Below are 57,218 nucleotides of genomic sequence, written 5' to 3'. Positions count from 1 at the left end.
TGGATACCCTGGGCTTTGAGTTCCTGCGCGATGTCGCCCCGGGCGAAGCCGTCTACATCACCGAGAAAGGTCAGCTGTTTACCCGCCAGTGTGCGGAAAACCCGGTCAGCAATCCGTGCCTGTTCGAATATGTTTACTTCGCACGCCCGGACTCGTTTATCGACAAAATTTCCGTGTACAGCGCGCGCGTGAATATGGGTACCAAACTCGGTGAGAAGATCGCCCGCGAGTGGGACGATCTCGATATCGACGTGGTGATCCCGATTCCGGAAACCTCCTGCGATATCGCACTGGAGATGGCCCGTATTCTGGGTAAACCGTACCGTCAGGGCTTTGTGAAAAACCGCTACGTTGGCCGCACCTTTATCATGCCTGGTCAGCAGCTGCGTCGTAAGTCTGTGCGTCGTAAGCTCAACGCCAACCGCGCTGAGTTCCGCGATAAGAACGTGTTGCTGGTGGATGACTCCATCGTACGTGGCACCACTTCCGAGCAGATTATTGAGATGGCGCGTGAAGCCGGTGCGAAGAAAGTCTATCTGGCCTCTGCTGCGCCGGAAATTCGTTTCCCGAACGTCTACGGTATCGACATGCCGACCGCCAACGAGCTGATCGCACACGGTCGTGAAGTGGACGAGATTCGCCAGATCATCGGCGCTGACGGCCTGATTTTCCAGGATCTCAGCGATCTGATTGACGCAGTACGCGCTGAAAACCCGGACATTCAGCAGTTCGAGTGCTCCGTGTTCAACGGCATCTATGTGACCAAAGACGTCGATCAGCAGTATCTCGACTACCTTGACTCGCTGCGTAACGACGATGCCAAAGCCGTACAGATGCAAAACGATCTCGAAAGCTTAGAGATGCACAACGAAGGCTAACGCCCCGGCAAGTGAGGGCGGATGCCCTCACTTGCAACTCCCCGCAAAATCCTGCAAAGTTTGCCCTGAAGCAAGAAAGGGCGAAATCATGAAACAACTCATTGTAGGGATCTCCGGTGCCAGTGGCGCCATTTACGGCGTACGTCTGCTCCAGGTGCTGCGCGACGTGGCGGATGTCCAGACCCATCTGGTGATGAGCCAGGCGGCGCGTCAGACCCTTTCCCTCGAAACCGATTTTTCTCTGCGCGATGTTCAGGCTCTGGCCGACGTGGTGCACGATGCCCGCGATATCGCCGCCAGCATCTCCTCTGGCTCGTTTAAAACTGCTGGCATGGTTATCCTCCCCTGTTCCATAAAAACCCTCTCTGGCATCGTCAACAGCTATACGGACACCCTCGTGACCCGTGCGGCCGACGTGGTGCTGAAAGAGCGCCGTACGCTGGTGCTGTGCGTGCGCGAAACGCCGCTGCATCTCGGCCATTTGCGTCTGATGACGCAGGCGGCGGAGCTGGGCGCGGTCATTATGCCGCCGGTTCCGGCGTTCTATCATCGCCCGCAAACCCTCGACGACGTGATTAACCAGACCGTAAACCGCGTACTGGATCAGTTTGATATCGACCTGCCGGAAGATCTGTTCGCGCGCTGGCAGGGCGCATAACCCGTTGCCCCGTTTGGGGGCATGATAAGCCTGGTTGCCCCTTCTCGGGGCAATTATGCAACCGCGATCATATCCTCGACATTTAATTCCTTTTTTCCCTTTTTCCCCCTCCGGTTCGTTTGGCAGACCTGCTATCTTCACTATTAAGGCAATATCGCAACGTTTTATTAACATATTTAACGTCGATTTTTTGACCAGTCGGCAATATGGCATAAGACCTGCAAGAGAACGCCTGCTATCCAACACACAACACAAACCATAATAAAATCACGACACTTGAGGGTAAATGTATGAAGAAGACGGTTCTGGCTCTGTCTCTGCTGGTGGGATTAAGTGCGGCAGCGAGCAGCTATGCAGCACTTCCTCAGACAGTGCGCATCGGTACAGACGCCACATACGCGCCATTCTCGTCCAAGGATGCGAAAGGCGACTTTGTCGGCTTTGATATCGATTTGGGAAATGAAATGTGCAAGCGCATGCAGGTGAAATGCACATGGGTGGGCAGCGATTTTGATGCGTTAATCCCGTCGCTGAAAGCCAAGAAAATCGATGCCATTATCTCCTCGCTCTCCATTACCGAAAAACGTCAGCAGGAAATTGCCTTCTCTGACAAGCTCTACGCGGCAGATTCCCGTCTGATTGCCGCGAAAGGCTCTCCGATTCAGCCGACCATCGAGTCGCTGAAAGGCAAACACGTGGGTGTGCTGCAAGGCTCCACTCAGGAAGGGTTTGCTAATGCTGACTGGCGCGAAAAAGGCGTCGATGTGGTTGCCTATCAGAACCAGGATCTGATCTACTCTGACCTCGCAGCAGGGCGTCTGGATGCCGCATTCCAGGACGAAGTGGCCGCCAGCGAAGGCTTTCTGAAACAACCTGCAGGTAAAGAGTTCGCCTTTGCCGGCCCGTCGGTGAAAGACAAAAAATACTTCGGCGATGGCACCGGGATTGGCTTACGTAAAGACGACAAAGAGCTGAAAGCGGCATTCGACAAAGCCTTTGCCGAACTGCGCAAAGACGGCACCTACGACAAGCTGGCGAAGAAGTACTTCGACTTCAACGTCTACGGGGATTAATCGTCACTGACGGGGCACTGCGCTCTGCATGATCCAAAATGGTGCAAAAGACGCACCATTTTGGGTCGCCGAGTGCATAGTTAAGCATTTATGATGCAAAAATTTCCATCTGGCGGGCTTTATACTTTGCCTTGCCAGGGGGATTAATGGCACATTAATGGCACTCCCCCGTTGTAAAATCCCGTAAGAAGACAGTCTGTTGAGGATAAACATGAAAAAACTGGTATTGTCGCTTTCTCTGGTGCTGGCATTTTCCAGCGCTACCGCCGCTTTTGCCGCCATTCCACAAAAAATCCGTATCGGTACCGATCCGACTTATGCCCCGTTCGAATCGAAGAATTCGAAAGGTGAACTGGTCGGTTTTGACATCGATATCGCCAATGAGCTGTGCAAACGCATCAAAACCCAATGTACCTACGTTGAGAACCCACTGGATGCGCTGATCCCGTCGCTGAAAGCGAAGAAAATCGACGTGATTATGTCCTCACTCTCCATCACCGAAAAACGTCAGCAGGAGATTGCCTTCACCGACAAACTCTATGCGGCGGATTCCCGTCTGGTGGTCGCTAAGTCTTCTGACATTCAGCCAACGCTTGAGTCACTGAAAGGCAAACGCGTGGGCGTGCTGCTGGGCACCACCCAGGAAACCTACGGCAATGAGCACTGGGCGCCGAAAGGCATTGAGATCGTCTCCTACCAGGGCCAGGAAAATATCTACGCTGACCTGACTGCTGGCCGTATCGACGCGGCGTTCCAGGACGAAGTGGCCGCTAGCGAAGGTTTCCTGAAGCAGCCTGTAGGGAAAGATTACAAGTTCGGCGGTCCGTCCATTAAGGACGAGAAACTCTTTGGCGTCGGCACCGGCATGGGCCTGCGTAAAGAGGACAACGAACTGCGCGAAGCACTGAACAAAGCCTTTGCCGAAATGCGCGCAGACGGCACTTACGAAAAACTGGCGAAGAAATACTTCGACTTTGATGTCTACGGCGGCTAATCGCCCCGTTAAATAACGTGCGGCCCCTCCCGCGTTCCGGGAGGGGAAAAGACACGGTGTGACCACTCACGACAGGGCAGGCCTTATGCTGTACGGATTTTCTGGCGTTATTTTACAAGGCGCGCTTGTCACCCTCGAACTGGCCATCAGTTCAGTGGTGCTAGCGGTGCTGATAGGCCTGGCGGGTGCGGGAGCGAAACTCTCAAGTAATCGGGTACTGGCGTTAATTTTTGAAGGCTACACCACGCTGATTCGCGGTGTGCCCGATCTGGTCCTGATGCTGCTCATTTTCTATGGTTTGCAGATTGCGCTCAACAGCGTGACGGATGCCGTGGGAATGTCGCAGATTGATATCGACCCGATGGTGGCCGGTATTATCACCCTTGGCTTTATTTACGGCGCCTATTTCACGGAAACCTTCCGCGGCGCATACATGGCCGTACCAAAAGGCCATATCGAGGCGGCCACCGCCTTCGGTTTTACCTCCTCACAAATTTTCCGTCGGATTATGTTCCCGGCCATGATGCGCTTTGCCTTACCGGGCATCGGTAACAACTGGCAGGTGATCCTCAAAGCGACGGCGCTGGTTTCCCTCCTCGGTCTGGAAGATGTGGTGAAAGCCACGCAGCTTGCGGGTAAGAGCACCTGGGAACCCTTCTATTTTGCCGTCGTGTGCGGCGTGATTTATCTGGTGTTTACTACCGTCTCCAATGGTGTGCTGCTTCTTCTCGAACGTCGCTACTCCGTGGGTGTGAAGAGGGCTGACCTGTGATTGAGATTATTCAGGAATACTGGAAATCGCTCCTGTGGACCGATGGCTACCGCTTTACCGGCGTGGCGATTACCCTGTGGCTGCTGATTTCGTCTGTGGTGATGGGCGGGATTCTGGCGGTGTTTTTATCCATTGGCCGCGTATCGGAAAACAAATACATTCGCTTCCCGATTTGGCTGTTTACCTATATTTTTCGCGGCACGCCGCTGTATGTCCAACTGTTGGTCTTTTACTCCGGCATGTACACGCTGGAAATAGTCAAAGGCACAGAAATGCTGAACGCGTTCTTTCGCAGCGGCTTGAACTGTACCGTGCTGGCGCTGACGCTAAACACCTGCGCGTACACCACTGAGATCTTCGCCGGTGCCATTCGTTCTGTGCCTTACGGTGAGATTGAAGCGGCGCGCGCCTATGGTTTCTCATCGGTGAAGCTCTATCGCTGCATTATTATGCCTTCCGCACTGCGTATCGCACTGCCGGCGTACAGCAACGAAGTGATCCTGATGCTTCACTCCACCGCGCTGGCGTTTACCGCGACAGTGCCGGATTTGCTGAAAATCGCGCGGGATATTAACTCGGCGACTTACCAGCCCTTTACCGCTTTCGGCATCGCCGCGGTGCTGTATTTGATTATTTCGTACGTCCTGATTAGCCTGTTCCGCAAGGCAGAAAAACGCTGGTTGCAGCACATGAAACCTACTTCGACGCACTGAGAAAACGATGTCTGAAAATAAATTAAACGTTATCGATCTGCACAAACGCTACGGCGAACATGAAGTGCTGAAAGGGGTATCGCTGCAGGCGAATGCGGGCGATGTGATCAGTATTATTGGCTCATCCGGTTCGGGAAAAAGTACCTTCCTGCGCTGCATAAACTTCCTCGAAAAGCCGAGCGAAGGGTCGATTATCGTCAGCGGGCAAAATATCAACCTGGTGCGCGATAAAGACGGGCAGCTGAAAGTGGCGGATAAGCACCAGCTGCGTCTGCTGCGCACACGTCTGACGATGGTGTTCCAGCACTTTAACCTCTGGAGCCATATGACGGTGCTGGAGAACGTCATGGAAGCGCCGATTCAGGTGCTGGGCTTAAGCAAACAGGAAGCGCGTGAACGTGCGGTGAAATACCTGGCGAAAGTGGGTATCGACGAACGTCAGCAGATCAAGTATCCGGTGCATTTGTCCGGCGGTCAGCAGCAGCGTGTCTCCATCGCCCGTGCGCTGGCGATGGAGCCGGAAGTTCTGCTGTTTGATGAGCCGACCTCGGCGCTCGATCCTGAGCTGGTGGGCGAAGTGCTGCGCATTATGCAGAAGCTGGCCGAAGAGGGGAAAACGATGGTGGTGGTCACGCACGAGATGGGCTTCGCCCGTAACGTCTCGAACCACGTTATCTTCCTGCATCAGGGCGTCATCGAAGAGCAAGGGCATCCTGATGAGGTGCTGGCGAACCCGAAAAGCCCGCGTTTGCAGCAGTTCCTGAAAGGCTCGCTCAAGTAATGTCGGTGCCCGGTGGCGTTGAGTTTACCGGGCCTGCAAAACGCATTTCATCGCCGGGCAAAGACCGTGCCGCCCGGCAGCTCAGACCGCACCACACTCCAGCCGATACACCCAGTCGTCATACTGCACGCCGTTAATCTCATAGGCCTTTTCCAGCACCTGAGTACGCACAAATCCCTGCTTCTCCAGCACCCGCACCGAACCGGCGTTATCCGCCAGCACATAGGCATTAATTGCTTTTACGCCCGCCTGGCAGAACGCATAGTCGCACACTGCCCGCAGCGCTTCGCTGGCATAGCCTTTGCCCTGTGCCTGAGGGATCACCGTATAGCCGATATCCGCTTCTTCACGGTACTTCGCGCTGATTTGCAGGCCAATATCGCCGAGCGGTGTGTCGTTGCCGTGGGCGCGAATGACAAAGGTATGGGGCGCAGCCAGGCGAATGGCGAACAGGCGTCGGGTCTCTTTTTCAGGCGCAATGGCCGCCATATAACGCATGATCGCGCGATCTTCGCGCAGGGAGCGGAAGAACGCCCAGTCGGAGGGTTTAAAGGGGGAAAGCTGAAGTCGGGGAGTGGTGATTGTCGCCATAGTGTCGCCATTCTGGGGAGTCTGACGTACGACTCTACCATAAGCGACACGGCAGATTTAACCCACCACATCTCCCAGGGCTTCTTCTAAGTCGTACCAGCGGAAGGCAAATCCCGACGCCTCCAGCCGTTTTGGCAGGGCGCGCTGCCCGCCCAGCACCAGCACCGACGATTCTCCCATCAGCAGGCGGATGGCCGTCGCAGGGGCGCGAAGCACCGCCGGGCGTTTCAGGGCGTGGCCCAGCGCATGGGCAAACTGTTCGTTTCGCACCGGGTAGGGCGCAACCATATTGAACGGGCCGCGCAGATCGTTATCCAGCAGCCACAAAATGCCGTTAACCATATCGTCGATATGAATCCACGCCAGATACTGGCGCCCGTTGCCCATCGGGCCGCCCAGACCAAGTTTAAATACCGGGAGCATCTTCGCCAGAATCCCGCCCTTCGGTGCCAGCACCACGCCGGTTCTGAGCAGACAAACGCGGGTAGCGTCACTCTGCGCCCCGCAGGCGATTTGCTCCCAGCGGGCGCAGAGTTTGTGGGTAAATTCGTTATGCGGTGGCTCTTCTTCGGTAACGACGACTTCGCCGAGATCGCCGTAATAGCCTGCCGCCGAGCCGGAGATCAGCACCGACGGAGGCGTTGCGCTGGCGTGGAACAGATCGACCAGCTTTTGAGTGGTGTTCCAGCGGCTGTCACACAGCCGCTGTTTCTGCTCTTCGGTCCAGCGTTTGTCGGCGATAGGCTCACCGGCGAGGTTGATGACGGCGTCGAAACCGTCCAGATTCTGCTGTTCAGCCAGCCCTTTCCAGATGCCGACGTGATTGCCGAGCACCTGACGCGCTTTATCCGCGTTGCGCGTCACCACGGTGATGTCGTGTTTCAGCACCTGCAAGCGCGAAATGAGATGACGGCCAATCAGGCCGGTACCGCCGGTCACCAGAATCTTCATACCACCTCCTGGAGGCGCTTAGCGTTGCCAGCTTAGGGTCATAGAGACCGAGTCGGCGTAACGCAGCGCGTGAAGTTTGTCGATTTCTACTTCAGCATAAGTGACCCAGTGATGTTCGCGTGCGATATCGAGCACATCCTGAGTTAATTTTTCGAGCAAAGAGAAACGGTTATTCTCAACGTACTTAATGATGTTCTTGGTAATGGTGCGATAGTTCAGGGCGTCGTTGATATCTTCACTGGCGCGGGCCTTGTCGGCCGGGTAGTGAATAACGACATTAATCACGATGTCCTGACGATTTTCGATCTCTTCGTCTTTGATACCGATAAAAGTGCGTAAGCGTAAGTTTTTTATACGAATAATAGCGTCATGCTGAGACATTGCAGGCTTCCTCTGTTTGTTATTCGCACCATAATACATGAGGATTTTGGGCGCGCCCAATCCGGCGGGTATCTAAATTTGCTGAGCTTTCTGCATCGCGCGCTCCGTCGCCGGGCGGGTGCGGATCCGCTCGAACCAGTTGTTCACGGCAGGGTAAGTGGCCAGATCGATTCGCTGGCGCAGATGGGCGTTGATCCACGGCCAGCAGGCGATATCCGCGATGCTGTAATGATCGCCCCCAAGCCACGGGGATTTTTCCAGGCGCTTGTTCAGCACCCCGTAAAGACGCTGGGTTTCCACCTGATAGCGCTCAATGGCGTAAGGAATGGGCTGCGGGGCAAAATGGTTAAAGTGGTGGTTTTGTCCCAGGCTCGGCCCCAGACCGCTCGCCTGCCAGAACAGCCATTGCAGCGTGTGATGGCGCTCACGCAGCTCACCGCTCAGCAGCTTGCCGGTTTTTTCCGCCAGATAGAGCAGGATCTCACCCGATTCAAACAGGCTCAGCGGCCTGCCGCCATCCACAGGGGAGGTATCGACAATCGCGGGAATTTTATTGTTGGGCGAAATGGCCAGAAAATCAGCCCGGAACTGATCGCCTTTGCTGATATCCACTTTAATAATGCGATAATCCAGCTGAGTTTCTTCCAGAAAGAGCGTGATCTTGTGACCGTTAGGGGTCGGGGCAAAATAGAGGTCTATCATCTCAACTCCTGTCATTAGATTATTTCAGGCCTTAAAAACGAGTATAGGCGCTGCGCATAAATCGTGAGTTTTCATCAAGTGACAGGAACGCAAAGAGATTATATGTTGGATGAAAACCGTTCAGACGATGAGGATGTTATGAGCCAACCTGCGATTACCCTGTGGTCCGATGCCAACTTTTTTTCGCCGTATGTCATGAGTGTGTATGTCGCGCTGGCGGAGAAGGGGCTGACGTTCAACCTCAAAACCGTTGATCTGGATCGCGGCGATCACCTTAAACCGCAGTGGCAGGGTTACGCGCTGACGCGCCGTGTACCGGTGCTGGAAATCGACGGGTTTGAGTTGAGTGAATCTTCAGCCATTGATGAGTATCTCGAAGACCGCTTTGCGCCGCCGGAGTGGGAGCGCATCTATCCCCACGATCTGCAAAAACGCGCGCGGGCGCGACAGATCCAGGCGTGGCTCAGGAGCGATCTGGTGCCGATTCGTGAGCAGCGTGCGACGGACGTGATCTTTGGCGGCGTGAAAATGCCTGCGCTCAACGAAGCGGGTGAGGCGAGCGCCAGTAAGCTCTTTGAAACGGCCGCGAAGCTGCTGGAACACGGCAACCCGAACCTGTTTGGCGAATGGTGTATTGCCGATGCGGATCTGGCATTGATGCTTAACCGGCTGGTACTGAATGGCGACGCCGTTCCACAGGCGCTGGCCGACTATGCCTCCTTCCAGTGGCAGCGCGCCTCCGTGCAGCGTTTTGTCGCGCTGTCGGCAAAGCGTGTAGGCTGATAAACCCCGTGGGTTCAGGTATGATAGGGCAGTGATCATTTGAAAGGAGTCACTGATGAAACTCATGTTTGCATCGGATATTCACGGATCGCTGCCCGCGACGGAGCGCGTGCTTGAACGCTTTGTGCAAAGCGGGGCGCAGTGGCTGATTATCCTCGGCGATGTGCTTAACCACGGGCCGCGTAATGCGCTTCCGGACGGCTACGCTCCCGCGCAGGTGGCGGACAAACTGAATCAGTATGCGGATAAAATCATCGCGGTGCGCGGCAACTGCGACAGTGAAGTCGATCAGATGTTACTTCACTTCCCGATGACTGCCCCCTGGCAGCAGGTGTTGCTGGGCCAGAACCGCCTGTTTTTGACCCACGGACATCTTTTTAGCCCGGATAATTTGCCGCCGCTCTCGACTGGCGATGTGCTGGTTTACGGTCATACTCATATTCCGGTGGCGTTGAGGCACGGGGATATCGTGCATTTCAATCCTGGCTCCGTCAGTATTCCGAAAGGGGGGAATGTCCCCAGCTACGGCATGCTGGAGGAGAATCTATTACGCGTTATCGCACTTAATGATCAGCAAGTTATTGCGCAGGTCAGCATTAATCCGTAAGTTACACCTCAAAAGTCAAACGCGCCAAAAGAGCGCTTAACGAGAAGGGTTCCCGATGGTGGAGCAGAGTCATTTGGCAAGTACAGAGTGGGTTGACATTGTCAGCGAAGACAATGAAGTGATTGCACAGGCGAGCCGCGAGCAAATGCGGGCTGAACGTCTGCGTCACCGCGCAACTTACATCGTTGTTCACGATGGAATGGGCAAGATCCTGGTACAGCGACGTACTGACAAGAAAGATTTTCTCCCGGGCATGCTCGATGCTACGGCAGGTGGCGTAGTCCAGGCCGATGAAATTCTGCTGGACTCTGCGCGTCGTGAGGCAGAAGAGGAGCTGGGCATTGCCGGTGTGCCTTTTGCCGAGCACGGTCTGTTCTACTTTGAAGACCCGCATTGTCGCGTCTGGGGCGGATTATTTAGCTGCGTGTCCCACGGTCCCTTCGCCCTTCAGGAAGAAGAGGTGAGCGAAGTAAGCTGGATGACGCCAGAAGAGATCACCGCACGTTGTGATGAGTTCACTCCGGATTCACTGAAAGCTCTGGCGCTGTGGATGAGCCGCAACGCCAAAAACGAGTCCGCAAAACCTGAGAAGCAGGAGCAGGCTGAGTAAACCTCAGCAGCTCTCCCGCAAACACAGACTGGAGGCGATCGGTTTCTGATCGCGCCAGTCGCTGTCATTCAAGCGCTCCAGCAGCGCGCGTCCCGCTTCAACACCAATCTTACGATGTGGCACCGCCATCGTCGTCAGCGGCGGCTGACAGACACGGCTGACGTCGCTATCGCCAAAACCCACCACGGCCAGATCGTCCGGTACTTTGATGCGCCGGCGCTGACATTCATACAGCACGCCGCACGCCAGTTCGTCGGAGACGCAGACCAGCGCATCCAGTTCTGGCCAGGCGAGTAAAAACTCCGGCAGCTGCGACGCACCCGTGGAGAAATTCGGCGGCAGTGCGGCATTTATCACCCGATTTGGCGACATATGGTGGCGCAACATCGCCTTATACCAGCCTTGCAGATGTTGCTGGAAAATCCACTGCTCCTGATTGGCGCACAGCAATCCGATGTTTTGATAGCCGCGCTGAATCACCAGTTCGGTGAGTTCGTACATCGCCGCGACGTTGTCGATTCCAATATTCATATCCAGCGGATCGGCGCGCATCGCCCCCATTTCCATCACCGGTATAGAGGCGTTTTTCAGCCAGTGGCGGACGGTATCCGTGTGTTCCGCGCTGAGCAAAATGGCGGCCGCAATGTTAGAGGCGAGCAGCGTTTCGAGCAGTTTCTCTTCCTGCTCAGGACGGTGCTGAGATTCGGCCAGCATAATCTGGTATCCGGCCGGTTGCAGGATTTGCTGCAGCCCGGCGAACATATCGGAACATCCGTCTTCTGCAAGATTGGGGACGACCATGGCGATGGTCCTTGATGATGCTGACGCCAGCGCGCTGGCTGCAAGATTAGGCATATAACCCAGCTCCTGCACCGCCGCATCAATTTTTTCTCGTAGCTTATCGGAAACCTGCTCTGGCGTGCGCAATGCGCGGGACACCGTCATAGTACCCACTCCGGCAAGCTGAGCGACATCAGAGATTGTCACTTTGCCGGTACTACGTCGTTTTCGGGTTAGAGACATACAAATTCCTGGTGACCAGTCGCGTTTTGTTATCTTCCTTCACTTCACGTAAAAATCAGTATACGCCTTAACTCCCTTTTTTTACTGTGATTTAAGGTGCGGTTTGCAATTTGATAGCGCTATCACAATTTTGAATGTTAGAAATTGGTAGCGCTATCTTTGTGATCTTGATCGCAGCTATCCGTGATAGCCTTGCATAAAGTTTGCTCATTGTTGATATCAGGCCGGGAGGAAAACATGCTCAAAAAATGGATACATGATGCAACCATCACCCTGGAAGAGAGCGTTAAAAACTGGCCGCAGGCGCTGGAGCTTTGCGCCAGACCGCTGCTGGAGATGAACGTGATCTCCCCGGAGTATGTGACGGCGATTGTCGAACAGCATCATAAGTTAGGACCGTATTACGTGCTGGCACCAGGGCTGGCGATGCCGCATGCGCGGCCAGAAGAAGGGGCGAAAGGGCTTGGCCTCTCATTATTAAAACTTAAGCAGGGAGTTGCATTCGGTGCCGGAGAGTTCGATCCGGTAGATATTATTATCATGCTGGCTGCACCCGATAAACACAGCCATATCGAAATGATCTCCGCGCTGGCCGAGTTATTTTCCAGTGACGATGATTTGGCCGAACTGCATAACGTAAATACGCGGGAGGAAATAAAAGCCATTATCGAACGCTTCTGACGTTATTACCCATTCCGATTAATTAACTCATTACGCTGAGGCGTGATGCGGACGCACTCTACTCAAAAAAGGCATAACAATGAAAATTATGGCGATTTGCGGCTCCGGCCTGGGCAGTAGTTTCATGGTCGAAATGAATATCAAAAAAGTGCTAAAAAAATTAAATATCCAGGCTGAGGTTGAGCACTCCGATCTCTCTTCGGCAACCCCCGGTGCTGCCGACGTGTTCGTGATGGCGAAAGACATCGCTGCCAGCGCGAGCGTGCCGGAAAGCCAGCTGGTGGTCATCAACAACATTATTGATATCAATGAACTGGAAGCGCAACTCAGCGCCTGGTTCGCAAAACAATCATCCTGATAACACCCTGTAAACGGTGAGGTGGATATGTTTATACTCGAAACGTTGAATTTCGTTGTTGATATTTTAAAAGTACCCTCAGTGCTGGTGGGATTAATTGCCTTAATTGGACTGGTGGCCCAGAAAAAGCCGTTTTCGGATGTGGTGAAAGGCACCATTAAAACCATTCTCGGTTTTATTGTTTTGGGCGGCGGTGCTACGGTGCTGGTCGGCTCCTTAAATCCCTTAGGGGGAATGTTTGAACACGCTTTTAATATTCAGGGCATTATTCCGAATAACGAAGCCATTGTGTCCATTGCGCTGGAGAAATATGGCGCATCTACGGCGCTGATTATGGCCTTCGGGATGGTAGCGAATATTATTGTCGCTCGCTTTACCCGACTGAAGTATATCTTCCTGACCGGGCACCACACGTTTTACATGGCCTGCATGATCGGCGTGATCCTGACCGTCGCCGGGTTTGAGGGGATCGGCCTGGTCTTTACCGGCTCGCTGATTCTCGGTCTGGTCATGGCGTTCTTCCCGGCGCTGGCGCAACGCTACATGAAGCGCATCACCGGTAATGACGATATCGCGTTTGGCCACTTCGGTACGCTGGGCTACGTGCTTTCCGGCTGGATCGGCAGCAAATGCGGGAAAGGCTCGCGCTCAACGGAAGAGATGAATCTGCCAAAGAACCTCAGCTTCCTGCGCGACAGCTCAATCTCTATCTCGCTGACCATGATGATCATCTACCTGATTATGGCCGTCAGCGCCGGACGTGAGTATGTCGAAGCGACCTTCAGCGGCGGTCAAAACTACCTGGTTTACGCAATTATCATGGCGATCACGTTCGCGGCGGGGGTGTTCATCATCCTGCAGGGCGTGCGTCTGATTCTGGCGGAGATTGTCCCGGCCTTTACCGGCTTTTCCGAAAAACTGGTCCCGAACGCGCGTCCGGCCCTCGACTGCCCGGTGGTCTATCCCTATGCGCCCAACGCCGTGCTAATCGGTTTCCTGTTCAGCTTCCTTGGCGGTCTGGTCGGTCTGTTCCTGTGTGGGCAGTTTAGCTGGGTGCTGATCCTGCCGGGTGTGGTTCCTCACTTCTTCACCGGTGCCACTGCCGGGGTGTTCGGGAATGCTACGGGCGGGCGTCGCGGTGCGATGATTGGGGCCTTCGCCAACGGCCTGCTGATTACCTTCCTGCCAGTGATGTTGCTGCCGGTGCTGGGGGCGATTGGTTTCGCTAACACCACTTTCTCAGACGCCGATTTTGGCGCAGTGGGCATCGTGCTGGGCAATCTGGCGCGCTACCTGTCTCCGTTCGCCATTACCGGTCTCGTCGTTGCGCTGTTCGCCGCGCTGGTGGCCTACAACGTGTTCGCTAAAAACAACTCTGCGGGCGGTAACGCGCAGGAAAACACCGGAGCTAAATCATGAATGTGAAAGAAGTCACCCGACTGGCGCGTGAGATCCGCCTGGAAACGCTCAAATCCTTAACGCAGCTGGGGTTCGGTCATTACGGCGGCAGTATGTCGGTGGTGGAAACGCTGGCGGTGCTGTACGGCGCGGTGATGAAAATCGACCCGGCCGATCCCGACTGGCCAGAGCGCGATTACTTCGTGCTCTCCAAGGGGCACGCTGGCCCGGCGCTTTACAGCACGCTGGCGATCAAAGGCTATTTCCCGGTGGAAGAACTGAGCACGCTGAACCAGAACGGCACGCGTTTGCCGAGCCACCCGGATCGCCTGAAAACGCGCGGCGTGGATGCCACTACCGGTTCGCTGGGGCAGGGAATTTCAATCGCCGGCGGGATGGCCCTGTCGCATAAGCTGGCGGGGCGTCCAAACCGGGTGTTCAGTATCGTCGGTGACGGCGAGCTAAACGAGGGGCAGTGCTGGGAAGCCTTCCAGTTTATCGCCCACCACCGGCTGACCAATCTGACCATTTTTGTTGACTGGAACAAACAGCAGCTCGACGGCGAGCTGGATGAGATCATCTGTGCGTTCGATCTCGAAGGGAAGTTCCGCGCCTTTGGCTTTGACGTGGTGACGGTCAAGGGGGACGACGTGGCCGGACTGCTGGAGGCGGTTTCACTGCCGCCTGCCGCCGGTGCCCGCCCGCTGGTGGTGATCCTCGACAGCATCAAAGGGCAGGGCGTGCCGTATCTGGAGCAGCTAAGCAACTCCCACCACCTGCGACTGACGGATGACGTCAAAGCCGCGCTGAATGAGACGATTCGCCAACTGGAGGCCGCACATGATTAAGGTTGCACCCGCAGGACAAAAAGATGCCATCGAGATGCGTAAAGTCTATGCCGGTTTCGTGGCAAACCAGATTGAAGCCGGAAGTGAGATTATCGCTCTCGAAGCGGATCTGATGAGCTCAATGGCAATGGATGGCGTGGCACGGGATTACCCGCAGCATGTGATTAACTGCGGCATTATGGAAGCCAACGTCATCGGTACGGCCGCCGGCTTGTCACTCACCGGGCGCAAACCCTTTGTGCATACGTTTACGGCCTTTGCCAGCCGCCGCTGCTTTGACCAGCTTTTTATGTCGCTGGATTATCAGCGCAATAACGTCAAAGTCATTGCCTCGGATGCGGGGGTCACGGCCTGTCACAACGGCGGCACCCATATGTCGTTTGAGGATATGGGGATCGTGCGCGGCCTGGCGCATTCGGTGGTGCTGGAAGTGACCGATGCGGTGATGTTCGAAGACGTGCTGCGCCAGCTTATCGAACTCGAGGGTTTCTATTGGGTGCGCACCATCCGTAAGCAGGCACCAAGCGTCTATGCACCGGGTTCGACCTTTACCATTGGCAAAGGGAACGTTTTGCGTGAGGGGAGCGATATCACTCTGATTGCAAACGGCATCATGGTGGCGGAAGCGCTGGAAGCGGCTCGTCAGCTCGAGCAGGAGGGGGTCAGCGCGGCGGTAATCGACATGTTTACCCTGAAACCTATCGACCGGATGCTGGTGAAAAACTACGCCGAGAAAACCGGGCGGATTGTGACCTGTGAAAACCACAGTATTCACAACGGGCTGGGGTCTGCGGTGGCGGAAGTGCTGGTGGAAACCTGTCCGGTCCCGATGCGTCGTGTCGGCGTTAAAGAGCGGTATGGTCAGGTGGGCACGCAGGACTTCCTGCAGAAAGAGTATGGCCTGACGGCACACGATATTGTCTCAGCGGCGCGAGAGCTGCTGTAATTAAAAAAGGCGACCAGAGGGTCGCCTTTTTGTTGCCCGGTGGTGCAAACGCTTACCGGGCTTACAGAACGTTCAGAACATTACTGCTGTTGCTGTGAAGACTGAATCGCGGTCAGAGCGATGGTGTAGACGATATCGTCAACCAGCGCGCCACGGGACAGGTCGTTCACCGGCTTGCGCATACCCTGCAGCATCGGCCCGATGGAGATCAGGTCGGCAGAACGCTGTACCGCTTTGTAGGTGGTGTTACCGGTGTTCAGATCCGGGAAGATGAACACGGTCGCGCGACCTGCAACCGGAGAGTTCGGTGCTTTGGATTTCGCAACGTCAGCCATCACGGCGGCGTCGTACTGCAGCGGGCCATCGATCATCAGGTCAGGACGTTTTTCCTGCGCCAGACGCGTCGCTTCACGCACTTTCTCTACGTCGCTACCTGCACCAGAGGTGCCGGTGGAGTAGGAGAGCATCGCAACGCGCGGTTCGATACCGAAGGCAATTGCGGAGTCCGCAGACTGGATAGCAATCTCAGCCAGCTGTTCTGCTGTTGGGTCTGGGTTGATCGCACAGTCACCGTAAACATAAACTTGTTCAGGCAGCAGCATGAAGAACACAGAAGAGACCAGCGAGCTACCTGGTGCCGTTTTGATCAGCTGCAGCGGTGGACGGATGGTGTTCGCGGTGGTGTGAACTGCACCAGAAACCAGACCGTCAACTTCGTCCTGCTCCAGCATCAGGGTACCCAGTACCACATTGTCTTCCAGCTGTTCGCGCGCAACGGCTTCGGTCATGCCTTTGCTCTTACGCAGCTCAACCAGACGGGCAACATAGCTCTCGCGAACCACTTCCGGATCGACGATTTCGATACCTGAACCCAGCTCAACGCCCTGAGACGCTGCAACGCGTGTGATTTCATCTGGGTTACCCAGCAGCACGCAGGTCGCGATGCCGCGCTCTGCACAGATAGCAGCCGCTTTAACGGTACGCGGTTCGTCGCCTTCTGGCAGAACAACGCGTTTACCGGCTTTACGCGCCAGCTCGGTCAGCTGGTAGCGGAATGCTGGTGGAGACAGACGACGGCTACGCTCGGAGGTCGCGGTCAGAGACTCAACCCAATCAGCGTTGATGTAGCTTGCAACGTATTCCTGAACTTTCTCGATACGCTCATGGTCATCAACCGGGACTTCGAGGTTGAAGCTCTGCAGGCTCAGAGAGGTCTGCCAGGTGTTGGTGTTCACCATGAACACTGGCAGGCCGGTGGCAAACGCACGTTCGCACAGCTTACTTACGCGTGGGTCCATTTCGTATGCGCCGGTCAGCAGGATCGCACCGATCTCAACGCCGTTCATCGCAGCCAGACAGGCAGCAACCAGCACGTCAGGACGGTCAGCGGAGGTCACCAGCAGGGAACCTGCACGGAAATGTTCCAGCATGTGCGGAATGCTACGTGCACAGAAGGTCACAGATTTCACGCGGCGGGTATTGATGTCGCCTTCGTTAACCACGGTCGCATTCAGGTGACGCGCCATGTCGATCGCACGGGTAGCGATCAGATCGAAGCTCCATGGCACCGCGCCCAGCACTGGCAGCGGGCTGCTTGCGCTTAGCTGAGCAGGGTCTACTTTCACGATCTTCGCTTTGGAAGAGTCGTCGAAAATTTCAGACAGGTCAGGGCGAGTACGGCCTTGTTCATCAACCGGTGCGTTCAGTTTGTTAACGATAACGCCGGTGATGTTGCTGTTTTTCGCTCCGCCGAAGCTGCTGCGAGTCAGCTCAATGCGCTCGTTCAGCTGTTCCGGGGTATCGGTACCCTGGGACATCACGAACACGATTTCAGCGTTCAGGGTTTTGGCGATTTCGTAGTTCAGAGACTGAGCAAACTGATGTTTGCGCGTCGGAACCAGACCTTCAACCAGAACCACTTCCGCGTCCTTCGCGTTCGCGTGGTAGTTAGCGATGATCTCTTCCATCAGCACATCGGACTGATTGCTGGAGAGCAGAGACTCAACGTGGCTCATTTTCAGCGGTTCAGCCGCTGGCAGACCGGAATTCGCACGCACGATGGCGGTGGTCTGGTCTGGCGCATCGCCACCAGCACGAGGCTGGGCGATAGGCTTAAAGACGCTCAGGCGAACGCCTTTGCGTTCCATAGCACGGATAACGCCAAGGCTGACGCTGGTCAGGCCGACGCTGGTTCCGGTAGGGATCAGCATAATAGTACGGGACACGGTTTATCCTCTTTTGGTTACCGCCGCAGTGGGCGGGGTACAAAACAGCACCGCCAGCATTGCTGGCGGTGTGGAATCAGGCAGTCAGACGGTTCGCGTCTTGCGCGATGACCAGCTCTTCGTTGGTTGGGATAACCAGAGCCGGGCGGGTGCCTTCTTTGTTGATGAAGCCAGACTTGCCGAAACGGGCAGCCAGGTTACGTTCGTGATCAACATCGAAGCCCAGAACGCCCAGTTTGCCCAGGGACAGTTCACGAACCATTGCCGCGTTCTCACCGATACCACCGGTGAAGATAACCGCATCCAGACGACCATCCATCAGTGCAGTGTAAGAACCGATGTATTTCGCCAGACGGTGGCAGTAAACGTCCATTGCACGTTTAGCGTCAGCTTTGGTGGTGTAGTTGTCTTCAACGTAACGGCAGTCGCTGGTGACTTCGGTCAGACCCAGCAGGCCAGACTCTTTGGTCAGCATTTTGTTGATTGCATCAACGCTCATGCCCAGGGTGTCGTGCAGGTGGAAGATGATCGCCGGGTCGATGTCACCGGAACGTGTACCCATCACCAGACCTTCCAGCGGGGTCAGACCCATAGAAGTATCAACACATTCGCCGTTGCGGATAGCAGAAACAGAACCACCGTTGCCCAGGTGGCAAGTGATGATGTTCAGCTCTTCAACAGGTTTGTTCAGAATCTTGGCCGCTTCCTGAGTAACATAGAAGTGGCTGGTGCCGTGTGCGCCGTAACGACGAACGCCGTGCTCTTTGTACAGGCTGTACGGCAGGGCATAGAGGTAAGACTCTTCTGGCATGGTCTGATGGAACGCGGTGTCGAAGACAGCGACGTTTTTGTCTTTCAGATTCGGGAAGGATTTCAGCGCTTCCGCGATGCCGATCAGGTGTGCAGGGTTGTGCAGCGGTGCAAAAGAGGCTGCGTCTTTGATACCCTGAATAACGGAATCGTCGATCACTACAGAGCCGGTGTACTTCTCGCCGCCGTGAACTACACGGTGGCCGATCGCAGTCAGCTGAGCAGACAGTTCTGGTTTTTGTGCCAGAATAGTGTTAACGATAAAGTTCAGCGCTTCACTGTGAGCGGCGCCTGCACCTAAAGCCGCTTCTTGTTTGCTGCCGTCCATTTTCCATTTCAGACGTGCTTCAGGAAGATGGAAACATTCGGCCAAACCAGAGAGGTACTCTTCACCGTTGAGCGCATCGATGATGGCGAATTTCAGTGAGGAGCTACCGCAGTTCAGAACCAGTACTAACTTACTCGACATGGAAGTACCTATTATTGATACGTGGCTAAAAAAACGTCAGTGAGTCTCGTAGCGTAGCGCAAGATGACCCAGACATTTATGATTAACATCATGCCAAACGAACTTTCTGGCATGATGAAAGAAATCCATATGATTTTATGCCATTTTGAACGATTTTCAGACAATGGCATAATATGCGATAATTTGACGAGTTAACGATTCTCGTCTAAGGCCCAATCAGGCTGGCACAGAATACCCGATACTGGGTAGCGATGACAAAATATTTTGAACGTTGTCATGGCTTGTTGTGGATTTGCACGAAAATTTTAATTTTTATATGTGAAGTTGAGGTACAGCCATGTCGACACCTGAGAACCCCTCCGTGAGCTTCTTGAGTCTGTTTCGTCGGGGCCAGCATTACGCAAAGACGTGGCCCCTGGAGAAGCGCCTTGCGCCGGTGTTTGTAGATAACCGCGTTATCCGCATCACCCGCTATGCGATCCGTTTTATGCCGCCGATTGCCGTCTTTACCCTGTGCTGGCAGATCGCCCTGGGTGGTCAGCTTGGCCCGGCTGTGGCAACCGCGCTGTTTGCGCTCAGTCTCCCGATGCAGGGATTGTGGTGGTTGGGTAAACGTTCTGTCACGCCGCTGCCACCTACTATTTTACACTGGTTTTATGAAGTGCGCGGGAAACTTCAGGAAGCAGGCCAGGCGCTGGCCCCGGTTGAAGGCAAACCGGATTATCAGGCGCTGGCGGATACGCTCAAGCGGGCTTTCAAGCAACTTGATAAAACATTCCTTGATGACTTGTGATTGATCATCGAAACGGTCACGAAAAGAAGGCACAGTAACCACCAGTTACCGTGTCTTTTTTTTTAGTGCAACGCGCAACAGGAGTCGAAAGATGGAAATGACCAATGCTCAACGTCTGATTTTGTCCAATCAGTACAAGATGATGACTATGCTTGATCCCGACAACGCGGAGCGCTATCGCCGCCTGCAGACTATCGTTGAACGTGGCTTCGGCTTGCAGATGCGCGAGCTGGACCGCGAGTTTGGCGAGCTGAAGGAAGAGACGTGCCGCACCGTCATCGACATTATGGAGATGTACCACGCGCTGCATGTTTCCTGGACCAATCTGAAAGATGCTCAAACCATTGATGAGCGTCGCGTGACATTCCTCGGTTTTGACGTGGCGACCGAATCGCGTTATCTGAGCTATGTTCGCTTCATGGTCAACACCGAAGGGCGTTACACCCATTTTGATGCGGGTACTCATGGCTTCAATTCCCAGACGCCGATGTGGGAAAAATATCAGCGTATGTTAAGCGCGTGGCACGCCTGCCCGCGTCAGTACCATTTAAGCAGTAACGAAATTCAGCAAATTATCAATGCCTGAGGGGGTGAGTGTGCAGTGTAAAGGTTTTCTGTTTGATCTGGACGGTACGCTGGTGGATTCGCTGCCGGTAGTCGAGCGCTCGTGGTGCCATTGGGCCGACAGGCATGGCATTGACCATCAGGACGTATTGAATTTCATCCATGGCAAACAGGCCATTACCTCTTTACGTCACTTCTTGCCCGGACGAACCGAAGAAGAGATTCAGGCGGAGTTCAAGTATCTGGAGCAGATCGAAGCAACAGATGTTGAAGGGATTGTCGCTTTGCCGGGCGCGCTTGAGCTGCTCAATCATCTTGAAGAAGCGCAGATCCCCTGGGCTATCGTGACCTCAGGTTCGATTCCCGTCGCGCACGCCCGCCATAAGGCTGCCGGTCTGCCGACGCCTGAAGTGTTCGTCACCGCCGAACGCGTGAAGCGCGGGAAACCGGAACCGGACGCCTTCTTATTAGGCGCGGAATTGCTGGGCATCCATCCGGCCGAGTGCGTCGTGGTGGAAGATGCCGCCGCCGGTGTGCTGGCCGGGCTGAACGCCGGTAGCCATGTGGTTGCCGTGAATGTGCCCGCCGGTTCGCCCCGGCTCGACGAGGTCGACTTTGTGCTCACGTCGCTTGCTGCGCTGTCCGTTCACAAGGGCGCAGACGGAAATGTTACCGTCTCCTTAAAAATGTAATCCCATGATTTGGCCCCACATTGTTGGGGCCTTTTTATGGCAAAATTCCACTCCCTTTCCCTGACAAGGACATGTTGTGAACGGTGAACTGATTTGGGTGCTCAGCCTGCTTGCTATCGCCATCATTCTCTTTGCAACCGGCAAAGTGCGCATGGACGCCGTCGCTTTACTGGTTATCGTCGCGTTTGTTCTGAGCGGCACCTTAACGCTCCCGGAAGCCTTCTCGGGTTTTAGCGATCCCAACGTTATTTTGATTGCCGCGCTGTTTATCATCGGTGACGGACTGGTGCGCACCGGCGTCGCCACGGTGATGGGCGCCTGGCTGGTGAAAGTGGCGGGCAGCAGCGAAACCAAAATGCTCATCTACCTGATGCTGACGGTCGCCGGACTGGGTGCCTTTATGAGCTCCACCGGCGTCGTTGCAATCTTTATTCCGGTGGTATTAAGCGTCTCCATGCGCATGCAGACCTCACCGTCGCGACTGATGATGCCGCTGAGTTTTGCCGGGCTGATTAGCGGCATGATGACTCTGGTCGCCACGCCACCGAACCTGGTGGTTAACAGTGAACTGCTACGCGAAGGCTATGCCGGGTTTAGTTTCTTCAGCGTGACGCCGATTGGCCTGGTGGTGCTGGTGCTCGGGGTGGTTTATATGCTCCTGACCCGCTTTGCCCTGAAGGGCGATAACCAGCATAAACACCGCGATGGCTGGCGCAGACGCACCTTCCGCGATCTGATCAAAGAGTATCGTCTTACCGGTCGGGCGCGTCGTCTGGCGATTCGCCCCGGTTCGCCGCTGATTGGTCAGCGTCTTGACGATCTCAAGCTGCGCGAGCGCTACGGCGCGAATATCATCGGGGTCGAGCGCTGGCGCCGGTTCCGTCGCGTGATTGTGAATGTGAATGGGGTGTCTGAGTTTCGCGCCCGCGACGTTCTGCTGATTGATATGTCGACGGCAGATGTCGATTTACGTGAGTTCTGCACCGAGCAACTGCTGGAGCCAATGGTGCTTCGTGGTGAGTATTTCTCCGACCAGGCGCTGGACGTGGGAATGGCGGAAGTCTCTCTTATCCCCGAATCGGAATTGCTGGGTAAAACCGTCCGTGAGATAGGGTTTCGAACCCGCTACGGGCTGAATGTGGTTGGCCTGAAACGTGACGGGGTGGCGATGGAAGGGGCGGTAGTGGATGAGCCGCTGCAGCTGGGCGATATCTTCCTGGTGGTCGGCAACTGGAAACTGATCAGCCAGCTTGGTCAAAAAGGGCGTGATTTTGTGGTGCTCAATATGCCCATCGAAGAGAGCGACGCGTCACCGGCCCACAGTCAGGCACCGCATGCCATTTTCTGTCTGGTGCTGATGGTCGCACTGATGCTCACGGACGAAATTCCGAATCCGATCGCGGCCATTATTGCCTGTCTGCTGATGGGGAAATTCCGCTGCATCGACGCGGAAAGTGCCTATAAAGCCATTCACTGGCCGAGCATTATTCTGATCGTCGGGATGATGCCGTTTGCGCTGGCGCTGCAAAAAACGGGTGGCGTGGATCTGGTGGTGAAAGGGCTGATGGACGTCGGCGGGGGATACGGCCCGTACATGATGCTGATTTGTCTGTTTGTCATGTGCGCCACCATCGGGCTGTTTATCTCCAATACCGCGACGGCGGTGCTGATGGCGCCGATTGCGCTGGCGATGGCTAAATCGATGGGGGTGTCGCCGTATCCGTTTGCGATGATGGTCGCAATGGCCGCGTCGGCGGCGTTTATGACGCCTGTTTCGTCACCAGTGAATACGCTGGTGCTGGGACCGGGAAACTATAAATTCAGCGATTTCGTGAAGCTCGGCGTGCCGTTCACTATCCTGGTAATGCTGGTGTGCGTGGTGTTGATTCCGGTGCTGTTCCCGTTCTGACCACTTTACGCCGGGCGGCGGCTTCGCCTGACCCGGCTGCATTTGTGTATCAGCTGTACACCTGGCAAAGGCTTACAGCGGCGAATCCTGACTGATTTCATCCAGCGACAGATGGAAGCTCGGCACGAACACCTCCATGAAATAATCCATCTCTTCGCTGCGACGCGATTCGAGGGTTTTTTCCAGCCGCGTTTTCGCCAGTAAAAACTCATTATTACCAGCGGAGAGTTCTTCCAGACACTTGAGATAGGCGCACAGGGCATCCGCCTGTTTCACCAGCAATCTTTCCTCTTCCGTGCACTGGTGTTCGTCGATAAGCGGCGCAAAAATATCTCGCAGTTCTTCCGGCACCATATCCACCAGTTTCTGCTGGGCGATCTTCTCGATGGCCTTATATTCCTGCGCAATCTGCGAGTTGAAATATTTAACCGGTGTCGGTAAATCCCCGGTCAGAACTTCAGAGGCGTCGTGGTACATCGCCAGCAACGCGATGCGCTCAGGATTCACCTGCCCGTTGAATTTACGGTTTTTGATAGCGGCCAGCGCGTGCGCGACCATGGCGACCTGCAAACTGTGTTCAGACACGTTCTCTGTGCGCACGTTGCGCATCAGCGGCCAGCGGTTGATTAACTTCAGGCGGGAGAGATGGGCAAAAAAATGACTCTGACTCATAGATAACCTTTTGTCTTGCACTGCGACAGATTTCATTGTGCGGCGAGGGGAGGCAAGATGCAAATCAGGCTGCCCGTGGCAGCCTGATGGAGGTTTACTGATGATAACCGGAGAGGAAGCGTCCGAACCGGCTAATCGCCATTTCGAGGTCGTCTTCGCGCGGCAGGGTGACGATACGGACGTGGTCCGGCCACGGCCAGTTAAACGCGGTTCCCTGCACCAGCAGCACTTTTTCCTGTAACAGGAAGTCGAGCACCATTTTCTGGTCATCGTGAATATTGAAACGTTTAATATCGATTTTCGGGAACATATATAGCGCGCCGTTCGGCTTCACGCAGGAGACGCCAGGAATATCGTTAATCAACTCCCACGCGCGGTTACGCTGCTCATACAGACGCCCGCCGGGTACGATAAATTCGCTGATGCTCTGATAACCGCCGAGCGCTGTCTGAATGGCGTGTTGCGCCGGAACGTTAGCACACAGGCGCATCGAGGCGAGCATTTCCAGCCCTTCGATATAGCCTTTGGCGTGTTTTTTCGGGCCGTTCAGAACCATCCAGCCCTGACGGAAACCGGCAACGCGGTAGGTTTTCGACAGGCCGTTAAAGGTGACGGTCAGCAGATCCGGAGCCAGCGTAGCAATCGAGTGGTGTTGCGCCGCATCGTACAGAATCTTGTCGTAAATCTCATCGGCAAAGATGATCAGATTGTGCTGACGGGCGATCTCAACGATCTCCATCAACAGCTCTTTGGAATAGACGGCACCCGTTGGGTTGTTCGGGTTGATAATCACAATACCGCGCGTGCGCGGGGTGATTTTGGCGCGGATATCGTCGAGATCCGGGAACCAGTCGGACGATTCATCGCACAAATAGTGCACCGCTTTGCCGCTGGAAAGGGAAACGGCCGCTGTCCACAGCGGATAGTCCGGCGCAGGCACCAGCATTTCATCGCCGCTGTTAAGCAAAGCCTGCATCGCCTGGACGATCAGTTCAGAAACGCCGTTACCAATATAGATATCTTCAACGGTGACATCGCGCATCCCACGGGCCTGATAGTGCTGCATGATGGCCTTACGGGCGGAGTAGAGTCCTTTAGAATCACAGTAGCCTTGCGCCGTCGGCAGGTTACGGATCACATCAACGAGGATTTCATCCGGCGCGTCAAAGCCAAAGGGCGCGGGGTTACCAATGTTGAGTTTCAGGACTTTGTTGCCTTCCTCTTCAAGGCGCTTAGCCTCTTTAAGAACCGGACCGCGGATGTCGTAACAGACGTTATCTAATTTGCTGGATTTTTCGATAGGGGACATGAATCGTTGACCTTTTAGCTGTTATTGCCACTCCCTGCCGTGGAAGTCAGCACGGAACAATGTACTCCCACCGCGCTGCGTTTTGAAGGGTGTACAGAAGAAGATTTTGCTGGGATGCGAAAATAAGAGGTAATCTTTTTAGCTATCAGAAATGGAATTTGGTCGTGTAAAGCATTGCTTTGAGAGGTAAGTGCAGTTTATTATCTCGCACCATGTGGTTTTTAATGTATTTTACCCTGCTTAAAACCGCTGTACGACAGAGAAACGATGAGATCGCAATGATTTCTCCCGGTGACCTTTCGTAAAACCGGAATGCTTCTTAATATCTTTGGTGAATGATGGATTCGGCCAGAGGTTGCGCGTGTGAAAATATTGTTAAGCAATATTAATGGATAAACCTAATCTACATTAATGTTTATTTATTAATGATGCCTAAATCTTAACTTTCGTTAATTTTAATAAAATTAGTTTAGCCGTTAATCAACATGGATTAATCAGTAATGGTGTAATAATACTTATAAATAAAGTGGATTTGGGTTAAGATGTTGTCTCAGGAAAAGAGAGGAATGTTTACATTACTGTGTATTTTGCCTCGATTTTTCTGAATTAGTTGATTGTTATTGTTAGAATTATCTCTACTATACTGGATAGGCAACACCTTTACTGCTGTGCCCGTGTTGCGAGTAAAAGAGTGATGATGAGTAAGTTCTTTAATGGAATTTACTGAAATCAGCAAAATCTAAAAATATCCTGAACATTTAAGAGAATAAACATATCGTCATGGAACGTTGTTTCTGACTTCTGCTATACACCAGCCAATAACTATCTGTCAGGTAGTCTGCCGGTCGGCAGCTCCGCACGAGCAACTTGTAAGTGAATAGATATGATAAATGCAAATCGTCCGATACTAAATCTCGATCTCGATCTGCTGAGAACGTTTGTTGCGGTCGCTGATCTCAACACCTTTGCAGCCGCTGCTGCCGCTGTCTGCCGTACGCAATCGGCGGTCAGCCAACAGATGCAGCGACTGGAGCAACTGGTGGGCAAAGAACTCTTTGCACGCCACGGTCGTAATAAACTGTTAACTGAGCACGGGATCCAGTTACTGGGTTACGCCAGGAAGATTTTACGCTTCAATGATGAAGCATGTATGTCATTAATGTTTAGCAATCTTCAGGGCGTTTTAACGTTAGGCGCTTCTGATGAATCTGCTGATACGATATTGCCGTTTTTACTTAATCGGATCAGTTCGGTTTATCCGAAGCTTGCGCTGGATGTCAGCGTAAAACGAAATGCCTTCATGATTGATATGCTTAAAGACCATGAAGTTGATCTGGTTGTTACCACGCACTGTCCTGGACAATTTGATTGTCTGACATTACGAACGTCGCCAACGCACTGGTATTGCGCGGCAGAATATGTGCTGCAAAAAGGCGAGCCTATTCCGCTGGTATTGCTGGACGATCCTAGTCCGTTCCGCGATATGGTGTTGTCGGCTCTGAATGAAGCGAATATTCCGTGGCGTTTAGCGTACGTGGCTTCCACATTACCTGCAGTGCGTGCCGCCGTTAAAGCCGGACTTGGTGTGACCGCTCGCCCTGTTGAGATGATGAGCCCGGATTTACGCGTCTTAGGTAAATCTAATGGTTTACCTGCGCTGCCGGACACGGAATATCTGCTTTGCCATAACTCATCCAGCAACAACGAGCTGGCAAAAATCGTGTTTGAAGCGATGGTGAACTACCACAATCCATGGCAATTCGAGAATGTTACTCCCGAAGGGGGGGGCGATTCCCTGGTGGTTGAAGGGGATTTTGAGTGATCCCGATCCGATAATTGTCGTAACAATTTGTAAGTGTAAAAAAGAACCACTCGTGCGGTATTTCCGCAGAGTGGTTTTTTTTTGACAACAATAGCGCCATACTCTTTGAGGTTATTGTAAATAAGTCTTAATTATCATCGCGATGTATGGTTCTGCTCGATTTTTGAACGTAATGCGTTTTGTTATCTTCTCTGCGGCACTGATGTTAAAAAACCAGCAAAAATGTTGCCGTTTTTTTGATTGGATTAACAAAAGCGTGTCTCAGATCAAGAAAATACTCCCATTTGGGGGGAGGAATCAGCAGCAAATCCTGTCAAAATAGGAGGGTAATATTTCTTTTACTTCAAAACGGACACGATTCAACAGCATGCAGTTGACGTAAAGTCATCGACCCACCAGGGTTAAAGGGCATGAAATGTTAATGAGAATCGATCTATGTGATTTAATGTGAAGAAACCTTTGTTAAAGTTGACAAAAGGTTATAGAAAGGAGTAAAAAACCACATCATTTTGCTGTCTATGTCTCATTTCTGACAGTCGGTGTAAGGTTATTTGTTCCTCCCCATGAATCGATGTGATGTCCATCTGCCAGCAAGAGCAGAGCTGTAGATATCACTTTTGATGAGTAAGCAATGAGTATGTCAACATCCACAGAAGTCGTCGCTCATCACTGGGCATTCGCAATCTTTCTTATTGTTGCCATTGGCCTGTGCTGCCTGATGTTAATTGGCGGCTGGTTCCTGGGCGGTCGCGCCCGCGCAAGGCACAAAAACACCCCATTTGAATCGGGTATCGATTCGGTAGGTACTGCTCGCTTACGCTTGTCCGCCAAGTTCTATCTGGTGGCCATGTTCTTCGTCATTTTCGACGTTGAAGCGCTCTACCTGTTCGCATGGTCAACGTCAATCCGCGAAAGTGGATGGACTGGCTTTGTCGAAGCCGCAATTTTCATTTTAGTGCTACTGGCCGGTCTGGTGTACCTGGTGCGCATCGGCGCGCTGGACTGGACACCTGTGCGTTCACGCCGTGAACTGGTTAATCCGGAAAACAGTAACTCTAATCGTCAGCAGTAACAGCGAGGCAATAAGATGGATTATACGCTCACCCGCATAGATCCTAACGGTGAGAATGACCGTTACCCCCTGCAAAAACAGGAGATCGTAACCGACCCCCTGGAGCAAGAAGTCAACAAAAGCGTGTACATGGGCAAACTCGAACATGCCATGCACGATATGGTCAACTGGGGTCGTAAGAACTCCATCTGGCCATACAACTTTGGTCTTTCTTGCTGCTACGTTGAAATGGTGACGTCATTCACTGCGGTGCATGACGTTGCGCGTTTTGGTGCCGAGGTACTGCGTGCTTCCCCTCGTCAGGCTGACCTGATGGTGGTGGCCGGAACCTGCTTCACCAAAATGGCGCCAGTTATTCAGCGTCTTTATGACCAGATGCTCGAGCCGAAGTGGGTTATCTCCATGGGTGCCTGTGCAAACTCGGGTGGTATGTACGACATTTATTCCGTTGTGCAAGGCGTCGATAAGTTTATCCCGGTGGATGTTTACATCCCTGGCTGCCCGCCGCGTCCGGAAGCTTACATGCAGGCGCTGATGCTGCTGCAGGAGTCGATCGGTAAAGAACGCCGTCCGCTTTCCTGGGTCGTGGGCGACCAGGGCGTGTACCGCGCCAATATGCAGTCTGAGCGCGAGCGTAAACGCGGAGAACGTATTGCAGTCACCAATCTGCGTACGCCTGACGAAATTTAATTTGCGCCTGTGGGCCTGGGGCAAACCTTCGCATATCACTATACAAATAGCGCGAAGCCAGGCTTAACAGTCACCACGGACCATTTGCAATGGTGAACAATATGACCGACTTAACCGCGCAAGATGCCGCATGGCAAACCCGGGATCATCTCGATGACCCGGTCATTGGCGAACTGCGCAACCGTTTTGGGCCGGATGCCTTTACTGTTCAGGCCACCCGCACCGGGGTACCCGTTGTTTGGGTGAAGCGTGAACAATTGCTGGAAGCAGTTGATTTCTTAAAGAAATTACCTAAACCTTACGTCATGCTGTTTGACTTACACGGCATGGATGAGCGTCTTCGCACCCACCGTCACGGTTTACCCGCGGCGGATTTTTCCGTTTTCTACCACCTGATCTCAATAGACCGCAATCGGGATATCATGCTCAAGGTGGCATTGTCTGAAAACGACATGCATCTGCCGACGCTCACCAAACTTTTCCCTAACGCCAACTGGTATGAGCGTGAAACCTGGGAAATGTTCGGCATGACATTCGATGGCCACCCGCACCTGACGCGCATCATGATGCCGCAGACCTGGACCGGCCACCCGCTGCGTAAAGACTATCCGGCGCGCGCCACCGAATTCGATCCGTTTGAGCTGACCAAAGCCAAACAGGATCTGGAGATGGAAGCGCTGACTTTCAAGCCGGAAGACTGGGGCATGAAGCGCGGTACCGACAACGAGGACTTCATGTTCCTCAACCTCGGTCCAAACCACCCGTCTGCGCACGGTGCGTTCCGTATTATTCTTCAGCTCGACGGCGAAGAGATTGTCGACTGCGTGCCTGATGTCGGTTACCACCACCGTGGTGCTGAGAAGATGGGCGAGCGTCAGTCCTGGCACAGCTACATTCCGTACACCGACCGTATCGAGTACCTCGGCGGCTGCGTGAACGAAATGCCTTACGTGCTGGCCGTTGAGAAACTGGCGGGTATCACCGTACCGGATCGCGTTAACGTTATCCGCGTGATGCTGTCAGAACTGTTCCGTATCAACAGTCACCTGCTCTACATCTCCACGTTCATTCAGGACGTCGGGGCGATGACGCCGGTGTTCTTCGCGTTTACCGACCGTCAGAAAATCTACGATCTGGTTGAAGCAATTACGGGTTTCCGTATGCACCCGGCCTGGTTCCGTATTGGCGGCGTGGCACATGACCTGCCGCGCGGATGGGATCGTCTGCTGCGCGAATTCCTCGACTGGATGCCGAAGCGTCTGGCCTCTTACGAGAAAGCCGCGCTGCGTAACACCATCCTGATTGGCCGTTCCAAAGGCGTGGCCGCTTACGGCGCGAAAGAAGCGCTGGAGTGGGGCACCACCGGTGCTGGCCTGCGTGCGACGGGTATTGATTTCGACGTGCGTAAAGCCCGTCCATACTCTGGCTACGAAAACTTCGACTTCGAAGTCCCGGTTGGCGGCGGCGTATCCGACTGCTACACCCGCGTGATGCTGAAAGTCGAAGAGCTGCGCCAGAGTCTTCGCATCCTTGAGCAGTGCCTCAACAACATGCCGGAAGGCCCGTTCAAAGCGGATCACCCGCTGACAACGCCGCCACCGAAAGAGCGCACGCTGCAACATATCGAAACTCTGATCACTCACTTCCTGCAGGTTTCCTGGGGCCCGGTCATGCCGGCCAACGAATCCTTCCAGATGATTGAAGCGACCAAGGGTATTAACAGTTACTACCTGACCAGTGACGGCAGCACCATGAGCTATCGTACGCGTATCCGTACGCCGAGCTATGCGCACCTGCAGCAGATCCCGTCCGCCATTCGCGGCAGTCTGGTCTCCGACCTGATTGTGTATCTGGGTAGTATCGATTTTGTTATGTCAGATGTGGACCGCTAATTATGCACGAGAATCAACAACCACAAACCGAGGCTTTTGAGCTGAGTGCGGCAGAACGTGCGGCAATTGAGCACGAAATGCACCACTACGAAGACCCGCGTGCGGCATCCATTGAAGCGCTGAAAATCGTCCAGAAACAGCGTGGTTGGGTACCCGATGGCGCGATCTATGCGATCGCCGACGTGCTGGGTATCCCGGCAAGCGACGTGGAAGGGGTGGCAACATTCTACAGCCAGATCTTCCGCCAGCCGGTGGGCCGTCACGTTATTCGCTATTGCGACAGCGTCGTTTGCCATATCACCGGTTATCAGGGCATCCAGGCTGCACTCGAGAAGAAACTCGATATCAAGCCAGGACAGACGACCTTTGACGGTCGTTTCACGCTGCTGCCAACCTGCTGCCTGGGTAACTGCGACAAGGGGCCGAGCATGATGATTGATGAGGACACTCACAGCCATCTGACGCCGGAAGCAATTCCTGACCTGCTGGAGCGGTACAAATGAAAACAGTCATTCGCACTGCTGAAACCCATCCGCTGACCTGGCGTCTGCGCGATGACAAACAGCCGGTTTGGCTCGAAGAATACCAGAGCAAAAACGGTTACGAAGGGGCGCGTAAAGCGCTCTCAGGCATGGCGCCAGATGAGATCGTTAACGCGGTTAAAGATTCCGGCCTGAAAGGGCGCGGCGGTGCAGGCTTTTCCACCGGTCTTAAGTGGAGCCTGATGCCGAAAGACGAATCCATGAACATCCGTTACCTGCTGTGTAACGCCGATGAAATGGAGCCAGGCACCTATAAAGACCGCCTGCTGATGGAGCAGCTGCCGCACCTGCTGGTGGAAGGCATGCTGATCTCCGCGTTCGCACTGAAAGCCTATCGTGGTTACATCTTCCTGCGCGGCGAATACATCGAAGCGGCAGAGCACCTGCGCCGCGCGATTGCAGAAGCGACCGAAGCGGGCCTGCTGGGCAAAAACATTCTCGGCACCGGTTTTGATTTTGAGCTGTTCGTGCACACGGGCGCAGGGCGTTATATCTGTGGTGAAGAGACCGCACTGATTAACTCCCTCGAAGGCCGCCGCGCGAACCCACGCTCCAAGCCGCCTTTCCCGGCAAGTTCCGGCGTCTGGGGTAAACCGACCTGTGTCAACAACGTCGAAACCCTGTGTAACGTACCGGCTATTCTCGCTAACGGCGTGGAGTGGTATCAGAACATTTCGACCAGCAAAGACGCGGGCACCAAGCTGATGGGCTTCTCCGGCCGCGTCAAAAACCCTGGCCTTTGGGAACTGCCGTTCGGTACTACCGCACGCGAAATCCTCGAAGACTATGCGGGCGGGATGCGCGATGGCCTGAAATTTAAAGCCTGGCAACCGGGTGGGGCAGGGACCGATTTCCTGACCGAAGCCCACCTCGATCTGCCAATGGAATTTGAAAGCATTGGTAAAGCAGGCAGCCGTCTGGGTACGGCGCTGGCGATGGCCGTGGACCATGAAATTGGCATGGTGTCGCTGGTGCGTAACCTGGAAGAGTTCTTCGCGCGCGAATCCTGCGGCTGGTGTACGCCATGCCGTGATGGTTTGCCATGGAGCGTGAAAATTCTGCGCGCTATCGAGCGCGGCGAAGGCCAGCCGGGCGATATCGAGACACTTGAGCAACTGTGTCGATTCCTCGGTCCGGGCAAAACCTTCTGTGCCCACGCACCAGGTGCCGTTGAGCCATTGCAGAGCGCGATTAAATATTTCCGCGACGAATTCGAAGCAGGCATCAAGCAGCAGTTCAGCAATACCCATTTGATTAATGGTATTCAGCCGAACCTGCTGAAAGCGCGCTGGTAGCGATACTGAATTTTGATTAACGCTCAGTCTCTGACTGAGCCAACTGGAAGCATGCTAATGGCTACGATTCATGTAGACGGCAAAGAATACGAGGTCAACGGGGCCGACAACCTGCTAGAAGCTTGTCTGTCTCTCGGCCTTGATATTCCGTATTTTTGCTGGCATCCGGCGCTGGGCAGCGTCGGTGCTTGCCGCCAGTGTGCGGTGAAGCAATATCAAAACGCGGAAGACACGCGTGGGCGCCTGGTGATGTCCTGTATGACACCAGCGACCGAAGGCACCTTTATTTCGATTGAAGACGAAGAAGCGAAACAGTTCCGCGAGAGCGTCGTGGAATGGTTGATGACCAACCACCCGCACGACTGTCCGGTTTGTGAAGAGGGCGGTAACTGCCATCTTCAGGATATGACCGTGATGACCGGTCATAGCTTCCGTCGCTATCGCTTTACTAAACGTACCCACCGTAATCAGGATCTGGGGCCGTTCATCTCTCACGAAATGAACCGCTGCATCGCCTGCTATCGCTGCGTGCGTTACTACAAAGATTACGCAGACGGTCAGGATCTTGGCGTGTATGGTGCACATGACAACGTCTACTTTGGTCGTCCGGAAGACGGTACGCTCGAAAGCGAATTCTCCGGTAACCTGGTAGAAATCTGCCCGACCGGCGTCTTCACCGATAAAACGCACTCCGAGCGTTACAACCGTAAGTGGGACATGCAGTTTGCACCAAGCATCTGCCAGCAGTGTTCCCTTGGCTGTAACACCAGCCCGGGCGAGCGCTATGGTGAACTGCGTCGTATCGAAAACCGTTACAACGGTACCGTAAACCACTACTTCCTCTGCGACCGTGGTCGTTTCGGCTATGGCTATGTGAACCTGAAAGACCGTCCGCGTCAGCCGGTTCAGCGTCGTGGCGATGACCTGATCACCCTCAACGCTGAACAAGCGATGCAGGGCGCGGCAGATATTCTGCGCCAGTCGAAGAAAGTGATCGGTATCGGCTCCCCGCGCGCCAGCGTCGAAAGCAACTTTGCGCTGCGTGAGCTGGTGGGTGCGGATAACTTCTACACCGGTATCGCCAACGGCGAGCAGGAACGTCTACAGCTGGTGCTGAAAGTGCTGCGTGAAGGCGGTATTCGTACCCCGGCGCTGCGAGAAATCGAATCCTATGACGCGGTGCTGGTGCTGGGCGAAGATCTGACTCAGACCGGTGCACGCGTTGCGCTGGCCGTACGTCAGGCGGTGAAAGGTAAAGCACGTGAAATGGCAGCGGCCCAGAAAGTGGCTGACTGGCAGATTGCGGCAATCCTGAACATCGGCCAGCGTGCCAAACATCCGCTGTTTGTGACGAACGTCGACAACACGCGTCTGGACGACATCGCGGCGTGGACCTATCGCGCACCGGTGGAAGATCAGGCGCGCCTCGGTTTTGCTATTGCTCACGCGCTGGATAACAGTGCTCCGGCCGTTGAAGGCCTGGATCGTGACCTGCAAAACAAGATCGACGTGATCGTTCAAGCTCTGGCCGGTGCGAAAAAACCACTGATTATTTCCGGCACCAACGCCGGCAGCCCTGATGTGATTCAGGCGGCGGCAAACGTGGCTAAAGCGCTGAAAGGGCGTGGGACAGACGTGGGTGTGACCATGATTGCGCGCGCAGTGAACAGCGTCGGTCTGGGACTGATTGGCGGCGGTTCTCTGGAAGCGGCGTTAAGCGAACTCGAATCGGGTGCGGCTGACGGCGTTATCGTACTTGAGAACGACTTGCATCGTCATGCTTCTGCGGCTCGCGTGGATGCCGCTCTGTCTAAAGCGCCGTTGGTGATGGTAATCGACCATCAGCGCACCGCGATTATGGACAAAGCGCACCTCGTGCTCTCAGCGGCAAGCTTCGCCGAAAGCGACGGTACGGTTATCAACAACGAAGGTCGCGCACAGCGTTTCTTCCAGGTTTATGACCCGTCTTATTACGACAGCAACACCGTGATGCTGGAAAGCTGGCGCTGGCTGCACTCGCTGCACAGCACCGTAGAAAACCGTCAGGTGGACTGGACGCAGCTCGATGATGTGATCGATGCCGTGGTTGCAAAACTGCCGCAGTTGGCGGGCATTAAAGAAGCCGCGCCGGACGCGAGCTTCCGCATTCGCGGCCAGAAACTGGCCCGTGAACCGCACCGTTACAGTGGTCGTACCGCGATGCGCGCGAATATCAGCGTGCACGAACCACGTCAGCCGCAGGATAAAGACACGATGTTCGCCTTCTCCATGGAAGGGAACAACCAACCGTCTGCACCGCGCTCTCAGGTTCCGTTCGCATGGGCACCAGGCTGGAACTCCCCGCAGGCATGGAACAAGTTCCAGGCGGAAGTGGGCGGCTCTCTGCGCCACGGTGACCCAGGTGTCCGTCTGATCGAAGCGAGCGAAACGGGTCTGGATTACTTCACGACCGTTCCGGCGAGTTTCGAAGCGCAGGAAGGCAACTGGCGTATCGCGCCGTACTACCATCTGTTCGGTAGTGACGAGATGTCCCAGCGCTCTCCGGTATTCCAGACGCGTATGCCGCAGCCTTACATCAAGCTCAATCCGGCGGATGCCGCGAAGCTTGGCGTCAACGCGGGCAGCCAGGTCTCCTTTAGCTATGAAGGCCAGACCATCAGTCTGCCGCTGGTTATCGCCGAAGGTCTGACAGCAGGGCAGGTGGGTCTGCCGATGGGTCTGCCGGGCATCGCTCCGGTACTGGCGGGCGCGCGTCTTGATAATCTGCAGGAGGCACAAGCATGAGTTGGTTAACGCCGGATCTCATCGAAATTCTGTTAAGCATTCTCAAGGCGGTGGTCATTCTGCTGGTGGTTGTCACCTGCGGCGCGTTCATGAGCTTTGGTGAACGCCGTCTGCTCGGTCTGTTCCAGAACCGTTACGGACCGAACCGCGTGGGCTGGGGTGGTTCACTCCAGCTGGTCGCGGACATGATCAAGATGTTCTTTAAAGAAGACTGGATCCCGAAATTCTCGGATCGCGTCATCTTTACTCTGGCACCGATGATCGCCTTTACCTCACTGCTGCTGGCCTTTGCTATCGTCCCGGTCAGTCCGACCTGGGTGGTCGCTGACCTGAATATCGGGATCTTGTTCTTCCTGATGATGGCGGGTCTTGCGGTGTACGCGGTGCTGTTTGCGGGCTGGTCCAGTAACAACAAATACTCGCTGCTGGGTGCGATGCGTGCGTCTGCGCAGACCCTGAGCTACGAAGTGTTCCTGGGTCTTTCCCTGATGGGCGTGGTGGCGCAGGCCGGTTCATTCAACATGACAGACATCGTCAACAACCAGGCCGACATCTGGAACGTCATTCCGCAGTTCTTTGGTTTTGTCACCTTTGCTATCGCGGGCGTGGCGGTGTGTCACCGTCACCCATTTGACCAGCCAGAAGCCGAGCAGGAACTGGCCGACGGTTATCACATTGAATATTCCGGTATGAAATTCGGTCTGTTCTTCGTGGGCGAGTACATCGGTATCGTCACCATTTCCGCGTTGATGGTAACGCTGTTCTTTGGTGGCTGGCATGGCCCGTTCTTACCGCCGTTCATCTGGTTCGCGCTGAAAACCGCGTTCTTCATGATGATGTTCATTTTGATTCGCGCCTCATTACCGCGTCCGCGTTATGACCAGGTAATGTCCTTCGGCTGGAAAGTGTGCCTGCCGCTGACGCTAGTCAACTTGTTGGTAACGGCAGCTGTCATTCTCTGGCAGCAGCCATAAGGGGCAATAGACCATGACCTTAAAAGAATTATTGGTAGGTTTCGGCACCCAGGTACGCAGTATCTGGATGATCGGCCTGCACGCGTTTGCAAAACGCGAAACCCAGATGTATCCGGAAGAGCCGGTCTATCTGCCGCCGCGCTACCGTGGCCGTATCGTGCTGACCCGCGATCCGGACGGCGAAGAGCGCTGCGTTGCCTGTAACCTGTGTGCGGTAGCCTGTCCGGTCGGCTGTATCTCTTTGCAGAAAGCAGAGACCAAAGACGGCCGCTGGTACCCTGAGTTCTTCCGCATTAACTTCTCACGCTGCATCTTCTGCGGTCTGTGTGAAGAAGCGTGCCCAACCACGGCGATTCAGCTGACTCCAGATTTCGAACTGGGTGAGTACAAGCGTCAGGACCTGGTGTACGAGAAAGAGGATCTGCTGATTTCCGGTCCGGGCAAATACCCGGAATATAACTTCTACCGGATGGCGGGTATGGCAATCGACGGCAAAGATAAGGGCGAAGCAGAGAACGAAGCTAAGCCTATCGACGTCAAGAGCCTGTTACCGTAAGGAGAGGGCAATGGAATTCGCTTTTTATATCTGTGGCCTTATCGCCATCCTGGCCACGCTGCGAGTGATTACGCACACCAATCCGGTGCATGCGTTGCTTTACTTAATCATTTCGCTTCTGGCCATTTCCGGCGTGTTCTTCGCGCTGGGCGCCCACTTTGCGGGTGCGCTGGAGATCATCGTCTACGCCGGGGCCATTATGGTTCTGTTCGTGTTCGTCGTCATGATGCTGAACCTGGGCGGCTCTGAAATTGAACAAGAGCGTCAGTGGTTGAAACCGCAGGTATGGATTGGCCCGGCGATTCTGTCGGCCATCATGCTGGCAGTGATCGTTTACGCAATTCTCGGCGTGAACGATCAGGGTATCGACGGTACGCCGATCAGCGCGAAAGCGGTCGGTATCACGCTGTTTGGTCCGTACGTACTGGCTGTTGAACTGGCGTCGATGCTGCTGCTGGCGGGTCTGGTTGTTGCCTTCCACGTTGGCCGCGAAGATCGTGCGGGCGAAGTGCTGAGCAACCGTGCGAATGACAGCGCGAAAAGAAAAACGGAGGAGCGCGCATGATCCCCTTAACACATGGACTGATCCTCGCCGCGATTTTGTTCGTTCTGGGCTTAACCGGTCTGGTTATCCGACGCAATCTGCTGTTTATGCTGATCGGTCTGGAAATCATGATCAACGCTTCCGCGCTGGCCTTTGTGGTCGCCGGTAGCTACTGGGGCCAGACCGATGGTCAGGTGATGTATATTCTTGCCATCAGCCTCGCGGCTGCCGAAGCGAGTATTGGCCTGGCGCTGTTGCTGCAGCTCCATCGTCGCCGCCAGAACCTGAACATCGATTCAGTAAGTGAGTTGCGTGGATGAACATGCTTGCCTTAACCATTATTTTCCCGTTGATCGGCTTTGTGCTGCTGGCTTTCTCACGCGGTCGCTGGTCGGAAAATCTGTCTGCCACCGTGGGCATCGGCTCTATCGGCCTGGCTGCGCTGGTCACCGCTTACGCGGGTATCGACTTCTTTAACAACGGCAAGCAGGCGTTCAGCCTGCCGCTGTGGACCTGGATGTCGGTCGGCGATTTCAACATCGGTTTCAGCCTGGTACTGGATGGTCTCTCCCTGACCATGCTCTCCGTGGTCACCGGCGTTGGTTTCCTGATCCACATGTTCGCCTCCTGGTATATGCGCGGTGAAGAGGGTTACTCCCGCTTCTTCGCCTACACCAACCTGTTTATCGCCAGCATGGTTGTTCTGGTGCTGGGTGATAACCTGCTGCTGATGTATCTCGGCTGGGAAGGCGTGGGTCTCTGTTCTTACCTGCTGATCGGTTTCTACTACACCGATCCGAAGAATGGCGCAGCGGCCATGAAAGCGTTCGTCGTGACCCGTGTGGGTGACGTGTTCCTCGCTTTCGCTCTGTTCATTCTTTACAACGAACTGGGCACGCTGAACTTCCGCGAAATGGTGGAACTGGCGCCAGCGCACTTCGAAGCAGGCAACAACATGCTGACGTGGGCAACGCTGATGCTGCTGGGTGGTGCCGTGGGTAAATCCGCGCAGCTGCCGTTGCAGACCTGGCTTGCGGACGCGATGGCAGGCCCAACGCCTGTCTCCGCGCTGATCCACGCCGCGACCATGGTGACCGCCGGTGTCTATCTGATTGCCCGTACCCATGGCCTGTTCCTGATGACGCCGGAAATTCTGCACCTTGTCGGTATCGTCGGTGCGGTAACTCTGGTGCTGGCGGGCTTTGCCGCGCTGGTTCAGACGGACATCAAACGCGTTCTCGCTTACTCCACCATGAGCCAGATTGGTTACATGTTCCTGGCGCTGGGCGTGCAGGCATGGGACGCAGCGATCTTCCACCTGATGACGCACGCGTTCTTTAAAGCGCTGCTGTTCCTCTCGTCCGGCTCCGTCATTCTGGCGTGCCATCACGAGCAGAACATCTTCAAGATGGGCGGTCTGCGCAAATCGATTCCGCTGGTGTATGTCTGCTTCCTGGTGGGCGGCGCGGCGCTGTCGGCACTGCCGATCATCACTGCGGGCTTCTTCAGTAAGGACGAAATCCTTGCGGGTGCCATGGCAAATGGTCATATCAATCTGATGGTGGCAGGTCTGGTCGGTGCGTTCATGACCTCCCTGTATACCTTCCGTATGATTTTCATCGTCTTCCACGGTAAAGAACAAATTCACGCTCACGCAGGGAAGGGGATTACTCACCACCTGCCGCTGCTGGTTCTGCTGGTGCTCTCTACCTTCGTTGGCGCGATGATTGTGCCACCGTTGCAGGGCGTACTGCCGGATACTACCGAGCTTGAGCACGGTCGCGTTCTGACGCTTGAAATCACCTCCGGTGTGGTCGCTATCGCAGGCATTCTGATTGCTGCATGGCTGTGGCTGGGCAAACGTACTCTGGTGACGGCTGTCGCTAACAGTGCGCCAGGCCGTCTGCTGGGCACCTGGTGGTACAACGCGTGGGGCTTCGACTGGCTGTACGACATGATCTTCGTTAAGCCGTTCCTGGGCGTTGCATGGTTGCTGAAACGCGATCCGATGAACTCCATGATGAACATCCCGGCAGTGCTGTCCCGCTTTGCAGGTAAAGGCCTGCTGTTGAGCGAGAACGGCTATCTGCGCTGGTATGTGGCATCCATGAGCATTGGTGCGGTCGTCGTGCTGGCGCTGCTGATGGTGTTGCGTTGATCTGAGATTGGGTTTGCCCGGTGGTACAAGCCGGGTCTACAAGAGCGTAGGTCGGATAAGCGTGAGTGCCACCCGACATAACAAACCCAGTCCGAAGTGAATGTTCCATGAGAATTCGTTGAAAATCGGCCCCGGCTGGGGCCTTAAAAAGGAATAAAAATCGCCATGTTACTACCCTGGCTAATATTAATTCCCTTCATTGGTGGGTTCCTGTGCTGGCAGACCGAACGCTTTGGCGTGAAGATGCCGCGCTGGATTGCGCTGATCACCATGGGATTGACGCTCGCGCTTGGTCTGCAACTGTGGTTGCAGGGCGGCTATTCTCTGACCCAGTCTGCGGGTATTCCGCAGTGGCAGTCTGAATTTATCCTGCCGTGGATACCGCGCTTTGGTATCACAATCCACCTCGCCATCGACGGTCTGTCGCTGCTGATGGTGGTGTTGACCGGTCTGCTCGGCGTTCTGGCGGTGCTCTGTTCCTGGAACGAGATTCAAAAATACCAGGGCTTCTTCCACCTGAACCTGATGTGGATCCTGGGCGGCGTTATCGGCGTGTTCCTTGCCATCGACATGTTCCTGTTCTTCTTCTTCTGGGAGATGATGTTGGTGCCGATGTACTTCCTGATCGCGCTGTGGGGCCATAAGGCATCCGACGGTAAAACGCGTATCACGGCGGCCACCAAGTTCTTCATCTACACCCAGGCGAGTGGTCTGGTGATGTTGATTGCCATCCTGGCGCTGGTGTTCGTGCACTACAACGCGACTGGTGTCTGGACCTTCAACTATCAGGACCTGCTGAAAACGCCAATGTCTCACGGCGTCGAATACCTGCTGATGCTGGGCTTCTTCATTGCGTTTGCGGTGAAAATGCCGGTGGTTCCACTGCACGGCTGGCTGCCAGACGCGCACTCCCAGGCACCCACGGCGGGTTCCGTTGACCTGGCGGGGATCTTGCTGAAAACCGCGGCCTACGGTCTGCTGCGCTTTGCGCTGCCGCTGTTCCCGAACGCCTCCGCGGAGTTTGCACCGATTGCGATGTGGCTCGGTGTGATTGGTATCTTCTACGGCGCATGGATGGCTTTCACGCAGTACGACATCAAACGTCTTATCGCGTACACCTCCGTTTCCCACATGGGCTTCGTGCTGATTGCCATCTACACCGGCAGCCAGCTGGCGTACCAGGGGGCGGTGATTCAGATGATTGCACACGGTCTGTCTGCGGCGGGTCTCTTCATCCTCTGTGGTCAGCTGTACGAACGTCTGCATACCCGTGACATGCGCATGATGGGCGGTCTGTGGAGCAAAATTAAGTGGTTGCCAGCCCTGTCGATGTTCTTCGCTGTGGCGACGCTGGGTATGCCGGGTACCGGTAACTTTGTCGGCGAATTCATGATTCTGTTCGGCAGCTTTAAAGTGGTTCCGGTCATTACGGTTATCTCCACTTTCGGCCTGGTCTTCGCGTCCGTTTACTCGCTGGCGATGCTGCATCGCGCTTACTTCGGTAAAGCGAAGAGCCAAATCGCGGCGCAAGAACTGCCGGGAATGTCGCTGCGCGAACTGTTCATCGTTCTGCTGCTGGTCGTACTGCTGGTGCTGCTGGGCTTCTATCCGCAGCCGATTCTGGATACCTCGCATTCCGCGATGGGTAATATCCAGCAGTGGTTTGTTAATTCTGCTTCTAATACAAGGCTGTAAATCGCCATGACAATAACTCCACAACAACTGATCGCGCTGCTACCGCTGCTGATCGTCGGATTGACGGTGGTGGTTGTGATGCTCTCCATTGCGTGGCGACGCAATCACTTCCTGAATGCCACACTGTCGGTTTTAGGTCTGAACGCTGCGTTAGTCTCCCTCTGGTTTGTTGGCCAGGCGGGCGCAATGGATGTCACCCCGCTGATGCGCGTTGACGGTTTTGCGATGCTGTACACCGGGCTGGTCCTGCTGGCGAGCCTGGCGACCTGCACCTTTGCGTATCCATGGCTCGAAGGCTACAACGACAACAAAGAAGAGTTTTACCTGCTGGTTCTGATTGCCGCCCTCGGCGGGATCCTGCTGGCGAACGCGAACCATCTCGCGGCCCTGTTCCTCGGTATTGAGTTGATCTCACTGCCGCTGTTCGGCCTGATTGGTTATGCGTTCCGTCAGAAGCGCTCTCTGGAAGCGAGTATCAAGTATACGATTCTGTCTGCTGCCGCCTCGTCTTTCCTGCTGTTTGGTATGGCACTGCTGTACGCACAGTCCGGTAACCTGTCGTTCGTGGCGCTCGGTAAGAGCCTCGGCGACAACATGCTGCACGAACCGCTGCTGCTGGCGGGTCTGGGCATGATGATTGTCGGTCTTGGCTTTAAACTCTCTCTGGTTCCGTTCCACCTGTGGACGCCAGACGTGTATCAGGGCGCTCCGGCTCCTGTCTCTACCTTCCTGGCGACAGCGAGTAAAATCGCGATCTTCGGTGTGGTAATGCGTCTGTTCCTGTACGCTCCAGTGGGTGACAGCGAAGCGGTGCGCGTGGTGCTTGGCATTATCGCCTTCGCCTCCATCATCTTCGGTAACCTGATGGCGCTGAGCCAGACCAACATCAAGCGTCTGCTTGGTTACTCGTCTATCTCCCACCTGGGTTATCTGCTGGTGGCGCTGATTGCCCTGCAGAGCGGCTCCATGTCGATGGAAACCGTCGGTGTTTACCTGGCCGGTTACCTGTTCAGCAGCCTCGGCGCGTTCGGCGTCGTGAGTTTGATGTCCAGTCCGTACCGTGGTCCGGATGCCGATTCACTGTTCTCCTACCGTGGTCTGTTCTGGCACCGTCCGATTCTGTCTGCGGTAATGACGGTGATGATGCTGTCACTGGCGGGTATCCCGATGACGCTGGGCTTTATCGGTAAGTTCTACGTGCTGGCTGTCGGTGTACAGTCTGGCCTGTGGTGGCTGACGGCTGCGGTGGTTATTGGCTCCGCAATCGGTCTGTACTACTACCTGCGTGTGGCGGTGAGCCTGTATCTGTCGGCGCCACAGCAGCTGAATCGCGATGCACCAACCAACTGGCAGTACAGCGCCGGCGGTATTGTGGTGCTGATCTCCGCGCTGCTGGTACTGATCTTCGGTATCTATCCGCAGCCGCTGATCACCCTGGTGCAGCATGCGATGCCGCTGATGTAATGGTCTCAGACATAAAAAAACCCGCCTCGGCGGGTTTTTTATTGCGGGTGAGCAAAGCGCTACCCGGCAATCAGACTCAAATCAAGCCAGTTGTTTGCGGCTAATCAGCGGCCCATCAATCTTCTTCATCGAACGATCCAGCACTTCCTCAATCACCGATGACAGCTCGTTAAGCTCAAACTTCGCCACGTAGCCATCGGCCTTCACCTTGCGGATATGGTCTTCGTTGGCGTTTCCGGACAGGGAGGAGTGGATCACCACCGGAATATGCTTGAGGATCTCGTCGGATTTGATTTTGCGCGTCAGCGTAAATCCGTCCATCTCCGGCATCTCGAGGTCGGTCAGCACCAGCGCGATTTTATCGGTGATCGGCACGCCTTCGGCCTGCGCCTGTGCAGCCAGCACGCCAATTTTTTCCCACGCTTCTTTGCCGGTGATATGCAGCTGGGCCGGGATGTTCATCGCCTCCAGCCCTTTTTCCAGCATGGAGCGGGCAACCTTAGAATCTTCCGCCACAATCGCCACCGCGCCAGGCTTGATGTTGAATTTGCTGATTTTGAGGTTATTGGCGTGCAGATCGTGGTTCGCCGGAGTGATGTCATACAAAATCTGCTCAACGTCCAGCACCATCGCCAGATCGTTGGTATCCGTCTCTTCATCGAGGCAGGCGATGCTGGTGATGTAGCGTCCGCTGACGGCGGTTTCCGCCGCATGAACCTGCTTCCAGTCCAGACGCATGATGTTTTCTACCGACTCCACGGCAAACGCCTGCACGCTACGGGCATACTCAGTGATCAGCAGAATGTTCAAACCGGTGGCGGGTTTACAGCCGGCCACCGCCGAAAGATCGATGACCGGGATCACCTGATCGCGAATATTCACCATTCCCATCAGCGGCGACTTCATGCCCGCGGGTTTGGTGAATTCCGGCATCGGTACAATTTCACGCAGCTTAAAAACGTTAATGCCAAACAGCTCAGACTTGTTCTCATTCAACGAGGTACCGAGGCGGAACAGCAACAGTTCAAACCGGTTCGACAGGGTCAGATTGGCCCTGTCATCAATATCTTTCTGGAAATTATCCATTTTACCCTCAAGTGAGATGCTTGCCTTTTAATCGTTATCGGCACGCCGAGGGAAAAGTGAAGGGCTAAACGCAAACCTGCATGAAATCGTGGGCCAGCTCGCACTCCTTGAACACTTCCCGGCACTCCGCCAGCAGCGCCGCGCAGCCCTGGGCATCGTAGCGAGAGCTGACGTGGGTGACGATCAGTTTCTGCACGCCTGCATCTCTGGCAAGGGTTGCCGCCTGACGCGTAGAGCTGTGCCCACGGCTGTTGGCTTTCTCTTCCATCGCTGTCTCAAGGGTCGCCTCGTGGACCAGCAGGTCAACGTTGTGCGCCAGAAGCAGCGCTTCAGGGCAGGGCGCCGTATCGCCAAAGATCGCCACTTTTTTACCGGGAACCGGGGCCGCGAGATAGGCCTGACCGTCAACAACGCGTCCGTCATCCAGTGTCACGGTTTCGCCATTTTTCAGCTGCTGGAACAGCGGGCCTGGTTTGATGCCGTCGGCAATCAGCGCGGCAGCGTCCAGTGCGCCGGGTTTGTCGTGTTCTTCCACACGATAGCCATAGCACTCCACCGGATGATTCAGCGGCTGCGCGGTCACCGTAAAACGCGCGTCCTGGAATACCACGCCTTCAGCGATCTCTATCACCTCCAGCGGATAATCGGTCCACGATCCGCTCAGGCGCAGGGTGGTCTCGACAAACGCCTGAATGCCCTTCGGACCGTAGATCGTCAGCGGTCTGGCGTTTCCGGCCATCGAGCGGCTGCACAGCAGCCCTGGTAGGCCAAACAGGTGGTCGCCGTGCAGGTGAGTGATAAAAATTTTATCCAGCTTGCCGGGGTGATACGCGGTGTGTAACAGCTGATGCTGCGTCCCTTCACCACAGTCGAAAAGCCATAAACCCGCGTGCGTCGGGTGCTGTAGATCGAGCAGGATTGCCGTCACATTTCGTGATCGGGTTGGCACACCGGCGGACGTACCGAGAAAAATCAGTTCCATAACATCATCAGACTCTATGACTCACGAGAAGTGTTTAGTATAACGGGATGATACTTAAGAAGGAGCCTGACATGATCCAGTGGCAAGATTTACATCACAGTGAACTGACCGTTTCCGCCCTTTACGCGTTACTCAAATTACGTTGCGAAGTGTTTGTCGTCGAACAGACCTGCCCCTATCAGGATATCGACGGCGATGACCTGGTCGGTGAGAACCGCCATATCCTCGGCTGGAAAGATGACGCGCTGGTGGCGTATGCGAGGATTCTGAAAAGTGAAGACGATTTCGACCCGGTGGTGATTGGTCGGGTGATCATCAGCAGCAACGCGCGAGGAGAAAAACTCGGCTATAAGCTGATGGAACAGACGCTCGAATCCTGCAAAAAACAGTGGCCAGACAAGGCGTTATATCTCGGCGCGCAGGCGCATCTGCAGCCATTCTATGCCCACTTTGGGTTCGCCCCGGTAACAGAGGTGTACGACGAAGACGGTATTCCACATATCGGCATGGCGAGGGAAGCGAAACAGGCGTAATAGCCTGTCGTTGTCTATAGTTAGGGACTGAAGCACTCACATGGAGAAAAATATGTCATTTCAATCCTGGGATTCCCGTATCGACGACGACCTGGCGCTGCTTAGTGAAACACTGGAAGAGGTGCTGCGTTCTTCAGGCGACCCGGCAGACCAAAAGTATATTGAGCTGAAAGCGCGTGCTGAACAGGCGCTGGAAGAGGTCAAACACCGCGTCAGCAATGCCTCCGACAACTACTATTACCGCGCCAAAAAAGCGGTCTATCGTGCCGATGATTACGTGCATGAAAAACCGTGGCAGGGCATTGGCGTAGGGGCGGCTGCCGGCCTGGTGCTGGGGCTTCTGCTCTCCCGCCGCTAAGTTTATGCAAAAACGGTGACCCCTCCCTAAACGTGGGTACTGCTTTTTACGGTAAGTACCCCGTATAATGTGAGGTTTTAACAGGGAGAGGTCAGCGTGCATTCGATTTCAATTGCGATTGAACGTCTTGGTCATTTTCTGGCTCAAGCGTTTCCGCCCACACCCGGCACGCGTCATGTCGAGGTCTCTTTCCCGTTAAACGATGCCTTCGATCCCCTGGCCTGGCTGGGCGCTCAGGTGGCCTATCCTCAGTTTTACTGGCAACAGCGTAGTGGTGAGGAAGAGCTGGCCGCCCTCGGCGCGGTGCACCATTTCTCGTCACTCTCGCTCGCCCGTCAGTTTCTCCAGACTCACGAACTTTCCGATGACACCCGCATTTGCGGCCTGAATGCGTTTGCTCCTGAAAAGAGCCACCTGTTTCTGCCGCGCCTGCTCTGGCTGCGGCTGGGGGGCGTGGCTACACTGCGACTGAACCTGTCGAGCGACCATTCGCTTGCGGATGATGCGCAGCAGGCGAGAGCCTTTTTACAGCAGCTCTCACCCGCCAGAACAATTACCCCGCTCGCTCCGCACAAGGTGCGCGAAACGCATCTGCCTGAAAAACCGGAGTGGCTGCGGCTGATTTCGCAGGCCACCGAGACCATTGCCAGTGGCGCATTCGAAAAAGTGGTGCTGGCGCGGGCGACGGATTTGCACTTTGACCGGGGCATCAATGCTATCGCTCTGATGGCTGCCAGCCGTCGCCTGAACTTCAACTGTTACCACTTCTGCATAGTATTCGACGCCCACAGCGCGTTTATGGGCTCCTCGCCGGAGCGCTTGTGGCGTCGACGCGGCAACCACCTTCGCACCGAAGCGCTGGCGGGCACCGTGGCCAGCCATCCTGACGATCGCCAGGCTCAGCATCTGGGTGAATGGCTGCTGGCCGACGACAAAAATCAGCGTGAAAACATGCTGGTGGTTGAAGACATCTGTCAGCGGCTACAGCACCATACCCAGGCGCTGGAAGTGCTTCCGGCGCAAATCGTTCGTCTGCGCAAGGTGCAGCATCTGCGCCGCTGTATCTGGACCAAGTTAAAACACCCCGATGACGAGCAGTGCCTCCAGCTATTGCAGCCGACGGCTGCTGTCGCCGGTTTGCCGCGCCTGTCAGCGCGCGATTTTATTCAGACACATGAACCGTTCGACCGGGAGTGGTACGCCGGATCGGCCGGATACCTCTCTTTGGCACAAAGTGAGTTTTGCGTGGCGCTTCGCAGCGCGCGCGTCAGTGATTCAGCAGTCAGACTGTACGCCGGGGCAGGGATTGTCAGTGGGTCCGTGCCTGAGGACGAGTGGCAGGAGATAGAAAACAAAGCCGCAGGGCTGAGAACACTGCTCCTTATGGATTAATACTGAGTCGCACATTCCCGATTCATATCAAAATTCAATCACTCTCTATTATTTATACTGTGTCTTAATATTGATACCGGACAATTTCATGTCAGTAAGTTCTTTTAACCGCCGCTGGGCGACGGTCATTCTTGAAGCCCTGACGCGCCATGGCGTCAGGCATGTGTGTATTGCGCCGGGCTCACGTTCTACGCCGCTGACGCTGGCGGCGGCAGAAAACCGGGCGTTTATACATCACACCCATTTTGATGAACGCGGTCTTGGTCATCTGGCGCTCGGGCTGGCAAAAGTCAGCCAGGCACCCGTGGCGGTGATTGTGACGTCCGGTACGGCGGTGGCAAATCTCTATCCGGCTCTGATTGAAGCCGGGCTGACGGGCGAAAAACTCATTCTCCTCACCGCGGACCGACCGCCTGAACTGATCGACTGCGGCGCCAACCAGGCGATCCGCCAGCCGGGTATCTTTGCTTCTCATCCATCCCAGTCGATCGCGTTACCGCGCCCGACTCAGGACATTCCCGCCAGCTGGCTGGTGTCGACGCTTGATAACGCGCTCGGCTCCCTGCGCAGTGGCGCACTGCACATTAACTGCCCGTTCGCCGAACCGCTGTACGGCGAAATGGACGACACCGGCGTTGAGTGGCAGCAAGCCCTCGGCAACTGGTGGCGCAGCGATAAACCCTGGCTGCGCGTACAAACTCATCTTGAAAGCGCCAGACAGCGCGACTGGTTTTTCTGGCGACAAAAGCGCGGCGTCGTTCTCGCCGGGCGCATGAGCGCCGCCGAAGGCAAACTAGTGGCCGAATGGGCGCAAACCCTGGGCTGGCCGCTGATTGGCGATGTGCTTTCGCAAACCGGGCAGCCGCTGCCGTGCGCCGATCTCTGGCTGGGAAATGCCAAAGCGGTAACGGAACTGTCGCAGGCACAAATCGTGGTTCAGCTCGGGTCAAGCCTCACGGGTAAGCGCCTGTTACAGTGGCAAGCCACCTGCGAACCGGAGGAGTACTGGCTGGTGGACCCGCTGGAAGGACGGCTGGATCCGGCGCACCATCGCGGGCGTCGTCTGGTCAGCACTATCGACGAATGGCTGGATGCGCATCCGGCGGAAAAACGTCAGCCGTGGGCGACGGATATTCCGGCGTTGTCGCGTCAGGCCTGGGAGTTAACCTCCCGCCAGTGCGAAGGCTTTGGCGAGGCTGAGCTGGCGCACCGCATCCGCCACTATCTGCCGGAGCAGGGCCAGCTCTTTGTTGGCAACAGCCTGGTGGTGCGTCTGATTGATGCCCTGTCAAAACTGCCGGCCGGGTATCCTGTCTACAGCAACCGTGGCGCCAGCGGGATTGACGGTTTGATCTCAACGGCGGCGGGTGTGCAGCGCGCCAGCGCGAAATCCACCCTGGCGATTGTCGGGGATTTATCGGCGCTGTATGACCTGAACGCGCTGGCACTGCTGCGCCAGGTCTCTGCGCCATTTGTGCTGATTGTGGTGAACAATAACGGTGGGCAGATTTTCTCCCTGCTGCCGACGCCGCAAAGCGAGCGCGAGCGTTTCTATCTGATGCCGCAAAACGTACAGTTTGAACACGCCGCGGCGATGTTTAGCCTCAAATATCATCGCCCGAAGCGCTGGGCCGATCTCGACGACGCGCTCAGTCGCGCCTGGCGGCAGCCGGGCACCACGCTGATTGAGCTGGTCGTCAACGATTCCGACGGCGCGCAGACGCTGCAAAGCCTGCTCGCCCAGGTGAGCCATCTATGATTCTGGCCGGTGAAAGGCGTGCCGGTAAGCCAGGGTTGCCCTGGCTGGTCTTCCTGCACGGTTTTTCCGGCGACTGTCGCGAATGGCAGACGGTGGGCGCGATGGTGCCTGATCATCCGCAGCTGTATCTGGATCTCCCTGGGCACGGCGGTTCACAGGATATTGCCGTCTCTGGGTTCCGCGACGTGAGCCAGCTGCTGACCAATACGCTGCTTAGTTACAACATACTTAACTACTGGCTGGTGGGGTACTCCCTTGGCGGCCGCATTGCGATGGTTCATGCCTGTCAGCAGCCAAAAGGGCTGGCGGGGCTGATTGTCGAGGGCGGTCATCCAGGCCTGTGCGATGCGACAGCGCGAGAAGCGCGAGCCGAATCTGACCACCGCTGGGCGCAACGTTTTCGCGATGAACCACTGCCGTCAGTGTTTCGTACCTGGTATCAGCAGCCGGTTTTTGCCTCACTGACTGACGCGCAGCGTGACGAACTCATTGCCCTGCGCAGCCAAAATAATGGCGCGACCCTTGCCGCCATGCTGCAGGCCACATCCCTGGCGAACCAACCTGATTTACGCGCGGCGCTGAACGCCCGCACAACGCCTTTTCACTATGTGTATGGCGAGCGCGACGAGAAGTTTGCAGCCCTCGCGGCTGAACTTAACGCCGAACGCCATGTGATTCCCAATGCCGGACACAACGCCCACCGGGACAATCCCGCTGCGGTTGCCGCGAGTCTGGCGCAGATACTGCGTTTTTGAATAAAGGACATCCCATGATCTACCCTGATGAACAAATGCTGTATGCCCCCGTTGAATGGCAAGACTGCTCCGAAGGCTATACGGATATTCGTTACCACAAATCGACGGACGGCATTGCCAAAATCACCATCAATCGCCCTCAGGTACGTAACGCGTTTCGTCCCCTGACCGTGAAAGAGATGATGCAGGCGCTGGCCGATGCACGTTACGACGATAACGTCGGCGTGATCGTTCTGACCGGCGAAGGCGACAAAGCCTTCTGCGCGGGCGGCGATCAGAAAGTGCGCGGCGACTACGGCGGATATCAGGATGACTCCGGCGTACATCACCTGAATGTGCTCGACTTCCAGCGCCAGATCCGCACCTGTCCAAAACCTGTCGTGGCGATGGTTGCTGGCTACTCCATCGGTGGCGGCCACGTGCTGCACATGATGTGTGATCTGACGATTGCTGCGGAGAACGCCATCTTCGGCCAGACCGGTCCGAAAGTCGGCTCATTCGACGGCGGCTGGGGCGCGTCCTATATGGCGCGCATTGTCGGTCAGAAAAAAGCGCGTGAAATCTGGTTCCTGTGCCGTCAGTACGATGCCAAAGAGGCGCTGGATATGGGCCTCGTCAACACGGTGGTGCCGATTGCCGATCTGGAAAAAGAGACCGTTCGCTGGTGTCGCGAAATGCTGCAAAACAGCCCAATGGCGCTGCGCTGCCTGAAAGCGGCACTGAACGCCGACTGCGACGGTCAGGCCGGTCTGCAGGAGCTGGCGGGTAACGCCACTATGTTGTTCTACATGACCGAAGAAGGGCAGGAAGGCCGCAACGCGTTTAACGAAAAACGCCAGCCGGACTTCAGCAAATACAAACGGAATCCGTAATGCGTCGCGCGCAGGTTTACCGCTGGCAGATACCCATGGACGCGGGCGTGGTGCTGCGTGAACGGCGGTTAAAAACCCGTGACGGTCTCTTCGTCCATCTGCAGCAGGGCGAAAAGCAGGGCTGGGGCGAAATCTCGCCGCTGCCGGGCTTTAGCCTTGAATCGCTTGACGACGCCCAGGCCGCGCTGCTGAGTTGGGTGAATGCCTGGCGCGAAGGGGCTTCTCCGGCACTGCCGGAGGTGCCTTCTGCCGCCTTCGGTATTAGCTGCGCGCTGGCCGAGCTGGACGGCACGCTGCCGGACGCGGCGGATTACCGCGCCGCGCCGCTCTGCTCGGGCGATCCGGACGAACTGTTTGCCGCCCTTAGCGCTATGCCCGGCGAGAAAGTCGCCAAGGTCAAAGTGGGCCTGTACGAAGCGGTACGCGATGGCATGGTGGTCAATTTGCTGCTCGAAGCGATTCCGGATTTGCGTCTGCGTCTGGATGCAAACCGCGCGTGGACGCCGCTCAAGGCGCAGCAGTTCGCGAAGTACGTCAATCCGGCGTATCGCGATCGCATCGCATTTATGGAAGAGCCGTGCAAAACCCGCGACGACTCGCGCGCCTTTGCGCAGGAGACGGGAATTGCCATTGCCTGGGATGAAAGCCTGCGTGAAGCGGATTTCCAGTTTCTCGCCGAGCCGGGCGTAAGTGCGGTGGTGATCAAGCCGACGCTGACGGGCAGCCTGGAAAAGGTGCGCAAGCAGGTGGCTGCGGCCCACGCTCTCGGCCTGACGGCGGTGATAAGTTCCTCTATTGAGTCGAGCCTTGGCCTGACGCAACTGGCGCGAATTGCCGCGTGGCTCACCCCGCAGACCATTCCGGGGCTGGACACGCTCAATCTGATGCAGGCCCAGCTGGTGCGTCGCTGGCCGGAGAGTACCCTCCCGATGGTGGACGTTGAGGCGCTGGAGCCACTGCTATGAGCTTTACCGACTGGCCGTGGCGGCACTGGTGTCAGCAAAAAGCCGACAAACCCGCGCTGCGCCTGAACAGTGACACGCTGACCTGGCACCAGCTGTGCCAGCATGTTGATGTGCTGGCAAGCGGCTTCCGACAGCAGGGCGTGCAGGATGGCGACGGGGTGATGCTGATGGCGCAAAACCATCCCAGCACTTTGCTGGCGTGGCTGGCATTACTGCAATGTGGCGCGCGGATTTTACCCGTCAACCCGCAGCTTCCACGTCCGCTGCTGAATGTATTAATTCCCCAGATGACGTTGCGTTTTGCGCTGGTGCTGGACGGCGAGTTCGACGGATTGCCAACGGTGTTGATGCGCGAATCAGCAGGTCACTACGCCGCCCCCTGGCAACCCGCGCGGCTGGCGTCCATGACGCTCACCTCCGGTTCGACAGGTCTACCAAAAGCGGCGGTACATACCTGCGACGCGCATCTTGCCAGCGCGCAGGGCGTGCTCTCTCTGATGCCCTATGGCGACGATGATGACTGGCTGCTTTCCCTGCCTCTTTTTCATGTCTCCGGACAGGGGATTTTGTGGCGTTGGCTACTGGCCGGCGCGCGATTAACCGTGCGTGAAAAACAGCCCCTGGAGCAGATGCTGGAGGGCTGCACGCATGCCTCGCTGGTGCCGACGCAGCTCTGGCGTTTGCTGAATCACCCTGATCCTGTCGCGCTCCGGGCCGTCCTGCTGGGCGGCGCGGCGATCCCCGTTGAGTTAACCCTTCGGGCGCAAGAGCAGGGCATCAAAACCTGGTGCGGATACGGGCTGACAGAATTCGCCTCGACAGTTTGTGCGAAAGAAGCCGACGGGCAACCGGATGTCGGGACTGCGCTACCGGGGCGCGAGGTTAAAATTGTTGAAGGTGAGGTCTGGCTCCGGGCCAAAAGTATGGCCAGCGGCTACTGGCGCGACGGCGGATTAACGCCGCTTGCCAATGCGCAAGGCTGGTTTGCTACCCGCGATCGTGGAGAGTTACATGACGGCCGTCTGACTCTTGTCGGGCGCATGGATAATCTCTTTTTCAGCGGCGGAGAAGGCATTCAGCCGGAAGAGCTGGAGCGCGTCATTAGCGGGCATCCGCTGATTCATCAGGTGTTCATCGTGCCGCTGGACGACGCCGAATTTGGTCAGCGACCGGTGGCGGTGGTCGAATGCGCAGAAGACGCGGATATCACGACCTTCCCGGAGTGGGTGGGCGATAAGCTGGCGCGTTTCCAGCAGCCGCGACACTGGCTAGTTTTGCCCGCTGAGCTGAAAAGCGGTGGGATCAAAATCTCCCGTCGGGCGCTGCAGCAGTGGGTGAACGCTTTTCTGAAAGGCTAGCGTTTTCAGGCAGCTGCTGCGGTGGGCTAACGCCAGAAAGTTTCAAATCGTTACAATCTAAACGTCATACGCACCGATAGCGCATTGATCCCTGGATTTCTCGGGTTAAAATCGCGCGGTTTTGGGATATCTATTTTAAATGAGTGCGGGATCACGACAATGAAAAAAGTGGCATTACTGGGCCTGAGCGGCCTGATGTTTGTATCTGCGGCGGCAAATGCAATCTCTTTTAGCGGCCAGGCGGGTAAGGATTACACCCACCTCGGTTTTGGCATGGGCACAGAGACCTCCGGCCTGGCGATGACCGGCGGCTGGACTCATAACGATGACGACGGCGATGCCGCGAGCCTCGGTCTGGGCCTGAACATTCCGCTGGGTCCATTCCTGGCGACCGTTGGCGGGAAAGGTATCTACACTAACCCGAACGACGGCGACGAAGGCTACGCAGCAGCAGTGGGCGGCGGTTTGCAGTGGAAAATCGGCGACAGCTTCGGTCTGTTTGGTGAGTACTACTACTCTCCGGATTCCCTCTCCAGCGGTATCGACAGCTATGAAGAAGCCAACGCCGGTGCGCGCTGGACGATCATGCGTCCGATCACCATCGAAGCCGGTTATCGCTACCTGAACCTCGCCGGTAAAGACGGCAACCGCGACAACGCGCTGGCCGATGGCCCGTACGTGGGCGTGAGCGCAGGATTCTGATTTTAGGGTGCGGCGTCCTGCCGCACCTGTTTCTCTCTTCCCCCCACATCTGATTGCGCTATAGTGTTTCCACTAAATAAGTGGGAGAACACGATGATAAGCGTGGAAATGTTGTCCACTGGCGACGAAGTGCTGCATGGACAAATTACCGATACCAATGCGGCCTGGCTGGCCAATTTTTTCTTTGAGCAGGGATTATCGTTAACGCGCCGTAATACCGTCGGCGATAGCCTCGAGTCGCTGGTCAACGTGCTGCGTGAGCGCAGCGAACATGCGGATGTGCTGATCGTCAACGGTGGCCTCGGGCCAACCAGCGACGACCTCAGCGCCCTGGCAGCGGCGACGGCCAAAGGCGAAGGGCTGGTGCTGCATAAAGAGTGGCTGGTGCAGATGGAGCGCTTCTTCAGCGAGCGTGGCCGGGTGATGGCGCCCAGCAACCGCAAGCAGGCGGAAATCCCCGCCAGCGCCGAGTTTATTAATAATCCAGTCGGCACGGCCTGCGGTTTTGCGGTCAAGCTGAACCGCTGCCTGATGTTCTTTACCCCCGGCGTTCCCTCTGAATTTAAAGTGATGGTCGAGCAGGAAATTATGCCGCGCCTGCGCGAGCGGTTCACACTCCCGGAGCCGCCGATTTGCCTGCGCCTCACCACCTTTGGCCGTTCGGAAAGCGATCTGGCGCAAAGCCTCGATCCCCTTGAGCTGCCGGAAGGGGTATCAATGGGCTACCGCTCCTCAATGCCGATAATCGAGCTGAAACTGACCGGTCCGGCGACGCAAAAAGCGGCGATGCTGGCGGCATGGCCTGAGGTGCAGCGTGTAGCGGGTGAAAATCTGATCTTTGAAGGCACCGAAGGATTACCGGCGCAAATCGCCCGTCATCTTCAGGAGCGTCAATTGAGCCTGACCCTGAGCGAGCAGTTCACTGGCGGTTTGTTGGCGCTGCAACTCTCGCGGGCTAACGCCTCGCTGCTGGCGAGCGAAGTGGTGCCTTCGCAGGAAGAGACCTTGGCGCAAACCGCCCACTGGACGGCCGATCGTCGGGTCAACCATTTCGCCGGACTGGCGCTGGCGGTGACTGGCCTTGAAGATGAGCATCTCAACTTTGCCCTCGCCACACCGCAGGGCACTCACGCTCTGCGCGTGAAAATGAGCGCCACGCGCTACAGCCTGCAGGTGCGCCAGGAGGTGTGTGCGATGATGGCGTTGAATATGCTGCGCCGCTGGCTGAATGGCAAAGAGGTCGCCAGCGATCATGGCTGGATTGAGGTGGTGGAAACGCTGTTTATCGAGTGAAAAAACCGGGGCAAAACGCCCCGGTCTGCTTAGCTGAGCGCTTTCGCCAGCAGGGAGATTGGATGTTCACAGCACAGGCTCGTGGACATCTCGATCTGCCATTTGCAGGTTTCACAGTCGGTCACCACCAGGTCTGCGCCGCTCTCTTCGATCTGGCGGAACAGCGGCGCACCGATGGCCTGCGACGTCGGGTAGTTTTCGCTTTTAAAGCCGTAGGTTCCTGCAATCCCGCAGCAGCGCGAATCCAGCACCGTCAGTTCCAGCCCCGGAATCAGCCTGAGTAGCTCCAGCGTATAAATCGCCCAGCCCATTTTTTCCATATGACAGGGTGTGTGATACACCACTTTCAGCGGTAATTTCTTCAACGGCAGCGTCTGCCCGCTATCCAGTTTGCGCCAGATAAAACGGGTGGCCAGCTCGATGTGCTCGCGCAAACCGCTGTTATCGACGTCCAGCAGATGCGGATATTCATCCCGCAGCGTAAAGGTGCAGGTGGACGACGTGGCGAGGACCGGGATCCCTTTGTCGACAATCGCTTCGCGCAGGGAGGTCACGTTGTGCTGGGCCTGTTTACGCGCTCGTTCAGTAAAGCCGTTGGCAATCAGCGGCACGCCGCAGCACTTCTCTTTATTCAGCAACTGCACGCCGGTGCCCATTGCATTCAACACGCTGACCAGATCTTTGCCCAGCTGCGGGTGGTTATAGTTCACGTAACAGCCGTGGAAGAACGCGGCCTGGTCGGTGTACTGCGCCTGTCTCTCGGCAACGCTTTTATACCAGCGGCGGAAAGTCCCGTGGGAGTATTTGGGCAGAATGCGGTGATGATCGATTTTGAGCGCCACGTCGAGGAGCTTTCGCACCGGTTTCAGCGAGGTCGCCGCATTCACCAGCGGGGCGAACGGCGTGGAGACGCTGCCCATCAGATCCGTATGGCTTAAAATGGCATCACGAAGGGTCGGTTTTTGCGTACTGTACTGCGCCCGCGCGCGCTGGATAATATCCCCGATTTTGACATCAGAGGGGCAGGCGACTTCACAGCGCTTGCAGTTAATGCAGTATTTCAGCGCGTCGTCGTACAGTGCGCCATCTTTCAGGCGCAGGCGCTCGCCGTCCGGCCCGGCCTGTTTCGGCCCCGGGTAGCGCGGATTCACGCTACTCACCGGGCAAACGGTGGTGCAGACGGTGCATTTGATGCAGCTTTCAAAACGGGTATCGTTCATGGTTGTTCTCCCGCTCGCTGGCAAATCTGTTCGGCAACGGCCAGCGCCGTGATGGCGCAGACACCGCCGCCGCAGCCCTGGGCTATCGGGTCAAAACCGCCCAGCACCGAGCCAATGGCGTAAAGATTGTCGATCGCCACGCCGGAAAGCTGCGGGCGCAGGTGCTCATCGGTGATGACGCCGAACTGCTGCCACGGCTGGGGTGTGAAGAAATCGCTCTGATACCAGTCGGCGCGGGAGGCGCTCTGACGCACGTCCAGCCCCATCACCGCCTCGCGGATCCCTTCGCGGGTGCTGATTAACCCGTTACTGAAGAAACTGCCGCTCGCCAGCACCACAAAACGGGCACGCAGCGGAATATCCTCATGGTTTCGCGTCCAGACGGCATGGGCGTTACCCGCTTCAAGCGACACTTTTTTGACTTCATCCCCCGCCATCCAGACGCCGCCCTGAGCGATAAACTGCCGCTGAAGCTGATTGTGCAGACGAATTCCTGGCACAGATGGCGGCAGCGTCGGCAGTAGCCAGAGCGGGCAGGGGAGGCGATCGCTGAGCCAGCGCCACAAACGATTATCCGTCAGGCCAAAACAGGCCGGCATGTACAGGGCATCGACGCCCTGCGCCAGAGGATGTAAGGCGTCAAAAATCATCGGCCAGTGAACGTCGTTGTCCAGCAGCCGGGCAATATTCACCGCGCGAAACTCGCTGGCGTTATCCCGCAGCACATCCAGCTCCGGTAACTCGATCTCCGCCGTGTCCGCGTGAATCCCCTGGTGTCGAAGTGACGCAGCGGCAAGATGGGCCTGAAAATCGAGAAATCCGCTGATGCCAATGACGCAGACGCGCTGGTTCTGGCTGGGGGCGACCGGCACCTCTTCCGGACTGAGCCAGGCGCTGCGCTGGGTACCGAGCGGCGTGACGCGGGCGTGATTTTGCCCGGCATTGCCCTTTAAGCGCGCGCCGCAGGCGGCGAGGAGGCTTTCGGTTTCTCGCGCGAAGCGGGCAATATTTTCAACCCCCACCCGGCGGTAAGGGTGTTCAGGCGGCAACGCCGCCGGGTTTTGCACCGCCGTGAGCGGATTCTGGACGGGCGAACCGTCGGCCATCGCGCCGAGCAGGTCCAGGGAGCCTGACGAAAAATGCAGCGCGCTTTGACCGCGACTGATAATGGCGCAGCGCTGGTCGCTTTGCGTCAGCTTCAGGCCGCACAGCAGCCCGGCGAGACCGCCACCAATAATCACCGTATCAAATTTCATCGTGCTGC

At 55.8% G+C, this 57,218-nt stretch carries 57 protein-coding genes (2 of these 57 cut by a window edge); 43 read left to right on the top strand and 14 right to left on the bottom strand.

Annotated elements, in window-relative coordinates; translation table 11 throughout:
• The 7 genes from purF to hisP form a co-directional block, all read left to right on the top strand.
• Positions 1–878: the 3' portion of an amidophosphoribosyltransferase gene (gene purF / locus C0560_RS14335; protein ID WP_100779425.1), read on the top strand. 640 nt of this gene lie to the left of the window's left edge; the window shows 878 of its 1,518 coding nt (coding positions 641–1,518); the start codon falls outside the window, past its left edge; its stop codon occupies positions 876–878.
• An 88-nt stretch (positions 879–966) separates the two neighbouring features.
• The gene (locus C0560_RS14330; protein WP_102104915.1) at positions 967–1,536 is read left to right on the top strand and encodes a UbiX family flavin prenyltransferase; all 570 of its coding nucleotides are present in this window, start codon (positions 967–969) and stop codon (positions 1,534–1,536) included.
• A gap of 290 nt (positions 1,537–1,826) precedes the next feature.
• The gene (gene argT / locus C0560_RS14325; protein WP_095282776.1) at positions 1,827–2,609 is read left to right on the top strand and encodes a lysine/arginine/ornithine ABC transporter substrate-binding protein ArgT; all 783 of its coding nucleotides are present in this window, start codon (positions 1,827–1,829) and stop codon (positions 2,607–2,609) included.
• A 211-nt stretch (positions 2,610–2,820) separates the two neighbouring features.
• A complete protein-coding gene (gene hisJ / locus C0560_RS14320; protein ID WP_248858824.1) occupies positions 2,821–3,603 on the top strand; it encodes a histidine ABC transporter substrate-binding protein HisJ in 783 nt (260 codons plus the stop codon).
• An 85-nt stretch (positions 3,604–3,688) separates the two neighbouring features.
• A complete protein-coding gene (locus C0560_RS14315) occupies positions 3,689–4,375 on the top strand; it encodes a histidine ABC transporter permease HisQ (protein WP_100779428.1) in 687 nt (228 codons plus the stop codon).
• Entirely contained in the window at positions 4,372–5,088 is a 717-nt protein-coding gene (locus C0560_RS14310; protein ID WP_100779429.1) for an ABC transporter permease, read from the top strand. The genes C0560_RS14315 and C0560_RS14310 overlap by 4 nt, the downstream gene beginning before the upstream one ends.
• A gap of 7 nt (positions 5,089–5,095) precedes the next feature.
• Positions 5,096–5,869 (top strand): histidine ABC transporter ATP-binding protein HisP, encoded by a 774-nt coding sequence (gene hisP, locus C0560_RS14305; RefSeq protein ID WP_248858822.1) that lies wholly within the window; start codon positions 5,096–5,098, stop codon positions 5,867–5,869.
• A gap of 81 nt (positions 5,870–5,950) precedes the next feature.
• On the opposite strand, the gene C0560_RS14300 is transcribed toward hisP, so the two are convergent.
• The 4 genes from C0560_RS14300 to yfcG all read right to left on the bottom strand — a co-directional run bounded on the left by C0560_RS14300 (position 5,951) and on the right by yfcG (position 8,494).
• The gene (locus tag C0560_RS14300) at positions 5,951–6,460 is read right to left on the bottom strand and encodes a GNAT family N-acetyltransferase (protein WP_248858820.1); all 510 of its coding nucleotides are present in this window, start codon (positions 6,458–6,460) and stop codon (positions 5,951–5,953) included.
• A 57-nt stretch (positions 6,461–6,517) separates the two neighbouring features.
• Positions 6,518–7,411, bottom strand: a complete 894-nt coding sequence (locus tag C0560_RS14295) for a TIGR01777 family oxidoreductase (protein WP_248858817.1) — start codon at positions 7,409–7,411, stop codon at positions 6,518–6,520.
• Positions 7,412–7,429: 18 nt separating this feature from the next.
• Positions 7,430–7,792 carry a dihydroneopterin triphosphate 2'-epimerase gene (folX, locus tag C0560_RS14290; RefSeq protein ID WP_100779433.1) on the bottom strand — a complete coding sequence of 121 codons (363 nt, stop codon included), beginning with the start codon at positions 7,790–7,792 and terminating at the stop codon, positions 7,430–7,432.
• Between the two features lie 72 nt (positions 7,793–7,864).
• Positions 7,865–8,494 (bottom strand): GSH-dependent disulfide bond oxidoreductase, encoded by a 630-nt coding sequence (yfcG, locus tag C0560_RS14285; RefSeq protein WP_100779434.1) that lies wholly within the window; start codon positions 8,492–8,494, stop codon positions 7,865–7,867.
• A gap of 138 nt (positions 8,495–8,632) precedes the next feature.
• Between yfcG and yfcF the strand changes: the two genes are divergently transcribed.
• From yfcF to yfcD, 3 genes are read left to right on the top strand one after another with little or no spacing between them, the layout of a single operon-like run.
• Positions 8,633–9,277, top strand: a complete 645-nt coding sequence (gene yfcF, locus C0560_RS14280) for a glutathione transferase (RefSeq protein ID WP_123428130.1) — start codon at positions 8,633–8,635, stop codon at positions 9,275–9,277.
• A gap of 55 nt (positions 9,278–9,332) precedes the next feature.
• A complete protein-coding gene (gene yfcE, locus C0560_RS14275) occupies positions 9,333–9,884 on the top strand; it encodes a phosphodiesterase (RefSeq protein ID WP_123427184.1) in 552 nt (183 codons plus the stop codon).
• Between the two features lie 55 nt (positions 9,885–9,939).
• Positions 9,940–10,494 (top strand): NUDIX hydrolase YfcD, encoded by a 555-nt coding sequence (gene yfcD, locus C0560_RS14270; protein ID WP_123427186.1) that lies wholly within the window; start codon positions 9,940–9,942, stop codon positions 10,492–10,494.
• A gap of 3 nt (positions 10,495–10,497) precedes the next feature.
• Here the strand turns inward: yfcD and C0560_RS14265 are convergent, their stop codons facing one another.
• Positions 10,498–11,517 carry a LacI family DNA-binding transcriptional regulator gene (locus C0560_RS14265; RefSeq protein WP_100779437.1) on the bottom strand — a complete coding sequence of 340 codons (1,020 nt, stop codon included), beginning with the start codon at positions 11,515–11,517 and terminating at the stop codon, positions 10,498–10,500.
• A 237-nt stretch (positions 11,518–11,754) separates the two neighbouring features.
• Between C0560_RS14265 and C0560_RS14260 the strand changes: the two genes are divergently transcribed.
• From C0560_RS14260 to C0560_RS14240, 5 genes are all read left to right on the top strand, one after another.
• Entirely contained in the window at positions 11,755–12,198 is a 444-nt protein-coding gene (locus C0560_RS14260) for a PTS sugar transporter subunit IIA (RefSeq protein WP_123427188.1), read from the top strand.
• Between the two features lie 79 nt (positions 12,199–12,277).
• Positions 12,278–12,556 (top strand): PTS sugar transporter subunit IIB, encoded by a 279-nt coding sequence (locus C0560_RS14255; RefSeq protein ID WP_100779439.1) that lies wholly within the window; start codon positions 12,278–12,280, stop codon positions 12,554–12,556.
• Positions 12,557–12,583: 27 nt separating this feature from the next.
• A complete protein-coding gene (locus C0560_RS14250; protein ID WP_107703186.1) occupies positions 12,584–13,975 on the top strand; it encodes a PTS ascorbate transporter subunit IIC in 1,392 nt (463 codons plus the stop codon).
• A complete protein-coding gene (locus C0560_RS14245) occupies positions 13,972–14,802 on the top strand; it encodes a transketolase (RefSeq protein WP_123427189.1) in 831 nt (276 codons plus the stop codon). Before C0560_RS14250 ends, C0560_RS14245 begins: the two co-directional genes overlap by 4 nt.
• The gene (locus C0560_RS14240) at positions 14,795–15,748 is read left to right on the top strand and encodes a transketolase family protein (RefSeq protein WP_181826616.1); all 954 of its coding nucleotides are present in this window, start codon (positions 14,795–14,797) and stop codon (positions 15,746–15,748) included. Before C0560_RS14245 ends, C0560_RS14240 begins: the two co-directional genes overlap by 8 nt.
• Positions 15,749–15,828: 80 nt before the next feature.
• On the opposite strand, the gene pta is transcribed toward C0560_RS14240, so the two are convergent.
• Positions 15,829–17,973, bottom strand: coding sequence for a phosphate acetyltransferase (gene pta, locus C0560_RS14235; protein ID WP_100779443.1), 2,145 nt, complete (start codon positions 17,971–17,973; stop codon positions 15,829–15,831).
• A gap of 76 nt (positions 17,974–18,049) precedes the next feature.
• Entirely contained in the window at positions 18,050–19,252 is a 1,203-nt protein-coding gene (gene ackA, locus C0560_RS14230; RefSeq protein ID WP_100779444.1) for an acetate kinase, read from the bottom strand.
• Positions 19,253–19,589: 337 nt separating this feature from the next.
• Between ackA and yfbV the strand changes: the two genes are divergently transcribed.
• From yfbV to C0560_RS14210, 4 genes are all read left to right on the top strand, one after another.
• Positions 19,590–20,045, top strand: a complete 456-nt coding sequence (yfbV, locus tag C0560_RS14225; RefSeq protein WP_100779445.1) for a terminus macrodomain insulation protein YfbV — start codon at positions 19,590–19,592, stop codon at positions 20,043–20,045.
• A gap of 91 nt (positions 20,046–20,136) precedes the next feature.
• Positions 20,137–20,631 carry a YfbU family protein gene (locus C0560_RS14220; RefSeq protein WP_095282756.1) on the top strand — a complete coding sequence of 165 codons (495 nt, stop codon included), beginning with the start codon at positions 20,137–20,139 and terminating at the stop codon, positions 20,629–20,631.
• Positions 20,632–20,641: 10 nt separating this feature from the next.
• The gene (locus C0560_RS14215; protein WP_100780843.1) at positions 20,642–21,301 is read left to right on the top strand and encodes a sugar phosphatase; all 660 of its coding nucleotides are present in this window, start codon (positions 20,642–20,644) and stop codon (positions 21,299–21,301) included.
• A 76-nt stretch (positions 21,302–21,377) separates the two neighbouring features.
• Positions 21,378–23,210, top strand: a complete 1,833-nt coding sequence (locus C0560_RS14210; protein WP_123427192.1) for an SLC13 family permease — start codon at positions 21,378–21,380, stop codon at positions 23,208–23,210.
• 72 nt (positions 23,211–23,282) lie between these two features.
• Here the strand turns inward: C0560_RS14210 and yfbR are convergent, their stop codons facing one another.
• Entirely contained in the window at positions 23,283–23,882 is a 600-nt protein-coding gene (gene yfbR / locus C0560_RS14205) for a 5'-deoxynucleotidase (RefSeq protein WP_102104905.1), read from the bottom strand.
• 94 nt (positions 23,883–23,976) lie between these two features.
• Positions 23,977–25,191 carry an alanine transaminase AlaA gene (alaA, locus tag C0560_RS14200; protein ID WP_100779448.1) on the bottom strand — a complete coding sequence of 405 codons (1,215 nt, stop codon included), beginning with the start codon at positions 25,189–25,191 and terminating at the stop codon, positions 23,977–23,979.
• An 883-nt stretch (positions 25,192–26,074) separates the two neighbouring features.
• Here alaA and lrhA point away from each other — a divergent pair.
• From lrhA to nuoN, 14 genes are all read left to right on the top strand, one after another.
• Entirely contained in the window at positions 26,075–27,013 is a 939-nt protein-coding gene (lrhA, locus tag C0560_RS14195; RefSeq protein WP_100779449.1) for a transcriptional regulator LrhA, read from the top strand.
• Positions 27,014–27,644: 631 nt separating this feature from the next.
• Positions 27,645–28,085 carry an NADH-quinone oxidoreductase subunit NuoA gene (gene nuoA, locus C0560_RS14190; RefSeq protein ID WP_102104904.1) on the top strand — a complete coding sequence of 147 codons (441 nt, stop codon included), beginning with the start codon at positions 27,645–27,647 and terminating at the stop codon, positions 28,083–28,085.
• A gap of 15 nt (positions 28,086–28,100) precedes the next feature.
• The gene (gene nuoB / locus C0560_RS14185; RefSeq protein WP_003861482.1) at positions 28,101–28,775 is read left to right on the top strand and encodes an NADH-quinone oxidoreductase subunit NuoB; all 675 of its coding nucleotides are present in this window, start codon (positions 28,101–28,103) and stop codon (positions 28,773–28,775) included.
• An 89-nt stretch (positions 28,776–28,864) separates the two neighbouring features.
• Positions 28,865–30,667 (top strand): NADH-quinone oxidoreductase subunit C/D, encoded by a 1,803-nt coding sequence (gene nuoC, locus C0560_RS14180; RefSeq protein ID WP_100779451.1) that lies wholly within the window; start codon positions 28,865–28,867, stop codon positions 30,665–30,667.
• Between the two features lie 2 nt (positions 30,668–30,669).
• Entirely contained in the window at positions 30,670–31,170 is a 501-nt protein-coding gene (nuoE, locus tag C0560_RS14175; RefSeq protein WP_095282749.1) for an NADH-quinone oxidoreductase subunit NuoE, read from the top strand.
• Entirely contained in the window at positions 31,167–32,504 is a 1,338-nt protein-coding gene (gene nuoF, locus C0560_RS14170; protein WP_100779452.1) for an NADH-quinone oxidoreductase subunit NuoF, read from the top strand. The genes nuoE and nuoF overlap by 4 nt, the downstream gene beginning before the upstream one ends.
• Positions 32,505–32,561: 57 nt before the next feature.
• On the top strand, positions 32,562–35,288 hold the full coding sequence (gene nuoG, locus C0560_RS14165; RefSeq protein ID WP_248858815.1) for an NADH-quinone oxidoreductase subunit NuoG: 2,727 nt from the start codon (positions 32,562–32,564) through the stop codon (positions 35,286–35,288).
• Positions 35,285–36,262, top strand: coding sequence for an NADH-quinone oxidoreductase subunit NuoH (nuoH, locus tag C0560_RS14160; RefSeq protein WP_095282746.1), 978 nt, complete (start codon positions 35,285–35,287; stop codon positions 36,260–36,262). The genes nuoG and nuoH overlap by 4 nt, the downstream gene beginning before the upstream one ends.
• A gap of 13 nt (positions 36,263–36,275) precedes the next feature.
• Entirely contained in the window at positions 36,276–36,818 is a 543-nt protein-coding gene (nuoI, locus tag C0560_RS14155; RefSeq protein WP_000172742.1) for an NADH-quinone oxidoreductase subunit NuoI, read from the top strand.
• A 10-nt stretch (positions 36,819–36,828) separates the two neighbouring features.
• Entirely contained in the window at positions 36,829–37,383 is a 555-nt protein-coding gene (nuoJ, locus tag C0560_RS14150; RefSeq protein WP_100779454.1) for an NADH-quinone oxidoreductase subunit J, read from the top strand.
• The gene (gene nuoK / locus C0560_RS14145) at positions 37,380–37,682 is read left to right on the top strand and encodes an NADH-quinone oxidoreductase subunit NuoK (protein ID WP_003861496.1); all 303 of its coding nucleotides are present in this window, start codon (positions 37,380–37,382) and stop codon (positions 37,680–37,682) included. The genes nuoJ and nuoK overlap by 4 nt, the downstream gene beginning before the upstream one ends.
• Complete coding sequence (gene nuoL / locus C0560_RS14140) at positions 37,679–39,520, top strand: NADH-quinone oxidoreductase subunit L (protein ID WP_123427202.1); 1,842 nt, start codon at positions 37,679–37,681, stop codon at positions 39,518–39,520. Before nuoK ends, nuoL begins: the two co-directional genes overlap by 4 nt.
• Positions 39,521–39,685: 165 nt before the next feature.
• Entirely contained in the window at positions 39,686–41,215 is a 1,530-nt protein-coding gene (nuoM, locus tag C0560_RS14135; protein ID WP_100779456.1) for an NADH-quinone oxidoreductase subunit M, read from the top strand.
• Positions 41,216–41,221: 6 nt separating this feature from the next.
• Positions 41,222–42,679, top strand: coding sequence for an NADH-quinone oxidoreductase subunit NuoN (gene nuoN, locus C0560_RS14130; RefSeq protein WP_100779457.1), 1,458 nt, complete (start codon positions 41,222–41,224; stop codon positions 42,677–42,679).
• Between the two features lie 81 nt (positions 42,680–42,760).
• Here nuoN and C0560_RS14125 read toward each other — a convergent pair whose 3' ends face one another.
• Together C0560_RS14125 and rnz are read right to left on the bottom strand one after the other, a co-directional pair.
• Positions 42,761–43,765, bottom strand: a complete 1,005-nt coding sequence (locus tag C0560_RS14125) for a chemotaxis protein (protein WP_100779458.1) — start codon at positions 43,763–43,765, stop codon at positions 42,761–42,763.
• Between the two features lie 64 nt (positions 43,766–43,829).
• Positions 43,830–44,747, bottom strand: a complete 918-nt coding sequence (gene rnz, locus C0560_RS14120) for a ribonuclease Z (RefSeq protein ID WP_248858813.1) — start codon at positions 44,745–44,747, stop codon at positions 43,830–43,832.
• A gap of 71 nt (positions 44,748–44,818) precedes the next feature.
• Between rnz and C0560_RS14115 the strand changes: the two genes are divergently transcribed.
• The 10 genes from C0560_RS14115 to C0560_RS14070 all read left to right on the top strand — a co-directional run bounded on the left by C0560_RS14115 (position 44,819) and on the right by C0560_RS14070 (position 54,734).
• Positions 44,819–45,280, top strand: a complete 462-nt coding sequence (locus C0560_RS14115) for a GNAT family N-acetyltransferase (RefSeq protein WP_100779460.1) — start codon at positions 44,819–44,821, stop codon at positions 45,278–45,280.
• A gap of 52 nt (positions 45,281–45,332) precedes the next feature.
• The gene (gene elaB / locus C0560_RS14110; RefSeq protein WP_100780844.1) at positions 45,333–45,638 is read left to right on the top strand and encodes a stress response protein ElaB; all 306 of its coding nucleotides are present in this window, start codon (positions 45,333–45,335) and stop codon (positions 45,636–45,638) included.
• A gap of 96 nt (positions 45,639–45,734) precedes the next feature.
• Positions 45,735–47,030, top strand: a complete 1,296-nt coding sequence (gene menF / locus C0560_RS14105; RefSeq protein WP_248858811.1) for an isochorismate synthase MenF — start codon at positions 45,735–45,737, stop codon at positions 47,028–47,030.
• A gap of 88 nt (positions 47,031–47,118) precedes the next feature.
• On the top strand, positions 47,119–48,789 hold the full coding sequence (menD, locus tag C0560_RS14100; RefSeq protein WP_248858809.1) for a 2-succinyl-5-enolpyruvyl-6-hydroxy-3-cyclohexene-1-carboxylic-acid synthase: 1,671 nt from the start codon (positions 47,119–47,121) through the stop codon (positions 48,787–48,789).
• A complete protein-coding gene (menH, locus tag C0560_RS14095; protein ID WP_248858807.1) occupies positions 48,786–49,544 on the top strand; it encodes a 2-succinyl-6-hydroxy-2,4-cyclohexadiene-1-carboxylate synthase in 759 nt (252 codons plus the stop codon). The genes menD and menH overlap by 4 nt, the downstream gene beginning before the upstream one ends.
• Before the next feature lie 14 nt (positions 49,545–49,558).
• The gene (menB, locus tag C0560_RS14090; protein WP_100779464.1) at positions 49,559–50,416 is read left to right on the top strand and encodes a 1,4-dihydroxy-2-naphthoyl-CoA synthase; all 858 of its coding nucleotides are present in this window, start codon (positions 49,559–49,561) and stop codon (positions 50,414–50,416) included.
• Positions 50,416–51,381, top strand: coding sequence for an o-succinylbenzoate synthase (menC, locus tag C0560_RS14085; RefSeq protein ID WP_248858804.1), 966 nt, complete (start codon positions 50,416–50,418; stop codon positions 51,379–51,381). The genes menB and menC overlap by 1 nt, the downstream gene beginning before the upstream one ends.
• The gene (gene menE, locus C0560_RS14080; protein ID WP_248858802.1) at positions 51,378–52,739 is read left to right on the top strand and encodes an o-succinylbenzoate--CoA ligase; all 1,362 of its coding nucleotides are present in this window, start codon (positions 51,378–51,380) and stop codon (positions 52,737–52,739) included. The genes menC and menE overlap by 4 nt, the downstream gene beginning before the upstream one ends.
• A gap of 159 nt (positions 52,740–52,898) precedes the next feature.
• Complete coding sequence (locus C0560_RS14075; protein ID WP_100779467.1) at positions 52,899–53,441, top strand: YfaZ family outer membrane protein; 543 nt, start codon at positions 52,899–52,901, stop codon at positions 53,439–53,441.
• A gap of 93 nt (positions 53,442–53,534) precedes the next feature.
• Positions 53,535–54,734: a nicotinamide mononucleotide deamidase-related protein YfaY gene (locus C0560_RS14070; protein WP_248858800.1), complete on the top strand. Its 1,200-nt coding sequence runs from the start codon at positions 53,535–53,537 to the stop codon at positions 54,732–54,734.
• A 29-nt stretch (positions 54,735–54,763) separates the two neighbouring features.
• Here C0560_RS14070 and glpC read toward each other — a convergent pair whose 3' ends face one another.
• The 3 genes in view from glpC to glpA are tightly spaced (each overlapping or abutting the next) and all read right to left on the bottom strand, a layout consistent with a single transcriptional unit that may run on beyond the window.
• Entirely contained in the window at positions 54,764–55,954 is a 1,191-nt protein-coding gene (glpC, locus tag C0560_RS14065; RefSeq protein WP_248858798.1) for an anaerobic glycerol-3-phosphate dehydrogenase subunit GlpC, read from the bottom strand.
• Positions 55,951–57,210: a glycerol-3-phosphate dehydrogenase subunit GlpB gene (gene glpB / locus C0560_RS14060; RefSeq protein WP_248858796.1), complete on the bottom strand. Its 1,260-nt coding sequence runs from the start codon at positions 57,208–57,210 to the stop codon at positions 55,951–55,953. The genes glpC and glpB overlap by 4 nt, the downstream gene beginning before the upstream one ends.
• Positions 57,200–57,218 carry the 3' end of an anaerobic glycerol-3-phosphate dehydrogenase subunit A gene (gene glpA / locus C0560_RS14055; protein WP_248858795.1) on the bottom strand. 1,610 nt of this gene lie beyond the right edge of the window, so 19 of the gene's 1,629 nt are visible here — the last part of the coding sequence; its start codon lies beyond the right edge, outside the window; the stop codon is at positions 57,200–57,202. Before glpA ends, glpB begins: the two co-directional genes overlap by 11 nt.

The sequence above is a fragment of the Lelliottia sp. AC1 genome (genome assembly GCF_023278595.1).
In the GTDB taxonomy this organism is placed as follows: domain Bacteria; phylum Pseudomonadota; class Gammaproteobacteria; order Enterobacterales; family Enterobacteriaceae; genus Enterobacter; species Enterobacter nimipressuralis.
Note: the sequence above shows the minus strand (reverse complement) of the source record. Positions and strands in the feature narration are given on the sequence as shown.

Bases quoted from the DNA above. Each gene is read 5' to 3' on its own strand.
- C0560_RS14330 (WP_102104915.1), top strand. From the start codon at position 967: ATGAAACAACTCATTGTAGGGATCTCCGGTGCCAGTGGCGCCATTTAC.
- argT (WP_095282776.1), top strand. From the start codon at position 1,827: ATGAAGAAGACGGTTCTGGCTCTGTCTCTGCTGGTGGGATTAAGTGCG.
- hisJ (WP_248858824.1), top strand. From the start codon at position 2,821: ATGAAAAAACTGGTATTGTCGCTTTCTCTGGTGCTGGCATTTTCCAGC.
- C0560_RS14315 (WP_100779428.1), top strand. From the start codon at position 3,689: ATGCTGTACGGATTTTCTGGCGTTATTTTACAAGGCGCGCTTGTCACC.
- hisP (WP_248858822.1), top strand. From the start codon at position 5,096: ATGTCTGAAAATAAATTAAACGTTATCGATCTGCACAAACGCTACGGC.
- C0560_RS14300 (WP_248858820.1), bottom strand. From the start codon at position 6,460: ATGGCGACAATCACCACTCCCCGACTTCAGCTTTCCCCCTTTAAACCC.
- C0560_RS14295 (WP_248858817.1), bottom strand. From the start codon at position 7,411: ATGAAGATTCTGGTGACCGGCGGTACCGGCCTGATTGGCCGTCATCTC.
- folX (WP_100779433.1), bottom strand. From the start codon at position 7,792: ATGTCTCAGCATGACGCTATTATTCGTATAAAAAACTTACGCTTACGC.
- yfcG (WP_100779434.1), bottom strand. From the start codon at position 8,494: ATGATAGACCTCTATTTTGCCCCGACCCCTAACGGTCACAAGATCACG.
- yfcF (WP_123428130.1), top strand. From the start codon at position 8,633: ATGAGCCAACCTGCGATTACCCTGTGGTCCGATGCCAACTTTTTTTCG.
- yfcE (WP_123427184.1), top strand. From the start codon at position 9,333: ATGAAACTCATGTTTGCATCGGATATTCACGGATCGCTGCCCGCGACG.
- yfcD (WP_123427186.1), top strand. From the start codon at position 9,940: ATGGTGGAGCAGAGTCATTTGGCAAGTACAGAGTGGGTTGACATTGTC.
- C0560_RS14265 (WP_100779437.1), bottom strand. From the start codon at position 11,517: ATGTCTCTAACCCGAAAACGACGTAGTACCGGCAAAGTGACAATCTCT.
- C0560_RS14260 (WP_123427188.1), top strand. From the start codon at position 11,755: ATGCTCAAAAAATGGATACATGATGCAACCATCACCCTGGAAGAGAGC.
- C0560_RS14255 (WP_100779439.1), top strand. From the start codon at position 12,278: ATGAAAATTATGGCGATTTGCGGCTCCGGCCTGGGCAGTAGTTTCATG.
- C0560_RS14250 (WP_107703186.1), top strand. From the start codon at position 12,584: ATGTTTATACTCGAAACGTTGAATTTCGTTGTTGATATTTTAAAAGTA.
- C0560_RS14245 (WP_123427189.1), top strand. From the start codon at position 13,972: ATGAATGTGAAAGAAGTCACCCGACTGGCGCGTGAGATCCGCCTGGAA.
- C0560_RS14240 (WP_181826616.1), top strand. From the start codon at position 14,795: ATGATTAAGGTTGCACCCGCAGGACAAAAAGATGCCATCGAGATGCGT.
- ackA (WP_100779444.1), bottom strand. From the start codon at position 19,252: ATGTCGAGTAAGTTAGTACTGGTTCTGAACTGCGGTAGCTCCTCACTG.
- yfbV (WP_100779445.1), top strand. From the start codon at position 19,590: ATGTCGACACCTGAGAACCCCTCCGTGAGCTTCTTGAGTCTGTTTCGT.
- C0560_RS14220 (WP_095282756.1), top strand. From the start codon at position 20,137: ATGGAAATGACCAATGCTCAACGTCTGATTTTGTCCAATCAGTACAAG.
- yfbR (WP_102104905.1), bottom strand. From the start codon at position 23,882: ATGAGTCAGAGTCATTTTTTTGCCCATCTCTCCCGCCTGAAGTTAATC.
- alaA (WP_100779448.1), bottom strand. From the start codon at position 25,191: ATGTCCCCTATCGAAAAATCCAGCAAATTAGATAACGTCTGTTACGAC.
- lrhA (WP_100779449.1), top strand. From the start codon at position 26,075: ATGATAAATGCAAATCGTCCGATACTAAATCTCGATCTCGATCTGCTG.
- nuoA (WP_102104904.1), top strand. From the start codon at position 27,645: ATGAGTATGTCAACATCCACAGAAGTCGTCGCTCATCACTGGGCATTC.
- nuoB (WP_003861482.1), top strand. From the start codon at position 28,101: ATGGATTATACGCTCACCCGCATAGATCCTAACGGTGAGAATGACCGT.
- nuoC (WP_100779451.1), top strand. From the start codon at position 28,865: ATGGTGAACAATATGACCGACTTAACCGCGCAAGATGCCGCATGGCAA.
- nuoE (WP_095282749.1), top strand. From the start codon at position 30,670: ATGCACGAGAATCAACAACCACAAACCGAGGCTTTTGAGCTGAGTGCG.
- nuoF (WP_100779452.1), top strand. From the start codon at position 31,167: ATGAAAACAGTCATTCGCACTGCTGAAACCCATCCGCTGACCTGGCGT.
- nuoG (WP_248858815.1), top strand. From the start codon at position 32,562: ATGGCTACGATTCATGTAGACGGCAAAGAATACGAGGTCAACGGGGCC.
- nuoH (WP_095282746.1), top strand. From the start codon at position 35,285: ATGAGTTGGTTAACGCCGGATCTCATCGAAATTCTGTTAAGCATTCTC.
- nuoI (WP_000172742.1), top strand. From the start codon at position 36,276: ATGACCTTAAAAGAATTATTGGTAGGTTTCGGCACCCAGGTACGCAGT.
- nuoJ (WP_100779454.1), top strand. From the start codon at position 36,829: ATGGAATTCGCTTTTTATATCTGTGGCCTTATCGCCATCCTGGCCACG.
- nuoK (WP_003861496.1), top strand. From the start codon at position 37,380: ATGATCCCCTTAACACATGGACTGATCCTCGCCGCGATTTTGTTCGTT.
- nuoL (WP_123427202.1), top strand. From the start codon at position 37,679: ATGAACATGCTTGCCTTAACCATTATTTTCCCGTTGATCGGCTTTGTG.
- nuoM (WP_100779456.1), top strand. From the start codon at position 39,686: ATGTTACTACCCTGGCTAATATTAATTCCCTTCATTGGTGGGTTCCTG.
- nuoN (WP_100779457.1), top strand. From the start codon at position 41,222: ATGACAATAACTCCACAACAACTGATCGCGCTGCTACCGCTGCTGATC.
- C0560_RS14125 (WP_100779458.1), bottom strand. From the start codon at position 43,765: ATGGATAATTTCCAGAAAGATATTGATGACAGGGCCAATCTGACCCTG.
- rnz (WP_248858813.1), bottom strand. From the start codon at position 44,747: ATGGAACTGATTTTTCTCGGTACGTCCGCCGGTGTGCCAACCCGATCA.
- C0560_RS14115 (WP_100779460.1), top strand. From the start codon at position 44,819: ATGATCCAGTGGCAAGATTTACATCACAGTGAACTGACCGTTTCCGCC.
- elaB (WP_100780844.1), top strand. From the start codon at position 45,333: ATGTCATTTCAATCCTGGGATTCCCGTATCGACGACGACCTGGCGCTG.
- menD (WP_248858809.1), top strand. From the start codon at position 47,119: ATGTCAGTAAGTTCTTTTAACCGCCGCTGGGCGACGGTCATTCTTGAA.
- menH (WP_248858807.1), top strand. From the start codon at position 48,786: ATGATTCTGGCCGGTGAAAGGCGTGCCGGTAAGCCAGGGTTGCCCTGG.
- menB (WP_100779464.1), top strand. From the start codon at position 49,559: ATGATCTACCCTGATGAACAAATGCTGTATGCCCCCGTTGAATGGCAA.
- menC (WP_248858804.1), top strand. From the start codon at position 50,416: ATGCGTCGCGCGCAGGTTTACCGCTGGCAGATACCCATGGACGCGGGC.
- menE (WP_248858802.1), top strand. From the start codon at position 51,378: ATGAGCTTTACCGACTGGCCGTGGCGGCACTGGTGTCAGCAAAAAGCC.
- C0560_RS14075 (WP_100779467.1), top strand. From the start codon at position 52,899: ATGAAAAAAGTGGCATTACTGGGCCTGAGCGGCCTGATGTTTGTATCT.
- C0560_RS14070 (WP_248858800.1), top strand. From the start codon at position 53,535: ATGATAAGCGTGGAAATGTTGTCCACTGGCGACGAAGTGCTGCATGGA.
- glpC (WP_248858798.1), bottom strand. From the start codon at position 55,954: ATGAACGATACCCGTTTTGAAAGCTGCATCAAATGCACCGTCTGCACC.
- glpB (WP_248858796.1), bottom strand. From the start codon at position 57,210: ATGAAATTTGATACGGTGATTATTGGTGGCGGTCTCGCCGGGCTGCTG.